Source organism: Streptomyces sp. NPDC031274 (genome assembly GCF_055570235.1).
Genome location: NZ_JBVIHP010000002.1, coordinates 1 through 56,948, shown reverse-complemented (window position 1 = coordinate 56,948; position 56,948 = coordinate 1). Strand labels below are relative to the sequence as shown.

The following is a 56,948-nucleotide window of genomic DNA, read 5'->3' as shown; positions in this document are numbered from 1 at the left end:
CAGCTTGACGCCCTTGCCACATGGCGCGGTGGCGTCACCTCGGACATAAGTGATCTCCGACATGACGCCACCGTAGGCGCTGCCACTGACAGTGGCCATTGACCTGCCGCTTCAGGCCGCTGCTTCAGGCCGCTGTTCCAGGCCCTTACTTCGTGAGGGCCGTCGTCTCGCGGTCCACCCTGCGGCGGATGCCGTACCAGCCGGCGACGAGCGCCGCTCCGATGAGCGGGATGAGGTAGAGCGTCTTGCGCCCGATCTCGGGGTCCTTCCACATCAGGACGAGCACGGAGAGCAGGAAGAGGATCGTGACGATCTCCGTGACCGGGCTGCCGGGGAGCCGGAAGCCGGGCCGGGTGATCACACCCTCCTTGGCGCGGCGGACGAACGCCAGGTGACAGACCATGATGATCACCCAGGTACTGATGATGCCCAGGGACGCCACGTTCAGGACGATCTCGAAGGCCTGGCTCGGCATGAGGAAATTCAGGCCGACACCGAGCACGCACACCGCGGAGGTGAGCAGGATGCCGCCGTAGGGGACCTGGCTCCTGTTCATCTTCGCGGTGAACTTCGGCGCCGAACCCGCCATCGCCATCGAGCGCAGGATGCGGCCCGTGGAGTACAGACCCGAGTTCAGCGACGACATCGCCGCCGTGAGGACGACGAGGTTCATCACGTCACCGGCCGCGGGAACGCCGATCTTGGAGAGGACCGTCACGAACGGGCTCTGGTCGGCCGAGTACACCGATCCGGGCAAGAGCAGCGCGAGCAGGACGACGGAGCCGACGTAGAAGAGACCCACGCGCCACATGATCGAGTTCACCGCGCGCGGGACGACCTTCTGCGGCTCGGCGGTCTCGCCCGCCGCGACGCCGACCAGTTCGAGCGAGGCGTACGCGAAGACGACGCCCTGCATGACGATCACGACCGGCATCAGACCGTGCGGCAGGAAGCCGCCGTTGTCGGTGATCACGCTGATGCCGGGCGTCTCGCCGCCGACCTTGTGCTGGGTGACGAGGAGGAATATGCCGATCAGCATGAAGGCGATCAGGGCCGCGACCTTGACGATCGCGAACCAGAACTCCATCTCGCCGAAGTACTTCACCGAGATCAGGTTGATCGCGAGGACGACGGCGAGGGCGATCAGCGCGAGCGCCCACTGGGGGATGTCGGTGAAGAGGCTCCAGTAGTGCGTGTAGAGCGCGATCGCGGTGATGTCGGCGATGCCGGTGGTCGACCAGTTGAGGAAGTACATCCAACCGGCGACGTAGGCGCCCTTCTCGCCGAGGAACTCACGCGCGTAACTGACGAACGAACCCGACGACGGCCGGTAGATGACCATCTCGCCGAGGGCGCGTACGACGAAGAAGGCGAAGATGCCGCACACGAGGTACGCGACGGCGAGCGCGGGGCCCGCGGAGTGCAGGCGTCCGCCCGCACCGAGAAAGAGTCCAGTTCCGATCGCGCCACCGATCGCGATCATGTTGACGTGACGGGCCTTGAGGTCCTTGCTGTAACCGGCGTCGCCCGCGTCCGCGGGGGCCTGGGACGCATCTGTGCGGGATGCGTCCGCAGCGGCCGTGTCTACGGCTTCCTTGCTCACGTGGGGGGTCTACTCTCTGGTGCCCGGAAAACTCCGGTGTCCGGATGTACTCCGGTCCACGACACCCCTGACGTGCGTGGACCGACGCGACACCTTCCCCCAGAGATCGCCGGGCATGCGGTGGCGCACGTCACATAGCGGCACTTCTCACATGGTGGGCGGGGGGTGTACACACGATGATCACAAGGTGTAGAGCCGATGGATCACGGGGTGCGTCACCGAGTGCGTCACGGGGTGTACAGCCCGTTGATGGCGTCCCCGTACTTCTCCCGGATGACCCTGCGGCGCAGCTTCAGGGACGGTGTCAGCTCCCCGGTCTCGGGGCCCCACTCCTCCCCCAGGAGCCGGTAGCGCTTGATCTGCTCGGTGCGGTTGAGGCGTGCGTTGGCCGCGTCGACGGACCGCGCGATCTCCTCCCGCACGGCCTCGCTCGCCATCAGGTCACCGGTGATCCCCCGGGCGGCGGCCCACACAGGGGCCATCTCCGTGTCCAGGACGAGCAGCGCCACCAGGTAGGAGCGGCCGTCGCCGTGGACGAGGGCCTGCCCTATGAGGGGGTGCTCCTTGAGGGTGTTCTCGACGAGTACGGGCGAGACGTTCTTGCCCGTCGACGTCACGATCAGTTCCTTCTTGCGGTCGGTGAGCCAGAGGTAGCCGTCCTCGTCGATCCGCCCGACGTCGCCGGTGGCGAACCAGCCGTCCGCGTCGCAGGCCGACTCGACGGAGCCGTCGGGCAGGAGATAGCCGTCGAAGACCGTCGCGCCGCGCACCAGGATCTCGCCGTCGTCGGTGGTGCGGACCTCAAGGCCGTCCAGGGGCCTGCCCACCGAGCCGAGCCGGAAGGCGCCCGGGGTGTTGATGGTGACGACCCCGGTCGTCTCCGTCAGACCCCACGCGTCCATGATCACGATGCCGAAGCCCGACCAGAAGCGCACGACGTCCAGCGGCATCGACGCCGCCGCGCTCGCGGTCCACACCAGTCGGTCGAATCCGGCCAGGGAGAGCAGCGGGTCGAGGGTCTTCTCCTTGGCCTCGCGATACGCCCGCTCCAGGTCGGCCGGCGGGTCCTCGCCGCGCTCGACGTACTCCACGCGCGCGCGTGTCGTCTCGTTCGCGGCTTCGATGGCCTCCCGCTGCTGCTCCGGAAGTCCGGCGAGCACGGCCCGTACGGACGCGGCGAGCTTCTCCCACACGCGCGGGACCCCGAAGAACTGCGCGGGCCGCAGCTCGCGCGCGGTCGCGGCGACGGCGCTCGGATCCGCGCACAGGTGCACGTGCGAGGCGCGGAACACCGGCAGGTAGATGCCGAGCATGCGCTCCGCGACGTGGGCGAAGGGGAGGTAGCTGATGTGGTCCACGAAGTCGGGGAGCTCGACGACGGCGTCCAGGGCGACGCCGTTGAGGACGACGTTGCGGTGGGTGATGCGCACGCCCTTGGGGTCGCCGGTGGTGCCCGACGTGTAGACGACGGTGAGCGGATCGTCGGACCGGGACTCGCGCCAGGCCTTCTCGAAGGCGTCCGGGGCGAAGAGGCGGCTGCCTGTGGCGTGCAGGGAGCCGTACGTGCGGTGTGGGCCCGCATCGGCCGCGTCGACGACCACCAGGCGCTCCAACGGGGCTTCCTCGTCCGTCAGGAGGGGTTCCCAGCGGGCGAGTTCGCGGGCGCCCTCGACGATCGCGAAGCGGGCGCGGCTGTGTCTGGCGATGTGCGCGATCTGCTCGGGGGCCGATGTGCCGTACACGGTGACGGGGACGGCACCGAGGTGCACGAGGGCGAGATCGCTCAGCCAGTGTTCGGGGCGGTTGCCCATCATCATGAGGACGTGTTCGCCGCGCCGCACACCGAGCGCCGTGAACCCGGCTGCCAGAACGGAAACCTTGCGGCGTGCTTCGTGCCAGGTCAGTGTCGTCCACTCCCCTTCGGGGGTGGTGCGCCAGGAGAGTGCGGGGCGGTCGCCGTGGTCCTCGGCGTTGCGCAGCAGCAGGGCGGGGAGCGTGATGTCGGCGGGTTCCCCGGGGAGTCGCAGGATCGTGGTCATGACCGCCTCCTGGCGTCATCGACGAAGCAAGTGACTGGCCGGGACGCTTTCACAACAGTGGTGAGACAGCAATACTGTTGCACCTGATCGGTGCACACCATCGGTGCACGACCGTTGGTCCACATCCATCGGTGTACGACCGTTGGTGCGCGACCACCGGTACACGACTGGGGAGGCGATGCGCTGCCATGACGATGACGAGGACGTCGGACACCGACGAGCCGACGCTCACGGTCGACGAACTGGCCGCGCGCGCGGGCGTCACCGTCCGCACCATCCGCTTCTACAGCACCAAGGGCCTGCTTCCGCCGCCCGTGATCGGCCCGCGCCGGGTCGGTCACTACGGAGAGGAGCATCTGTCCCGGCTCGGTCTCATCGAGGAGTTGCAGCACCAGGGCATGACGCTGGCCGCGATCGAGCGGTATCTGGAACAGCTGCCGGACGATCTGAGCGCCCACGATCTCGCCATCCACCGCGCGGTGGTGGCCTCCTGGGCCCCCGACTCGGCCGAGGACACCGACCGCGCGGAGCTGGAGCGCAGGGCGGGCCGCCCGCTCACCGACGCGGACCTGGATCGGCTCTCGGCGATGGGCGTCGTCACACCGACGGAGTTCCCGGGGGCGTATCGCGTCGATCCGGGGCTGCTGCGCCTGGGCGTGGAACTGCTCGACGTACCCATCGCGCACGAGACGATCCTGGCGGCGCGCACGGTCCTGATGGAGCACACCCGCTCGGCGGCCGTCGAGCTGTCCCGCCTCTTCCGTGACGAGGTGTGGGGCCCTTACCGCGAGCGGGAGTCGGACCCGGAGCACGTGGCGGCGATGCGGTCCCTGTCGGCCCATATGCAGCCGATGGTGGTGCAGGCCCTGGTGACGGCGTTCCAGCGCTCCCTCAAGGAGGAGCTGCGGGAGTGGCTCAAGGACAGCTGAGCCACTCCCGTGCCGGTCGTGCTGGTCGTGCCGGTCAGTTGTCGCTGAACTTCTCGCCGTTCTGCGCCTTCTCGACAAGCAGCGCGGGCGGCGTGAACCGCTCGCCGTAGCGGTCGGCCAGCTCACGCGCGCGTGCTACGAAGCCGGGCAGGCCGCCTTCGTAGCCGTTGATGTACTGGAGCACCCCACCGGTCCAGCCGGGGAAGCCGATGCCGAAGATGGAGCCGATGTTGGCGTCCGCGACGGACGTCAGGACGCCCTCCTCCACCAGGCGCACGGTGTCGAGCGCCTCGGAGAAGAGCATGCGCTCCTGCATGTCCTCGAACGGGATCTGGGTTCCCGGCTTGGTGAAGTGCTCGCGCAGGCCCGGCCAGAGACCGGCGCGCTTGCCGTCCACGTACTCGTAGAAGCCCGCTCCCCCGCTCCTGCCGGGACGCTCGAACTCGTCGACCATGCGGTCGATGACGGAGTCCGACGGATGCCCGGCCCAGGTGCCGCCGGCCTCCTCGACAGCGCGCTTCGTCTCGTTGCGGATCTTGCGCGGCAGGGTGAGGGTCAGCTCGTCCATCAGGGAGAGGACCTTCGCCGGGTAGCCCGCCTGGGCCGCCGCCTGCTCGATGGACGCGGGCTCGATGCCCTCGCCGACCATCGCGACGCCTTCGTTGATGAAGTGCCCGATGACGCGCGAGGTGAAGAAGCCGCGCGAGTCGTTGACGACGATCGGCGTCTTGTTGATCTGGCGTACGAGGTCGAAGGCGCGGGCGAGAGCCTCGTCCCCGGTCCGCTCGCCCTTGATGATCTCGACGAGCGGCATCTTGTCGACGGGCGAGAAGAAGTGCAGGCCGATGAAGTCGACGGGCCGCGTGACGCCCTCGGCGAGCTGGGTGATCGGCAGCGTCGAGGTGTTGGAGCAGAGCAGCGCGTCCGGCTCGATGACGTCCTGGATCTCCTGGAACACCTTGTGCTTGAGAGTGGTGTCCTCGAAGACGGCCTCGATCACGGCGTCGCAGCCCGCGAGGTCCTGCGGGTCGGCGGTCGGCGTGATGCGGGCGAGCAGCGCGTCGGCCTTCTCCTGGGTCGTACGCCCTCGCTGCACCGCCTTGGCGCACAGCTTCTCGGAGTAGGCCTTGCCCTTGGCCGCGGCTTCGGCGGAGACGTCCTTGAGGACGACCTCGATGCCCGCGCGGGCGCACGAGTAGGCGATGCCCGCGCCCATCATTCCGGCGCCCAGGACGGCGGCCTTGCGGACCTTGCGTGTCTCGATGCCCTTGGGCCGGTTGGCACCGGAGTTGACGGCCTGGAGGTCGAAGAAGAACGCCTGGATCATGTTCTTCGCGGTCTGGCCCGTGACCAGCTCGGTGAAGTACCGGGCCTCGATGGTCAGCGCGGTCTCGAAGTCGACCTGGGAGCCCTCGACGGCGGCCGCGAGGATGTTGCGCGGGGCCGGGTAGGGGGCGCCGTTCGTCTGCTTCTTGAGGTTGGCGGGGAAGGCGGGCAGGTTCGCCGCGAACTTCGGGTTGGCGGGGGTGCCGCCGGGGATGCGGTAGCCCGGCTTGTCCCAGGGCTGCTGCGACTCGGGGTTGGCGTCGATGAAGGCGTGGGCCTTCTCGATCATCTCTTCGCGGGTGGCCGCCACTTCGTGGACGAGGCCGTTCTCCAGGGCGCGCTTCGGGGAGTACTGGGTGCCCTGGAGAAGCACCTTGAGGAGCGCGTCGGCGATACCCATGAGGCGCACGGTGCGGGTCACGCCGCCGCCCGCCGGGAGCAGGCCCAGGGTGACCTCGGGCAGGCCGATCTTGGACCCCGGTGCGTCGAGCGCGACGCGGTGGTGGCTGGCCAGGGCGATCTCGTAACCGCCGCCCAGGGCCGCGCCGTTGATGGCGGCGACGACCGGCTTGCCCAGGGTCTCGATGCGGCGCAGGGAGGACTTGATGGCGACGCCCGCCTGGAACGCGTCCTGCGCGTTCTCGGGCCCTGCCCGCATCATGTCCTTCAGGTCACCGCCCGCGAAGAAGGTCTTCTTGGCGGAGGTGTAGATGATGCCGCGGATGGAGTCCTTCTCGGCCTCCGCGCGTTCGGCGATCGCCGCGATGGAGTCCTTGAACCCCTGGTTCATGGTGTTCGCGGACTGGTTGGGGTCGTCCAGGACGAGGGTGAGGATGCCGGTGGCGTCCATTTCCCAGCGGATGGTCGTGCTTTCGGTCATGTCCGTGTCTCCGTGAAGTCTGTTGCGGGCCCTTGGCGGGGGCGGGGGCAGGGGCGGGATCTGGGGAGGATGGCTGCGCTTCGTCGCCGACCGCGGGTCCTAGTGGGTTGCTCGCGCAGTTCTCCGCGCCCCTGAAGGCATGCGCTGCGCGCAGCCTTCCCCGATGAGATGCCGCACGAAGTGCGCATCTCAGGGGCGCGGGGGACTGCGCGACCAGCCCCCACCGGCGGTCAGTCGGCGACAAGGCGCAGCCCCACGGCGCTTAGCCGGAAACCCGTTCCACGATCGTGGCGATCCCCATGCCACCGCCGACGCAGAGGGTGGCGAGGCCGTACCGCTTGTCCTGACGCTCCAGCTCGTCCACGAGCGTCCCCAGGATCATCGCCCCGGTCGCGCCCAGGGGATGGCCCAACGCGATCGCGCCGCCGTTGACGTTGACCTTGTCCAGGGACAGGCCCATGTCCTTGACGAAGCGCAGGACGACCGCCGCGAACGCTTCGTTGATCTCGACGAGGTCGATGTCATCGATGGTCAGACCCGCCTTGGCGAGTGCCTTGCGGGCAGCCGGGGCGGGCCCGGTGAGCATGATGGTCGGCTCGGAGCCCGAGACGGCCGCGGAGACGATGCGGGCGCGCGGGGTGAGGCCGTAGCGCTCGCCGACCTCCTTGGTGCCGATGGCCACAAGGGCGGCACCGTCCACGATGCCGGAGGAGTTGCCCGCGTGGTGGACGTGGTCGATCTTCTCGATCCAGTGGTACTTCTGCAGCGCGACGGCGTCGAACCCGCCGAGGTCGCCGATGTCCTTGAAGGAGGGCTTCAGCTTGCCGAGCGAGTCGGCGGTGGTGCCGGGGCGCATGTACTCGTCGTGGTCCAGGACGACCAGGCCGCTTCGGTCCTTCACCGGCACGACGGACTTCTCGAAGCGGTTGTCCTTCCAGGCCGCCGCCGCGCGCTCCTGGGACAGGGCCGCGTACTCGTCGACGTCACGCCGGGAGTAGCCCTCCACCGTGGCGATCAGGTCGGCGCCGATGCCCTGCGGCACGAAGCCCGTCTCGTAGTTGGTCATCGGGTCGGCGAACCAGGCGCCGCCGTCCGAGGCCATCGGAACACGGGACATCGACTCGACGCCGCCCGCGAGGACGAGGTCCTCCCAGCCCGAACGCACCTTCATCGCGGCCATGTTGACGGCTTCAAGACCGGAGGCGCAGAAGCGGTTCTCCTGGACGCCGGCGACCGTGTCCGGCAGTCCGGCGGCGATGGCCGCGATCCGCGCGATGTCCGAGCCCTGGTCGCCGACGGGACCGACGACGCCGAGGACGATGTCGTCGACGGCCGCCGGGTCCAGGTCGGGGAATCGCGCCCGGATCTCGTGGATCAGGCCGACGACGAGGTCGATCGGCTTGGTGCCGTGCAGGGCGCCATTGGCCTTGCCGCGTCCGCGCGGGGTGCGGATCGCGTCGTATACGTACGCTTCGGTGGTCAAGACAGCAGCCTTTCGCAAAGAACTTTGCAGGTGAGGGTCTGGCAGGCTCAGGCGAGCAGGGAGCGGCCGATGATCTCCTTCATGATCTCGGTCGTACCTCCGTAGATCGTCTGGATGCGGCCGTCGGTGAAGGCCTTGGCGACGCGGTACTCGGTCATGTAGCCGTATCCGCCGTGCAGTTGCAGGCAGCGGTCGGCGACGCGTTTTTGCAGCTCGGTGGCCCACCACTTGGCCATCGAGGCGTGCACGGCGTCGAGCTCGCCGTTCGAGTGATCGACGATGCAGCGGTCGAGGAAGGTCCGGGTGACCGCGCACTCGGTCGCCATCTCGGCGATCTCGAAGCGGATGTGCTGGAGCTTGGAGAGCGGCCGCCCGAAGGCCTCGCGCTCCTTGACGTACGTCGTGGTGATCTCCAGGAGGTGCTCGGCGGCGGCGATCCCGGCGACGGCGATGCCCATACGCTCCTGCGCGAGGTTCGTCATCAGGTGGATGAAGGCGCCGTCGAGCTCGCCCAGGAGGTTCTCCTTGGGCACGCGTACGTCGTTGAAGAACAGCTCGGCGGTGTCCTGGGACTTCTGGCCGATCTTGTCGAGGTTGCGGCCCCGCTCGAAGCCGTCCGTGCCGCGCTCGACGACCAGGAGGGACAGGCCCTTCGCGCCGCCTTCCTGCGAGGTCTTGGCGACGACGATGACGAGGTCGGCGAGGATGCCGTTCGAGATGAATGTCTTGGAGCCGTTGAGCAGCCAGTGATCGCCCTGGTCGACGGCGGTGGTGCGGATGCCCTGGAGGTCGGAGCCCGCGCCCGGCTCGGTCATCGCGATGGCCGTGATGATCTCGCCGGAGCAGAAGCCGGGCAGCCAGCGCCGCTTCTGGTCCTCGGTGGCGAGGGACGTCAGATACGGGCCGATGATGTCGTTGTGCAGGCCGAGTGCGAGTCCGGCCGCGCCCGCGCGGGTGAACTCCTCGGCGAGTACGGCGCTGTAGCGGAAGTCGGCGTTCCCGCCGCCTCCGTACTCCTCGGGCACGGCGAGCCCGAGCAGTCCCTGCTTGCCCGCGGCGAGCCAGGCGTCACGGCTGACGATCCCGTCCTTCTCCCACTCCTCGTAGTGGGGCAGTACCTCCTTCGTCAGGAAGGTACGGACGGTCTCGCGGAACGCCTCGTGTTCGGCGGAGAAGATCTGTCGCTTCACGTACGGCCTCCTGGAGCCCTAGAGCCAGCCCTTGACGGTCTCGATCGACTTGGCCGGCTCGGAGCCGACGGGAATGACGTTGAGCATGGTGACGCCCGCCTCACGGAAGGCCTCGACGCGCTCACGGACGTAGCTCTCGGGCCCGCACAGCGACGTGAGCTCGCAGAACTCGTCCGGGACGGCGGCCTCCGCTTCCTTCTTCCTGCCCGAGAGATACAGCTCCTGGATGCGCCTGGCCTCCTCCTCGTAGCCGTACGCGACCGCGAGGTCGTTGTAGAAGTTCTTCCCCGGAGCGCCCATGCCGCCTACGTAGAGGGCGATGTGAGGCCGGGCCAAATCCCGTGCGGCGGCCGCGTCGTCACCGATGGCGAGCAGGCCTCCCGCGACCGTCTGCAACGGTCCGAGCGCCGGATCGCGCTTCTCCTTGCCCTCGGCGAGCGAAGCGCCCCACACCTGGTGGGCCTTCTCCGGGAGGAACAGGGTGGGCAGCCAGCCGTCGGCGATCTCGGCGGTCATGCGCACGTTGGCGGGGCCGAGCGACGCCACGTAGAGGGGCACTTCGGAGCGGACCGGCTTGGTGAGGATCTTCAGCGGCTTGCCCAGCTTGCCGCCCTTCTCCTCGGGCAGCGGCATGTCCGTGATGCCGTGGTGGTCGATGACCTCGCGGCGCAGGATGCGGCGGGTCAGCTCGATGGCCTCACGGGTTCGGGCGAGGGGCTTGTCGTACGGCTTCCCGTGCCAGCCCTCGACGACCTGCGGCCCCGACGCGCCGAGCCCGATGATCGCCCGCCCGCCGGAGATCGCGTCGAGTCCGGCGGCCGTCTGGGCGATGAGGGCGGGGGTGCGCGAGTAGACGTTGAGGATCCCGGCGCCGATCTTCATACGCTCGGTGCGCGCGGCCAGGTAGCCCATGATGGTGGGCGAGTCGAAGCCGTAGGCCTCCGCGACCCAGACGGCGTCCAGACCGGCGGCCTCCAGGGCGGCCAGATCGTCGGCGGCCTGCCGCGGGTCGCCCGCGTAGGCGAGAGGTGCGGAGATCTCCATCAGCTGTCTTCCTTCGTGGTGGTGCCCCTGAGGGCCGGTACGTCCCAGTCGCGGGCCACGTCCTCGGTGTCCGCGCCCGGCTGGGCGGGGCCGCTGCGGACGTCCGTCGGGGTCGCGGAGAAGCGCGGCGCGGGGGCGGGCTGGGTGATGCCGCCGTGGTCGACGAAGGTGCCGCGGGCGGCGAGATGGGGGTGGCCGGGGGCCTCGGACAGCGAGAGCACGGGTGCGACGCACGCGTCGGAGCCCTCGAAGACGGCCGTCCACTCCTCGCGCGTCCGCTCCTTGAAGCGGGTGGCGACCGCCTCGCGCAGCTCGCCCCAGCGCGCGAGGTCCCCCCGCGCGGGCGCCTGGCCCGCCAGACCGAGGAGTTCGATGAACTCGTCGTAGAACTGCTGCTCAAGGGCGCCGACGGCCATGTGACGGCCGTCGGCGGTCTCGTAGTTGCCGTAGAACGGGCAGCCGCCGTCGAGGAGGTTGGCGCCGCGCCTGTCCTGCCAGCCGCCGGCCGCGAGCATGCCGTGGATCATCGACGTGAGGTGTGCGGTGCCGTCGACGATCGCGGCGTCCACGACCTGCCCTGTGCCGTGCTCGCGCGCGTGGTGCAGGGCCGCCAGGATGCCGACGACGAGGTAGAGCGAGCCGCCCGCGTAGTCGCCGACGAGGTTAGCGGGGACGGTGGGCGGCTCGCCGGGGTTGCCGATCATGCCGAGGGTGCCGGTGATCGCGATGTACGCGATGTCGTGCCCGGCGCGCTGGGCGAGCGGCCCCTCCTGTCCCCAGCCGGTCATCCGTCCGTAGACGAGCTTCGGGTTGCGGGCGTGACAGGTGAGAGGCCCGATGCCCAGGCGCTCGGCGACGCCGGGGCGGTAGCCCTCGATGAGGACGTCGGCGCGGTCGACGAGGTCGAGGACGCGGTCCGCGCCGTCGGCCGCCTTGAGGTCGACGATCACGGAGCGCTTGTTGCGGTTGGTGACGTCGTACTCGGGATTGACGGCGAGAGTGCCGCCGCCCGGCCGCTCGACCCGTACGACATCGGCCCCCAGGTCGGCCAGGAGCATGGCCGCGAACGGGCCGGGGCCGATGCCCGCCAGCTCGACCACGCGCACCCCTGCGAGCGGTCCGTGAACGTTCTTGCCCGGCACTGCCATGGAGCCCCCAGCGCTATGACACAACTGATGTAACACCAGTGATGCTAAGAACGTGTTCCACTCCGCACAAGACCCTAGCAAGCAAGCGCTTAGACAAATCGGGGGACGGGCCGTGCGGCGGCACCCGCGTCGCACGCTAGCCTCGGCCCCCGACATCGGCGCGCGGCGCACGGCAGAGAGGTGCCATGACCAGTCAGAACGGCAACGGCAACGACAACGGCGGCAGCGACAAGGAGCGTGCGGCGGGCCGCCCCTACGACATCGTCCTCTTCGGAGCGACCGGTTTCGTCGGCGTGCTCACCGCGCAGTACCTCGCCGCGCACGCGCCCGAGGGGCTGCGCTGGGCGATCGCGGGACGTGACACCGCGAAGCTGGAGCGGCTGCGGGAGCGGCTCGCCGACGCCCATCCCGCGTGCGCGAAGCTCGACCTCGTCCGCGCCGACGTGGCGGACCCGGCGTCCCTGCGGGACATGGCAGGTCGCGCGCGCGTGGTGGCCACGACCGTCGGCCCCTATCTCACGTACGGCCAGGAGCTCGTCGCCGCGTGCGCGGAGGCGGGCACGGACTACGTGGACCTCACCGGGGAGCCGGAGTTCGTCGACCTGATGTACGTGCGGCACGACGCCCGTGCCCGGGAGACGGGCGCACGGCTCGTGCACTCCTGCGGCTTCGACTCGGTCCCGCACGACCTGGGCGCGTACTTCACGGTGCGGCAGCTTCCGGAGGGTGTGCCGCTGCGCGTCGACGGGTTCGTGCGCAGCAACGCGACGTTCTCCGGGGGCACGTTCGCCTCCACGCTCACCCAGCTCTCCCGGGGGCCGCAGATGCTGGCCGCCGCGCGGGACCGGCGACGGCACGAACCGCGCCTGGCGGGCCGCAAGGCGTACGCGCCGCCGAGCGCACCCCGGTACGCGGGCGAGGTCGGCGCCTGGGCCCTCCCCCTGCCCACGATCGACCCGCAGGTCGTGCGGCGCTCGGCGCGGGCGCTCGAACGCTACGGGCCCGATTTCCGCTACCGCCACTACGCGGCCGTGAAGTCCCTGCCGTTCGCCGTGGGGGGCGCGGCGGCCGTCAGCGGTCTGGTGGCAGCGGCGCAACTGCCGCCCGCGCGGCGGTGGTTGTCGTCGCGGATGAAGCCGGGAGACGGACCGAGCGAGCAGCGGCGGGCCAAGAGCTGGTTCTCCGTGCGCTTCGTCGGCGAGGGCGGCGGCAAGCGCGTGTTCACCGAGGTCTCGGGCGGGGATCCGGGGTACGACGAGACGGCGAAGATGCTGGGCGAGGCGGCGCTGTGTCTGGCGCTCGACGACGTGCCGCCGGTGGCCGGGCAGGTGACCACCGCCGTGGCGATGGGCGACGCGCTGACGGAGCGGCTGACGGCGGCGGGGCTCAGGTTCCGGGTGGCGGCGGCGCGGTAGGGCCCCTTCTGATGGATCTCCATGGATCTCCGTGGATCTCCATGGGAGCCGTGGAGATCCGTCAGAGGGCCGTGCCGGTCGCCTCGCGCAGGGCCGCGCGGCACAGGGCGTCCGCGCGGCGCGTCGACTCCGGGAGGCGGTAGCGCGGCGTCAGGCGGAGCGTGTGGGCACAGGCGTTGTCCAGGCTCACGCGGTGACCGACGGAGACGAAGACCGGCTTGACGTCCTCGCGGGTACGCAGGGCGCGGCCGATCTCCTCCGCTCCGTCGAGGAGCGGGGCCGTGCTCGCCCGCGGGGCGCCCGGAGCCTCGTACGTGAACGTGAAGGGGTTCTTCGCCACGCCGATCGTGGGCAGTCCGGTGAGGACGCCGAGGTGGCTCGCGAGGCCGAACCTGCGGGGATGCGCGATGCCGTAGCCGTCGCAGACGACGAGGCCCGGATCGGCTTCGAGCTTCTCCAGGGCGGCCAGGACGGTGGGGATCTCGCGGAAGGCGAGCAGGCCCGGCACGTACGGGAAGGCGACGCGGCCCACCGCGGTCGCCTGTTCGACGACGTCGAGTGTCGCGGCGTCCAGGACGACGAGCGCCGCGGCGACGATGTCACGCTCGTCGTCGTAGGCGACGTCCACCCCCGTGACATGCCCGGTGCCCGGCCGCGGGCCCTCTTCGTCGAGCACGACCCGGGCACGGAGTCCGTCCTGGACGGCGCGGGCGGCCGGCTCGTCGGTGGGCCAGTCTGCGGGCGCGTGGGAGGTGGTCACTTGGTCGCCCGATCGGTCGCCGCGAACTTCCAGATGAACGGCTCGCCGTTCTCCTGGGACCAGTGGACCTCCAGGTTCTTCGTGTCCTTGGGGACCAGGTAGGTCTCGCACAGGACGTGGGTCTCGCCCTGCTTCCAGCCCTTGATGGACGAGGGGGCCTCGCAGCCCGGGGTGTGATCGGCCGCTCCGACGATCAGGGTTCCGCGCTTGCCGTCCGCCCAGATCCTGGCGGGTTGGCTGGCGCGCGGGCTCTGGGTGAGGGTCGGTCCTGATTCGTGCGTGTACTTCACGTGGGCGACGGCCGGGATCAGGCCCTTGGCCAGCTTGGGCTCCGACACCATCTTCGCGGTCTCGGCCTCCGTGCCCAGTTCGACCTTCTGCGCGGTGACGTCGTAGACGACGGAGACGAGACCCTCGTTCGCCTCGCCGGTGGCGCTCTCGCCGGCGGCGCGCACCCCGCCCTTCGACGTGACCGCGGAGTCCTTGTCGCCGCCGCCCCCGCAGGCGGACAGCGCGAGGGCGAGCACGGCCACGGGCGCGGCGACGCGCAGAGCGGTCTTCCTGTACAGCAAAGCGAACTCCCGGCAGAAATGGGGCGGCCACGCACCAAGAAGTCGCCCCATGGAGCGACCGGTTGAACGATCAGGATAAAGCGCGCACCCCGGACCGCGGCCACACCCTGCGTGCCGCGGCGGTAGCCTCGCGATCATGTTCGTTCTCGAATTGACCTACACCGCTCCCGTGTCCGCCGTCGACAAGGAGCTTCAGGCCCACGTCGCCTGGCTCGACCAGCTCTACGCGCAGGGCGTCTTCATCGCGTCGGGGCGCAAGAATCCGCGCGACGGCGGCGTGATCCTGGCCGTGGCGCGGGACCGTGCGGCGATCGAGGAGATCGCGGCGAGCGACCCCTTCGTGCTCGCGGAGGTCTGCGAGTACCGCATCACCGAATTCATCGCCACGAAGACGGCCCCGGGACTCGCCCCCTACCGGCAAGAACTGCCCTAGACCCTCCCGATGGGCCCTGGGCGGGCCCTACCTAGTCCCGCTCCCAGCGCGCGACGCGGCCCTTCTCGCCCGATGCCCAGCAGGTCCGGCCCCGCGTGCAGTCCACGGTGTCGTACGACCCCGGGTCGACCGTCCGCCAGCTGCGCCCGCCGTCCGACGTGACGTCCGTGCCGGTCGGCCCGACCGCGAGCGCGCCACGGCGGCTGCCCGGCAGCCAGGCCACCCCCGACCGGTAGGCGGGCGGGGGCTGGGTGGCCGTGGTCCAGGTGCGGCCGCCGTCGCCGGTGGTGGCCGCGGCCTTCGCAGAGGGCTGGTCGGCGCGGTAGTCGCCGCCGACCGCGATGCCGTGCGTACGGTCGCGGAAGGCGAGTCCGAAGACGCCGCGTGCCGGATCGCCCGCCGGGATCGGCGCGTCGGTGGCCGTCCAGGTGCGGCCGCGGTCGGCGGAGTGCAGGACCCGCGCCCGCGCCGCTCCGCCGGTGGCCAGCCACACGTCGCGCGAGCCGGAGCTCACCAGGCACTGGCCGCTCGCGGCGAAGCCCGACTCGCCCTCCTGGGCCGCGGGCATGCCGTCGTCGGGCAGGACCTTCCAGGAGCGGCCGCCGTCGGCGGTGGACAGGATGCGGTACTTGCCGTCCACCGGGTCGCTCATGGCCAGGCCGTGGCGCCGGTCGAAGAACGTCATGCAGTCGTAGAAGGCCTTGGGGTCGGTGTTGCGGAAGGACTCCGTCCAGGTCGCTCCGCCGTCCGTCGTGCGAAAGACCCGTGAAGCCTCGCCCTCACCGATGGCGAGGACCACCGCGCGGCGGCCGTCGAACGCCTCGATGTCGCGGAACTCGAGTTCCGCTGCTCCCGGCGGTGAGACGTTCCGCCAGCTTCCGCCGCCGTCCGAGGTGCGCAGCACGGTGCCTTTCGTGCCGGCGACCCAGGCGGTGTCGTGACCGACGGCGGCGAGGCCGCGGAAGCGCGCGTCGGTGCCGCTGTCCTTGAGATCCCAGCCGCCGCCCTTCCGCGAACCGCTCTCCGGGGCCTTGGGGGCCGCCTGCGCGAGCCCTGGCGCGACCAGCGCCGTCACGGCGAGAGCCGCCCCGCACAGCCCCACCGACACCGTGCGCCCCACCGACCGCGACCATCTCGTCTTCCCCAGAGCCCTCATGGCGGGCGAAGTTACCACCGGAACGCATGATTCCGTCGGGGATTTCTGTGAAGACGGTGAAGAGCACGCGGTGACCGAGGTCACTCCGTGTTGGCGTGCACGGATTCCGTCATTCCGACGTCTATGCAAGTACCGACGCGAGTCATCCAGATCCGAGTCATCCAGCTGTCAGAGGGAGCAGGCGTTGTCCACCAACATCGAGCAAGCCGTAGAGGCCCGCCTCGTCGCCGCCGCACCGCGGATGTCGACCATTCCCGCGACGCTGCACTACGACCGGGGCGATCCGTTCGCCGTCCGGATGAGCTTCCCCGCCCCGGCGACCCTGGAGGGCGTCGAGGTCTACTGGACCTTCGCCCGCGAACTGCTCGCCCAGGGCATGGAGCGGGCGGTGGGCTTCGGCGACGTACGCGTGCGGCCGTACGGCTTCGACCGCACGGTCGTGGAGTTCCACGCCCCCGAGGGCACCGCGATCGTCCACATCCGCACCGGCGAGATGCGCCGCTTCCTGCAGCGCACCACGGACCTGGTGCCCACCGGCGACGAGCATCTGCACGTCGACCTCGACCAGGACCTCGCCGATCTGATGCGGGACGCCTGCTGAGGCGCCCGGCCCGCTGACGCCCGCGACGAGCGCCTTCACCGTCCCCGGGTCCACGGCCCGTATACGTTCGTACCGCGGGCCCCCTCAACCGCCCCCGCCGCCGGACCTCGCGTCTTCCGCCGCCGACACCGCCGACGCCAGCGCCTTGCGCAACGCCCGCATCAGCTCGGGCAGTTGTGGATCCGGGGACCCGCCGCGGTCGGTGAGCGCGTCGAGCCGGTCCCTGTACTGCCTGCGGTCCTTGCCCGAGATGACGCCGCGCAGCTTCCCCGTCGCCGCGCACACGACCAGGGCCGCGTCGCCCGCGGAAACCTCGGACACCGGCGCAGGACCGCGCAGGACCGCGAGCACCTCGGCGTGCAGGACCTCGACGTATCCGGCGCGCTCGAGCTCGTACCGCCGGGAGGGGAAGATCCCGAAGACCCGGGTGCGCTCCGTCCGCAGATAGCCGTCGGACGCCAGTTGGTCGCGCACCCCGTCCCGTGTGTCGCGGGCCTTGTGCGTGATCCAGCCGCGCCATTTGCGGGGCCGGGACTCCTCGATGAGTTCCAGGAGTCCGTCGAGCACCGCGTCGCCGGTGCGCGCGCCGAAGACCGGCGTGACGATGCCGTCCACGTCCGAGACCAGTCCGCGCTGGGCCAGCTCGGCGAGCGCGCAGGCACGCACCGCGAGGTGCAGGTCGGGGGCGCCGGTGATCTTGTTGCGGCCGGTGTCCCAGGCCAGCAGGAAGATCCGGGCCGGGAGTGAGAGCGAGCCATAAGGCATGGGGCCTCCTTGTTCGCGGTCACGATAAGTCGTTGACGGCGGTGGGGTCGCACCGTACGGTGTATATCGGTTCTGTTGTCGCCGATAGGAGTAGGACGTTGCTCGTCTGAGGTCTGGATTCACCGCGTCACACGGCTCGGCCGTGTGCGTAGCGTGCGACCTCGGCGTTCGAGCCGTCCCTCGGCACAGGGCCCTTCTCTCCGCCCTCGCCTCCTGACGGCTCTGCTTCCGTCCTGCTGTCGCACCTCGCGGTGTTCCGAAACGCGTTGCCCCTGACCGCGCTTCATCTCACGCAACCGCGAGGACCACATGTCTACTGTCCCCACTTCCATCACGTGTACGTCGCTCGACTTCAGCTGGCCGGACGGCACCGGCGTCTTCGACGGACTCCAGGCGGCCTTCGGCCCTGGCAGGACCGGCCTCATCGGCGTCAACGGCTCCGGAAAATCAACCCTGTTGAAGCTGATCGCCGGTGAGCTCAGGCCGAGCGAGGGCACCGTCCGCGTCGCGGGTGACATCGGGTATCTGCCGCAGAACGTCACCCTCGACACCGGTCTGCGCGTCGACGAGGTGCTCGGTATCGCCGCTGCTCGTGCCGCGCTGCACGCCATCGAGGCGGGCGATGTGACCGATGAGCACTTCACGGCGGTCGGTGACGACTGGGACGTGGAGGAGCGCGCCGTCGCGACCCTCGATCAGCTCGGCCTCGGCCACATCGGCCTCGACCGCACCATCGGGGAGGTGTCGGGCGGCGAGTCCGTGCTGCTGCGCCTGGCCGCGCTGCTGCTGCGCCGACCCGACGTGCTCCTCCTTGACGAACCCACCAACAACCTTGATCTGTACGCCCGTCGGCGCCTCTATTCGGCCGTCGACGCCTGGTCCGGCGTGCTGATCGTGGTCAGCCACGACCGTGAACTCCTCGACCTGGTCGACCAGATCGCCGATCTGCGGGACGGAGAGGTCAAGTGGTACGGAGGCAACTTCACCGCGTACGAGGAGGCACTGGCCGCCGAACAGGAGGCTGCGGAGCGCATGGTGCGCGTCGCCGAGTCCGACCTGAAGAAGCAGAAGCGCGAACTTGCCGACGCGCAGGTCAAGTTGGCCCGGCGCAAGAGGTACGGCCAGAAGATGTGGGACACCAAGCGCGAGCCCAAGGTCATCATGAGCGAGCGCAAGCGCCAGGCCCAGGTGTCCGCGGGCAAGCACCGCATCATGCACGAGGAGAAGCTCAGCGAGGCGAAGGAGCGCCTTGACGACGCCGTCGAGGCGGTGCGGGACGACGACGAGATCCGCGTCGACCTGCCGTTCACCGCGGTCCCGCCCGGCCGCACCGTGCTCACCCTGTCCACGCTTTCCCTGCGTTACGGGGCGCGCGTGCAGGGCGAGTTCGAGCTGCGCGGCCCTGAACGGATCGCGCTGGTCGGCCGCAACGGCGCGGGCAAGACCACGCTCCTGCGCACCATCGCCGGAGAGCTGGACGCCGTGGAAGGAGAGGCCCTCGCGCATGTCCCGCTGCGTTTTCTGCCGCAGCGCCTCGACGTGCTCGACGAGGATCTCTCCGTCGCCGAGAACGTGGCGCGCTTCGCGCCCGACGCCACCAACAACCGGATCCGGGCCCGTCTCGCCCGCTTCCTGTTCAAGGGGGCGCGGGCCGATCAGCTCGCGGCGACCCTGTCGGGCGGCGAACGGTTCAGGGCGGCGCTCGCCGCGCTGCTGCTCGCGGAGCCCGCGCCGCAGCTCCTGATGCTCGACGAGCCGACGAACAACCTCGACATGGCGAGCGTGAAACAGCTGGCCACGGCCCTCGAGTCGTACGAGGGAGCTCTGATCGTGGCCAGTCACGACGTGCCGTTCCTGGAGTCGATCGGCATCACACGCTGGCTGCTCCTCGACGGCGAAATGAAGGAAATCACGCCAGAAGGTGTCGGGTATTTGGCCTAGCTTCGTGTGTATGCACCAATACATCACGATCACCGGAGCCCGTGAGAACAACCTCAAGGAGGTGGACCTGCGCATTCCGAAGGACCGGCTCACGGTCTTCACCGGCGTCTCGGGGTCGGGCAAGTCGTCGGTCGTGTTCGACACGATCGCGGTCGAGTCGCAGCGCCAGCTGAACGAGACCTTCACGTGGTTCGTCCGCAACCGGCTGCCGAAGTACGAGCGGCCGCACGCGGACGCCATCGAGGAGCTCTCGCCCGCGATCGTCGTCGACCAGCGGCCGATCGGCGGTCACTCCCGGTCCACGGTGGGCACGATGACGGACATCTACTCGGTGATGCGCGTGCTGTTCTCGCGGCACGGCACACCGAGTGCCGGTGCCGCGAGCGCGTACTCGTTCAACGACCCGTCGGGCATGTGCCCCGAGTGCCACGGCCTCGGCAGGACCGTACGGCCCGACTACGACCGCATCCTGGACCCCACCAAGTCCCTCGCGGACGGCGCGGTCCTCTTCCCGCCGTTCGCCGCGGGGACCTGGCAGGGCCAGACGTACACCAACACCCCCGATCTGGACACGCACAAGCCGGTGGGTCGGTTCAGCGCGGCGGAGCGGCGGTTCCTGATGCGCGGCGCCCGGGACAGCGGCAAGGTCAACGTCGACAACACCGGCGGCGCGCGGGACATCGACTACGAAGGGCTCGCCGACCGCTTCGAGCGGCTCTACCTCAACCGCGATCTGTCGACGCTCGCCCAGAAGACCCGCGACCTGGTGCAGCGCTTCCTCGTCGAGGGCAGGTGCGGCGGCTGCGACGGGGCGCGGCTCAACGCGGCGGCCCTCGCCACCCGTATCGACGGAAGGAACATCGCCGACTGCTCGCGCATGGAGGTCACCGACCTCATCGGCGCCCTGGAGCGGATCGACGACCCGGTGGCCGGACCGGTCGCGGCGGCGGCCGTGGCGGCCCTCGAGCGGATCGAGGCGATCGGCCTCGGCTACCTCAGCCTCGGCCGCGAGACGTCCACGCTCTCCGGCGGCGAGGGCCAGCGCCTGAAGACGGTGCGGCACCTCGGCTCCAGCCTGACCGGCATGACGTACATCTTCGACGAGCCCAGCGTCGGGCTGCACCCGCGCGACGTGGGCCGCCTCAACGACCTGTTGCTGCGCCTGCGCGACAAGGGGAACACCGTCCTGGTCGTCGAGCACGACCCGGACGTGATCGCCGTCGCCGACCACGTCGTCGACATGGGACCCGCGGCGGGTACGGACGGCGGCCTGGTCGTCTTCGAGGGGACGCCCGACGAGCTGCGCCGCGCGGACACGCTCACGAGCCGGCACCTGCGGCGCTCCACGGGCGTCAAGGAGAGCCCGCGGGAGGCCATCGGCGGCCGGTGGGTCAAGGGCGCCGATCTGCACAACCTCAAGGACGTCAGTGTGCGCGTGCCGACGGGGGTGCTCACGGCGGTGACGGGTGTCGCGGGCTCGGGCAAGAGCACGCTGGTGTCGCGGGCGTTCGTCGCCGAACACCCGGACGCCGTGGTCGTCGACCAGTCGGCCATCGGCATCTCGGGCCGGTCGACCCCGGCGACGTACCTCGGGATCATGGACTCGCTGCGCAAGCTCTTCGCGCGGGAGACCGGCGAGGAGGCGGGGCTCTTCAGCTTCAACTCCCGTGGCGCGTGCGAGAGCTGCGAGGGCCGCGGGGTCATCCACAGCGACCTCGCGTTCATGGATCCGGTCACGACGACCTGCGAGACGTGCGAGGGGCGCCGCTTCAAGGAGGAGGTGCTCCGGCTGACCGTCGGCGGCAGTTCCATCGCCGACGTGCTCGACATGACGGCTGAGCGCGCCCTGGACTTCCTGGCCGCCGTCGACGACACGGCGGTACGCCGACGCCTGCGGGCGCTGCGCGACGTCGGGCTCACCTACCTGACGCTCGGGCAGCCGCTGAGCACCCTGTCGGGCGGTGAGCGCCAGCGCATCAAGCTCGCCACCCAGCTGCACCGCACCGGCACGACGTACGTCCTCGACGAGCCGACGACCGGTCTGCACATGGCCGACGTGGACGGCCTGCTCGCCCTCCTCGACCGGCTCGTCGACGCGGGGAACACTGTGATCGTCGTCGAGCACAACCTGGAGGTCGTCAAGCACGCGGACTGGGTGATCGACCTCGGCCCCGACGGCGGCAAGCACGGCGGCCGGGTCGTCTTCGAGGGCACGCCGGGGCAGCTGGTCGACGCGGAGGGGTCGTTCACGGCCACGCATCTGCGGCGAGGCCTGGGCCTGGACCCCTTGCACCCTGCATGATGTGCGGCAGCACCCCGGCCCGGCGCGCAGCCGGGCGGGGCACCCCCCGCCGCTGAACCCCTACGGAGAACATCCCGTGCCCAGCAGGAAAGCGCTGATCCGTCGGCCAGGACCGCGCATCGCCGAGGGCCTGGTCACGCATGTCGAGCGGACCCCGGTCGACGCGGCCCTCGCGTTCGAACAGTGGGTGGCGTACGCCGAGGCGCTGCGGGCGCACGGCTGGGAGACGGTCGAGGTGGAGCCCGCCGACGACTGCCCGGACGCGGTCTTCATCGAGGACGCCGTCGTCGTCTTCCGCAACGTGGCGCTGATCGCCCGCCCCGGCGCCGAGTCGCGGCGCGCGGAGACAGCGGCGGTGGAGGAGGCGGTGGCCCGGCTCGGTGCCTCCGTGAACTGGGTGTGGGAGCCGGGCACGCTGGACGGCGGCGACATCCTCAAGGTCGACGACACGATCTACGTGGGGCGTGGCGGGCGCACGAACGCCGCCGGTGTCCGGCAGCTGCGGGCCGTCTTCGAGCCGCTGGGGGCGCGGGTCGTGGCCGTCCCCGTGACCAAGGTCCTGCATCTGAAGTCGGCGGTGACGGCGCTGCCCGACGGCACCGTCATCGGCCACCCGCCGCTCGTGGACACCCCCTCGCTCTTCCCGCGCTTCCTGCCGGTTCCCGAGGAGTCGGGGGCGCACGTAGTGCTGCTCGGTGGCTCAAAACTGCTGCTGGCGGCGAGTGCGCCGAAGAGTGCGGAGCTGCTCGGCGGCCTCGGTTTCGATCCGGTGATAGTGGACATCAGCGAATTCGAGAAGCTCGAGGGCTGTGTGACATGCCTCTCAGTGCGACTCCGCGAGCTGTACGCCTGATAAGTCCTGGGACGGCTGGGGCGAGAGGGGCCGCTGGGTCCCGACTTCTCAGCCACTTTACGGAGGGCTTAACCTACGGCAACGTAACCTACGACACCGTAGGTAGGTAGCACCCGCTCGTGCGCCGCGTAACCCCTACGCACGTAATCCGTAAAAAAACTCCCGTCCCCCTGGAGCCCCCGTGACGATCACCTCTCCGCATCTCGGCAGCACGGAAGACTGGACCGACGCCCGGTTGCTGTTCGCCCTGGAAGAAGTGGTCGAGAAGGAGCTCAACCGCCACATGAAGGTGGCCAAGGACTGGATGCCGCACGAGTACGTCCCGTTCTCCGACGCGCGCAACTTCCCCGGCTACTTCGAGGACGGCCAGGCCTGGGAGCCCGAGCAGTCCAAGGTGACCGACATCGGCAAGATCGCCCTCGTCGTCAACCTCCTGACCGAGGACAACCTCCCCAGCTACCACCACGAGATCGCGTCGCTCTTCGGCCGCGACGGCGCCTGGGGCACCTGGGTGCACCGCTGGACCGCCGAGGAGGGCCGCCACGGCATCGTGATGCGCGACTACCTCCTCGCCTCGCGTGCCGTGGACCCGGACAAGCTCGAGCAGTTCCGCATGGCGCACATGGCCGAGGGCTTCGAGTCCGACAACCGGCACTCGATGCTGCACTCGGTGGCGTACGTGGCCTTCCAGGAGCTCGCGACCCGCGTCTCGCACCGCAACACGGGGCACCAGTCGGGCGACCCGGTCTGCGACCGGATGCTGGCGCGGATCGCCACCGACGAGAACCTGCACATGGTCTTCTACCGCAACCTCCTGGGCGCGGCCTTCGAGCTCGCCCCCGACCTCACCATGCAGTCCGTGCGCGACGTCGTCGTCAACTTCCGGATGCCCGGACACGGCATGCCCGGCTTCGAGCGGGCCGCCGCGCAGATGGCGATCGGCGAGATCTACAACATGCGCATCCACCACGACGACGTGATCCAGCCCGTCCTGCGCTACCTGAAGGTCATGGAGATCGGCGGGCTCGGCCCCGAGGGTCTCAAGGCGCAGGAGGAGCTCGGCCTCTACATGAACGGGCTCGACACCGAGGCCTCCAAGTTCGACGAGAAGCTCGCCATGCGGAAGGCGCGGATGGCCGCGCGGGGGAAGTAGGCACCCTGCGGGTGGGTGGGGCCTGACCTGAACGCCGCTTCGCGGCGCTTCTTTCCGGCGCCACCCGCCCGATCCGCCCCGCACTCTCCCGTACGACGCGGAGAGAGCCGGCGCGAAGTCCGCCCGCGCCGCAGGATCGCAACCGCGACAGAGCCGCCGTGCCGAACCGATTTACGACCGCCCGCCCCGGTGCAACGGTGAGTAGCGGGGGTGGAACCCATGGCACAGACCCATGAGTGGATGTTCTACGAGGTCATGTGGCGCGGTTGGGCCCGGCGGGCGCAGGTGCCCTATCCCGTTCCGTGGTGGGCGCAAGCGGCCTTCCGGGACTGGAGCGACGACTTCGACTCGGGGACGTACGACTCCAAGGAGGCCGCCTTCGCCTCCAACGCCCTGTACCGCTACTGGCACATGGTGGGCGTCAAGGATCACCGCCAGGAGTCCCTGATCGGGCAGGCGGGCGAGATCGAGCCGGTCTACGACAAGTACTGCCTCTCCTTCTTCCTCTACTCACCGTCGACCGGCGCCGTGCGTCTGCCGCAGCTGACGGACGCCGGGGTGGTCGGCCAGCGCATGGAGGCGCCCCATCTGCCGGTGGTCCTGACGACGTTCCGCACCGCCGACGGCACCGAGTTCGTGCAGCGGACCTTCGGGACGGCCATCGGCGCCCGGCAGCGGGATCTCGTCGTGACCCGTCTGACCGTGGGCAGCGCGACCGGGCAGCCGCGCGAGGGCTGGCTGTGCGCGGCCCTCATGCCCGCGGGGCCGAGCGGCTTCCAGCGGCACGACCGCAACGGCCGTCAGATCACGGACCGGCGGCTGACGTTCCTGCGCCACCTGCCCGGTGAGGGGAGGGTGGAGACCAACAGCGGCTGGGGTCCGGTGTTCGACACGCCTCCCGAGCAGTACGGGATGTACGGCAACCCGGACTTCACGTACGACCCGGACTCCTATCTGAGCCGCAGCCCGTTCCACGACCTCGTCATGGGCGGCAAGCTGAACGGCGCGCTTCAGGCGCAGGACCAGATCGCGGGGCTGTGCAGCGCGGCGTTCGCCTGGCCCTACCGGGTCGTGGACGACGAACTGTTCGAGCTCGACGTACGGCTTCCCGTCGATCTCTACAGCGGGGCCGCCGACCTGGCGGAGATCAGGGCCACTCCTGCCGTCGCCCTTGAGGAGGCCAACCGGGTCTTCTGGACGGGGAAGCTGATCGCGCAGGGCGTGCAGCCCGAACTCCCTCGCCCCGTCGCGCACTTGGCGGACCAGTTCCGCCAGTGCCGCTCGCAGCTCCTGATCCTCTCCGACCACGGCGAGATCCACCCGGGCCCCACCGTGTACGACTCCTTCTGGATCCGTGACTCCTCCGTCGAGGCCACCGCGTGCTCACTGGTCGGCGACGCGGCCCTGGCCGAGCGCCAGTTGGGCACGCACTATCCGCTCAAGTTCAACCGCGGTTCGGGACGGATCGGGCCGTGCGCCGAGTACGGCTTCTACGGCGGCCCGCACGAGAAGGACGACCGCGAGTGGGACAGCAACGGCCAGGCGCTGTGGGCCATCGGCCGCTTCGACCGGACGCACGGCCGCTCCACCGCCTTCGGAGCGAAGCTCTACACGCCGTACGTCGTCGACGGCGCCCGGTGGCTGCGCGACAACCGCGACCAGTACGGACTGCTGCACAGCGGCTGGAGCGCCGAGCACCTCGGTGAGCGCGACAAGCCGCACTACTGGGACGACCTGTGGGGCCTCGCGGGTCTCTACGAGGCCGCGCGGCTCGCGGAGCGCATCGGCTCCCCCGACGTGGCCGAGCTCTGGGGTGCTTTCGACGACCTGAAGCGGGCGACGGCGGCCTCGATCCGCTGGGTCCTGGAGGAACAGCGCAGGCTCGGTGCCTGGGAGACGTACATTCCGACCGGTCCTGGTGACGTCGGTCGGCTCGACTCGACGATGATCGGCACGGCGGCGTTCTTCCACCCGCTGCGGCTGCACATGGGCAGCAAGCTGGGCGAGGACATCGACCGGGCGGCCCGCTCGACACTCGACACGATGTACGCGCACTTCGTGACCGGCGGCTACCGGCACGAGGCGGCCTGGAACGCCTACGGCCCCTACCTCACGACGCAGTTGGCGCACGCCTACCTGCTGTCCGGCGACACCGCCCGGATGGACGCGCTGCTCGGCTGGATCGTGGGCGCCTCGCTGCCGCGGACCGAGGAGCGAGCGGTGGCGCTCGGCGCGTGGAACGAGCAGCACGCCTTCCCCATCGCCTCCGACTACCGCGACGTCCCCTCGCGTCACTGGTACATGGGGGACATCCCGCACGGCTGGGCGGCGGCCGAGTATCTGCTCCTGATCCGCGACATCCTCTTCTTCGAGGCCGACGAGGACAGCGACCCTCATCTGTACATCGCTCCGGGCGTACGTCCCCACTGGGTGCCCGACGGTACTTCGGTGGCCGTCGACGACGCCCCGAACCTGTTCGGCGCGCCCTTCGGCTACCGGCTCACCCATGACGCGGGCGACCGGAAGGTCACCGTCGACATCACGCGGGCGCCGGAACGCGTGCGGTACGTCTATCCGTGCCGGTTCGGCCCGGTGCGGGCGGTGGCGGCGGACGGCCGCGACCTGCCGGTGACGGGGGACGACGTGCGCATTCCGGCGGGGACGAGGAGGTTCACGGTCACGTACACCTGATCACGTACGCCTGTCGCGGACACCTGTCACGGACACCTGATCGCGTACGCCTGGTCAGCCGCGTCTGAGGCTGAGCCGCTCCTTCTCCGAGAGGCCGCCCCAGACGCCGAACCGCTCGTCGTTGGCCAGGGCGTACTCGAGGCACGCGGTGCGCATCTCGCAGAGCTGGCAGATGTACTTCGCCTCGCGCACGGAGCTGCCCGGTTCGGGGAAGAAGAACTCGGATCCCGTCTGGGCGCACAGGGCCTGCTTCTGCCAGTCGAGTTCCGGCTCGGCTGTCGTGTGGATCTGCATGCCGTCGATGCTGGCAGCGGGCGCGAAACAACGGATCAACGAACGATCAACGCGGCGACGTGCGCTGTTTCAGGCACCTCCTTGTTGCCCACGGGGAACCAGGCGAAACGTGCGGGGCCGTTCGTGCGCTGGACGGGGTGACTCCGTCCATCTCCTCCTCTCCCGCCTCCCTGTGGGTCGGGGGGGGGGGGGGGGGGGGGGGGGGGGGGGGGGGGGGGGAGGAGGAGGGGGGGGGGGGGGGGGGGGGGGGGGGGGGGGGGGGGGTGGTGGAGGGGGGGGGGGGGGGGGGGGGGGGGGGGGGGGGGGGGGGGGGGGGGGGGGGGACGACGCCCCCCCCCCCCCCCCCCCCCCCCCCCCCCCCGTCCCCCCCTCCCCCCCCCCCCCCCCCCCCCCCCCCCCCCCCGACCCGGACAGCCGCGGCCTTCAGCCGCCGTCGGCCCTCCGGCTTCTCCTCTCAGCCCGTGCTCGGCGCCTCCGGCTGCATCAGCGCGAACCGCGCCCCGGACGGGTCCGCGAGCTTGGCGAAGCTGCCGACGCCCGCGAGGTCCATGCGGGCCACCCGCACCGTGCCTCCGGACGGCTCGACCTTGGCGAGCACCGCGTCCATGTCGGTCACCTGGAAGTACGGAGTCCAGTACGCCCCTGCCTCGGCTTCGTCCGGGGCGTCGGACAGCGGCCACAGGCCACCGAACATGTCGTTCTCGGTGCCGCCCGCGGGATGCACCATCGTGTACGAACCGCCCTCGAAGGCCTGGGTGGAGGTGCCCCAGCCGAACACGGCGCCGTAGAACTCCTGGGCCGCGTCGATGTCCGGCGTGTAGAGCTCGGTCCAGCACATGCTGTTCGGGGCGTCCACCCGGTCGAGGCCCTTGTTCGTGCCTGGCTGCCACACGGCGAAGCCGACCCCTTGGGCGTCGGTGAAGACCGCCATACGGCCGAGGCCGCCGACGTCCATGGCCTCGTGCACCGTACTGCCGCCGGCCTGCTCGACCGCCTTGGCCGTCGCGTCGGCGTCCGTCGTCTTGAAGTAGATCGTCCAGGCCGGAGGGGCCTGATCGGCGGTGACGGTCATGGCGCCGGCCACGGTCCTCCCGTCCGCCTGATACATGCCGTATCCGCCGAATTCGGCGCCGCCCGAGCGGAACTCCCAGCCGAAGAGCGCGCGGTAGAAGGAACGGGCGCCTTCCAGATCCGGGGTGCCGAGGTCCACCCACGTGGGGGCGCCCGCGACATAACGGGTATTGAGCATGATCGACTCCTTTGTCGCATCTCTCTTCCGTACTTCCGAGTCTGGCACCCGGCACTGACAGTGCGCGCATGCTGCCACCTTGTGAAAGAAACAAGATTCTGAGAGCGCTCTCAGCCACAACTCTTGACGCCCGGATTCACCGACGCAACAGTGGTCGCACCCACGCGGCCAACCACCCCCCACGGCCGCACGACATCCCCCCACACATCCCGGGAGACCTTCCGTGATATCGCGCCGAGTGTTCCTGTCCACTGCCGCCGGTGCCGCCGGAGCCCTCACCTACCCCGTCTGGGGAAGTGCCCTCAGCCCCCGCGCCAAGGCAGCCCCCGCGACCTGTGAACTCGCCCTCCAGAACAAGTCGTTGCCGGGCAAGGTGAATGCCTACGTCACCGGACACGAGGAGGGCACCGACCGCTGGGTCCTGCTCAAGCCGGACGGCGGCGTCTACCGGCCCGACTCGCCGTCGGCCCCGGAGACCCCGCTGCCCGTCGACTGCGCGATTCCGCTGGGCGCGGCCGGATCCGCGCCGAAAATCCTGACGCTTCCTCACATGTACGGCGCCCGGGTCTACTTCGTGCGGGACGACAAGCTGGACTTCTTCCTCAACCCGGGTCCCTCGCTCGTCGAGCCCGCCTTCGCGACCAAGGAGGACGCCAACTACGGGCGCACCTGGTCGTTCTGCGAATTCACCTTCAACAACGACCAGTTGTACTCCAACATCAGCTACGTCGACCTCGTCACGGCCCTGCCCATCGGCCTGACCTTGGAGGGGGACGAGAAGCACACGGTGGCCCCGATGCCGGACGGGGCCGTCGACAAGATCGCCTCCGACCTCGCCGCCCAGCAGGAGAAGGACGGGCAGCCCTGGGGCGACCTGGTGATCCGTGGCGAGGGCGGTGACGTACTGCGGGTCATCTCTCCGCAGAACCTCATGGCCCCGTACTTCGACCGCCCCGACGAGATGCCGTTCCGGGACGTGTGGAGCAGTTACATCGACGAGGCGTGGGAGAAGTACCGCAGCACCGACCTGAAGATCGACCTCCAGGGCGGCCGCGGCGTGTTCACCGGGCGGGTGAGTGGCGACACGCTGACGTTCAACGGTGGGCACACGTTCTCGAAGCCGACGTCGAAGGACATCTTCACCTGCAACCACGGGCCCTTCACCAACGACCCCGGGGACAACGACGACAAGAAGGGCCTGCTCTCGCGGCTCGCGGCGGGGTTCAACCGCAGCATCATGCTGACGCACGCGGAGCAGCCGAACGGGGCCGGTTCCGGGGACTACTACAAGGGCGACGTGACCAACCACTGGTCCCGGGTGGTGCACGCGAACTCGCCCATCGGATACGCGTTCCCGTACGACGATGTCCGTCCTGACGGGGAGCCCGATGTGTCCGGCGCGGCGCACGACGGCAACCCGCGGCGGTTCACGGTGAGCGTAGGGGCGTAGCGGCGCAGGGGCGCAGGGGCGCAGCCCGGAACTCCCACCCCCACAGCACACTCACGCCGCCCCGTCGCGCGCTGGTCGCGACGGGGCGGCGGTGTGCCGTGCGGCAGGACCTACTTGCAGCTGTTGCCCGTGGCCGGGTTGAGCAGGCCGATGACGTTCACGGAGTCGCCGCACACGTTGACGGGGATGTCGACGGGAACCTGCAGGACGTTGCCGCTGAGGACGCCGGGTGAGTTCTGCGCCGTGCCCTCGGCGTAGGCGCCGGGGCCGGGGTCGGCGGCGGCTACGGCAGAACCGGCCCCGCCGATGACGGTGACCGCGGCGAAGGCCGCTGCTGCCAGGATCGCGCGCTTGCGCATGGTGTTACCTCCGGATGAGGGAAAGTACTGATCCGAGCCTCACCCGGTCATCGCCCGACAAAAACGCAGGTGGACCGTGCGGGGGAACGAGGGCACCCGTTCGTATGACTGCGGGCGGTTCCGGGCCTCGGCTCGGGGCGCCGGGGAAGAGGGCGGACCGGGGCGGGCCCCGGACGCCTGTGGCACGGCGAGAGTCCCTGCCCCGCGTCCGGACAGTCACGGGACGGCGCAAGGCCCCGCCCCGACCCGTCGACCAAAGTCATAGGGGCCCGGAGTCGTCCGGGCGCGGCGGGTCGGTCCGGGTACGACGTGCCGGTCCGGGTAGGACGAGCCGGTCCGGGTAGGACGAGCCGGTCCGGGTACGGCGTGCCGGTCCGGGTACGGCGGGCGTGGAGGAAGCCGGGCCCCTACGCCGACCCCCTCCGCACCAGCTTCGTCGGCAGGACCACGCTCTCCGTCGGCAGCTCGCCCCGTGCGAGCAGCATGCGTGCCATCAGCCGACCCATCTCCTCGATGTCCTGGCGCACCGTCGTCAGCGGCGGTTCCACCTGTTCGGCCACCACCAGCATGTCGTCGAAGCCCACCATCGCGACGTCCTGAGGCACCCGCATCCCCCGCTCGCGGAGCACCCGGAGCGCCCCGGACGCCGTCAGGTCATTGGCGGCGAAGACCGCGTCGAGGTCAGGGACGCGGTCGAGGAGGTCGCGCATCGCGCGCTCGCCGCCCGCCGGGGTGAAGTCGCCCTGCGCGACGAACCTCTCCCCCGCGTCCGGCAGGACGTCACGGAAGCCGTCCAGGCGGTCCACCGCCGACGTCTGGTCGAGCGCACCGGTGATGTGCGCGATGCGGGTGCGGCCGAGGGAGACCAGGTGGCGCACCGCGTCCCGGGCCCCGCCCCGGTTGTCGCAGTCGACGTACGGAGACGTCACCGTCCCGTCCTGCCATCCCGGACGGCCGCCGAACACCGTCGGCACCCCCGCGCCCTGGATGATGCCGGGCAGCGGATCGTCCAGGTGCAGGGAGAAGACGAGGGCCCCGTCCACATGGCCACCCGCGAGATAGCGGCCGACCCGCTCGTGATCGTCCCGCCCCTCCGTCAGGAGCAGCACCAGCTGCACGTCACGCGAGGTCAGCTCCTTGCTGATGCCGCGCAGTTGCAGCGCGAAGAAGGGGTCGGCGAACACCCGCGTCTCCGGCTCGGCGATCACCACGGCGACCGCGTCGTGGCGGCGGGTCACCAGACTGCGGGCGGCGCGGTTCGGCACGTAACCGAGTTCGTCGACCGCGGTCCTGACCTTCTCGGCGAGCACCTCGCGTACGCCGGCGTCGCCGTTGACGACGCGGGACACCGTGGCCCGGGAGACTCCGGCCCGTGCGGCCACGGCCTCCAGGGTGGGGCGCGGGGCGGCGCTCGGCGGCTCGGTCACGTGGGGCTCCTCGGGGGCGGCTCGCTGGTGTGCGCCGGTCAGGATACGACCGCGGGCGAGGCGGGGAGATACCCCCCACCCGCGTCACCTCCGCGCGTCCTCCCTGATCAGCTCGGCCGCCTTCTCCGCGAGCGCCACCGTGGGAGCGTGGGTGTGGCCGCGCGTGATCCGCGGCATGACCGAGGCGTCCACGACCCGCAGCGCCGTCACTCCCCGCACCCGCAGCGCCGGATCGGTGACCGACTCCTCGTCGCTGCCCATCCGGCAGGTGCCGACCGGGTGGTAGAGCGTCTCGGACGCCCTGCGGATCGCCCGGGCCAGGGTCACGTCGTCGACCGTGCCCGGATGCGGCGCCATCGGTCCCGATGTGTACGGGGCGAGGGCGTGGCCCGCGAGGAGCTCCTCCGCGCGGCGCACCCCGGCGACGAGCGTGCGGATGTCGGCCTCCGCCGTCAGATAGCCGGGGTCTATGAAGGGCGCGGAGCCGACGCCCGGACCCTTCGGGGTGATCCGTCCCTCGCTCTCCGGCTGGAGAAGCACCACGCCGATGGTGATGCCGTGTTCGGTCGGCGGGGTCAGGCCGTGGTTGATGAAGGGAACGGGGGCGTAGATCAACTCGATGTCGGGAGCCGTCAGTTCGGGCCGCGTCTTGATGAAGGCGACGGCTTCGCCGATGTTCGACGTGAGCGGGCCACGGCCGCCGAGCAGGAAGCGGCCGACGTTGGCGAGGGAGTCCGCGCCGGTCAGTGTGATGGGCTGCGGGCAGCCCATGGTGACCACGTAGGAGAGGTGGTCCTGGAGGTGGCGGCCCACGCCCGGGGACGCGACGCGCGTCTCGATGCCCACCCTCGACAGGTCGTCCGGGTCGCCGACGCCGGAGGCCTGGAGGAGCTGCGGGGATCCGATGGCGCCCGCGCTGAGGATGACCTCGCGGCGGGCGATCAGCTTCCCCGGAACGCCGTCGGCGATGACACCCGCCACGCGCGTCCCGTCGAACTCCAGCCTGCGGACCCGCGCTTCGGTGAGGACGTGCAGGTTGCGGCGGCGCCTCGCCGGTTTCAGATAGCCGTCGGCGGCGCTCCAGCGGCGACCGCGGCGCTGGTTGAGCGGGGTGAGCGCGAAGCCACTGTGGTCGGGCTCGTTCAGTTCGGCCAGCTCGCGCAGTCCCGCCTCGCGGCAGGCGTCAAGGAAGGCGGTCGTGGTCGGGTTGAGGGCGCGGGGCGGGGAGATCCAGAGCGGCCCGTCGGTTCCGTAGCCGCGGTCGGCGCCTGCCCCGACCGCCTCGCCCGCCGCGCCCGCCTTGCCTGCCCCGCCCCCTTTGCCCGCCGCACCCGACGCCCCGCCCGACCACCGCTCCGCACGCCGGAAGTAGGGTTCGAACGCCTCGTAGGACCACTCGGGCCCCGCGGCCTCGCCCCACGCGTCGTAGTCCTCGCGGTGGCCGCGCACCCACATCATGGCGTTCATCGAGGACGAGCCGCCCAGGACGTGGCCGCGCGGCCAGTACAGTTCGCGGCCGTCGAGCGCGGGCTGCTTCGCGGTCGAGTAGTTCCAGTCGTAGGGCGTCTTGAACAGCTTCGGGAAGGCCGCCGGGATGCGGATCTCGGGCTTCCGGTCACGTGGCCCCGACTCGACGAGCACCACCCGCACCGCCGGGTCCTCGGAGAGCCGGGCGGCGAGGACACATCCCGCGGAACCGGCACCGACGATGACGTAGTCGTACACGCTGTCCTTGCTCAACTCGACTCCCTTGATGGGTAGTTCGCGGAGACTGCTCACAGGGGACGTACGGGCGGGCGCGTGCGTGAGGCGTACAAGGAGTACACCCAACGTGGTCCTCTGGGTAAAGGGATGGAGCGCGTATCGGCGGCTCCTACACGATCTCCACATAACGACCAGAAACGCCGACCGCCCAGCGCGGCCCGCCTGCACCGAGCGCGGGACCGCCTATACCGAGCGCGGCGCTGTCAACGCCATCGGACGGGCCTGCGCGCCGGTGGCCAGACCCACATCGAGCCCTCGGTACAGGGCACTTAGGCTGTCCGGATGTTCACGAAGCGAAGAGCGCGCAAGCAGGCTGAGCTGCACGAGGAGCTGGCGGCCGCGCTGCGGGATCCGGACGCGGAGGTCCGCCGGAAGGCGGCGGTCGCCGCCGCCGAGACCGGCGAGCTTCAGTGGGCGCTGCGCGAACTGACGCGGGCGGTGGAGCGCGAGCCCTGGGCGGAGGACTTCGACGAGACCGTGGTGGACGGCTTCGTCACCGTGCTGCGCCGCGAACAGGGGGTCCGCGAGCGTACGGAACGGATCTTCGCGCAGCATCTGGACGACCCCGAGGGCTTCGTGCGGGCCTGGACCGAGCTGACGGAGGAACTGGGCGGCGGCCCGGCCGTGCGGGACGTCGACGGCGAACTGCGCGACGACATGCGAGCCCGCCTCACCTACCTGCGCGGCCGGGGCCTGACGGCCGACGGGCTCTCCTGCTTCGGGCAACCGGGCACCCTCGCGCACGAGCTGGCCTTCGATGTCGCGGTCCTTCTGGTCTCCTTCGTACTGCGCCGGAACGCACCGGTACCGCGGGAGGAGGCGGACCAGGTCCGCGCCGAGACGCGCGCGGCCCTCAAGGAGGCCCTGCCCCACGCACCCGGGAGCGACGAACGGGCCGCGCGCCTGGGCCTGTTGACCCGGACACCGGCGGTACGGTCCTGGACCGACCGCGCACGTGCGGGCCTGTGTGCCGACGAGGCGCTGGCCCTGTGCGCGAGCGGGGAACAGGACTCGGTGACGCTGGGCACGGAGGCCCTCGCGGGGCTCCTCCACCGCGAGGTGGTCCGGCGTGACCAGGTGCGCGAGACGCTCGACAGCCTCGTGGCACAGACAGCACGGGCAGGACGGGCAGCGCAGGCAAGACAGGCAGCACAGGCAGCGCAGGCCGCACGGACAGCTGGACAGGAGGCGCCCGAGGCGCGAGACGCCCCGAGTCCCTTCCTGCTCAGCCAGATCCTGGCCTGCTACAGCCACCTGCACGTCCCGATGCCCCTGGACAATCCGCCCCTCGGCCTCTTCCTGGACGGGCTGCGCCACCCCGACCCCGTCGTACGCGCCTCCGCGGCCGACAGCCTCGACCCGATCGCGACGGGCTCCCCGGTGGAGGGCCGTGCCGTCGAGGGGCTCGTCGGGCTCCTGGAGCACGATCCGGAGATCGACGTGCGCCGCCATGCCGCCACCGCACTGATGTGGCTCGAGTACGGCGAGCGAGAGCACGCCGACATCGCCGCCGACGCCCTCGCTCGCCAGGCGGAATCACCCGACCCGGAGATCCGCGCGCACAGCGTCGCCGATGCCCTGCGGCGGGGCGCCCCCGACGCGTACGAGCGGCTGCTGGCCGGACTCGAATCCCCGGACGCGCACTGGCAGTTGCTGTCCGGTCTGATGAGCGCGCCCGGCGGCTCCGGATTCGTCCTGCCGTCGCGCTCCGTGCGCAAGGCGCTCATCAAGCGTCTCGAAGCCCTGCGCGCCACGGGCTGGGCCGAGCGGGGCGCGACCATGGGCTCCCCGGACGCGAACGACCGGTCGGAGCTGCTCACCGACCTCCTGGAGACCTTGAACGACCTCTAGGGCCCTTCTGACAGATCGCCGCGGCGTCGCGACGCCCGGCACGCACCCTAGCCGTGAGGGTGATCGTGGCCGGAAGCCCCGGCCGCTCCGGCGTCTGCGGACTTCTTCGCGGCCCCGGAGGACTCCTCCGCCGCAGAGGACCCCTTATCCGCGGAGGCCCCCTTCTCCGCCCCGGAAGACTTCTTCGCCGCCCCGGAAGCATGGTGCGGCTCATAGTCCGGAATCGTCCCGTCCGCCTTCTTCACCAGGAAGAGCCCCACCATCCCCATGTCGGAGTGGCTCTGCACATGGCAGTGGTACATCCAGGCGCCCGCACCCACCCCCTCCCCCGCGATGACCTGGAAGCCGAAGGAGTCCCCCGGCCCGGTGATCTTGTCGTCGAGGATCTGGCTCGGGTCGTCGGGGCCGGTGAGCAGGCCCGTGCGGTTGTCCGCCCAGCGGTGACCGTGGATGTGGAACGTGTGGTAGTACTCGCCGTGCGTGATCGAGACGAACTCGACCCGATCGCCCACCGTGGCCTCGAAGTTGGGGCTGTCGTGACCGGCCTTGTTGTTGATCGTCATGTCGTTGAAGACGATGGTGAAGGTCTTGTCCGGCAGCAGGTCGCCCTTGCGGCGCACGATCAGCGGACCGTAGAGCCCCTTGCGCACGCCGCCCGTCCCGTGGTCCGTGCCGACGACGTGGTCATGGTAGTGCCAGTAACCCGCCGTGCCCGGCCGCCAGGTGCCGTCCTTGCGACGGCCCGGCGCGTGCGTGCGCCAGGTGTACGTACGCTTGCCGCCCGGCTCGACATCGCTCTTGGTGTGCTTGGTGCCGTCGTTGGAGATGTCGTAGTCCATGCCGTGGACGTGCAGGCTGGCGTTCACATCCATCGTGTTCTCGAACTCGATGTGCAGGGTGTCGCCCTCGTTCAGCTCGATGAGCGGGCCGGGGATGGACGCCTTGCCCTTCTCCAGGCCGTAGCCCATCTGTCCGTCCGGCAGCTTCTCCGCGTACATCTTGATGCGGCGCACCTCGCCGCCCGCGGGTGCGGTCCTCGGTGCGCTCTCGGCCGTGCTCGCCTCGGGCGCCGAGGCGAGCGACAACGATGTCACCCCGGCCGTCGCGGCCACCCCGCCCACGAGCATCCGTCGGTTGAAGCTCCGTCGGTCCATGCCGAACTCCCCACTGCGGTACGGAGGCTGACGGGGTACAGGAGGCCCCCGGGACGGCCACACGGTATCGGTGGGACCCTCGTTTATCCACACGCAGGACAAAGTTCGCGGAACTCCGGTGTTACCTATTGGCGCCTGGCCAAAAGAGGTCTAGCTTCATCCGCGCCTGTTGCTGTGACCGACGAGGGGTGGGTGTACTCATGCGGCTCACACCGCATCAAGAGCCCTTGGCTGTACGAGGGTTGAGCAGAGCCAGACGCAGATCGAACCGCCAGAACCAGGGCAGGAACCCGATTCAGAGCCCGATTCAGGGCCAGAATCAGGGCCAGGGTCAGAGCCTGAGCAAGCACCGGAACCGGGTCGGCTCCCGCCGCGCCTGGGCCGCCGCCCTGCTCTCCGGAGCCATGGTCACCGGCGTGCTCTCCACGCAGGCCGCCACCGCGCGGCCCTATCCCGAACCGCCGTTGACAACGATGTCCCTGCCGTCGCCGCCCGGCCAGGCGAACGTGCGCGTACTCGTCTTCCACGGATCGGCGGCGGGCGGCGACGAGTCACCGGTCGTGAACGCCGGCATCGAGGCCATCGAGAAGATCGGCCAGTCGGGAGCCGCCGCCGAGCGGTTCAAGATCGTGGCGACCGACGACCCGGCGGTCTTCACGGACGAGGCCAAACTCGGCAAGTTCAACGCCGTCGCCTTCCTGACCGGTGGCGGTGACGTCCTTGACCCCGAGCAGGAGGCGGGCCTTGAGGCCTACATGGAGGCGGGCGGCGGCTTCCTCGGCATCCATGACGCGGCCCGCGCCGAGCCGTACTCGACCTGGTTCACCGGCCTGATCGGCGCTCGCCCCGCCGACTCGAGCCCGACGAACGTACAGCGTGCCACCGTCGAGGTGGGCGACCGGGAGCACCCGGCCACCAAGGATCTGCCCCTCCAGTGGAAGCGCCCCGACCAGTGGCTGAACTGGACCAAGAACCCGACCGGCGAGGTCCACACGGTGGCCCGCGTGCGCGAGTCGACCTACCAGCCGGGCGCGAGCAAGAACGGCGCCGACCACCCGGTCTCCTGGTGCCGTGACTACGACGGCGGACGCTCCTTCTACACCGGCATGGGCGGCACGGCGGCCTCGTACGACGAGAGCGACTTCCGCCAGCACCTGCGCGGCGCCCTGAACTGGACGACCCGCATCTCGCGCGCCGACTGCAAGTCGACCATCACCGCCAACTACAAGGCCCAGCGCCTGACCCAGGCCAACCAGCCGGGCCAGAACGACCAGATCGGCGAGCCGCACGGCCTGGTCACGGCGCCCGACGGCAAGGTCGTCTACATCGGCCGGGGCGGCGCCGACTCCTCGCAGCCGGTCATCACCGACTGGAACAACCCGGACATCGGCAAGGGCAAGGGCGAGATCCACGTCTACGACCCCAAGACCAAGAAGTCGACGCTCGCCGGGGCACTCACCGTCTTCGGCAACAAGGGCGGCGGCGATGAGCTGATCAAGGTCGAGGAGGGTCTGCTCGGTATCGAGCTCGACCCGAAGTTCGAGCAGAACGGCTGGGTGTACCTGCACTACACACCCCACTCGAAGATCAACCGCGAGACGCACATGGCCGAGCGCTACGTCTCCCGCTTCACGCTGGACCGGACGACCGACAAGCTGGACATGGCCAGCGAGAAGGTCCTGCTCAAGTGGCCGGTGCAGATCCACAGTTGCTGCCACGCGGGCGGCGGGATGGCCTGGGACTCCAAGGGCAATCTCTACATCGCGACCGGTGACAACAACTCCTCGCAGTTCAGCGACGGTTACTCGGGCAACAACCCGCAGCCCAACTTCAAGGGCGTCTCCTTCGCCGACGCGCGCCGCACCGCGGGCAACACGAACAACCTCAACGGCAAGATCCTGCGCATCCACCCGGAGGCCGACGGGACGTACACGCTCCCCTCGGGCAACCTCTTCACCGGCAAGGAGCCGGACGAGGGCGGCGGCAAGACGCGCGGCGAGATCTACGTGATGGGCGTCAGGAACCCGGCGCGCATCTCCGTCGACAAGAAGACCGACACCCTCTACGCGGGCTGGGTCGGCCCCGACGCCGGTGCGCCGTCGACGACGTGGGGCCCGGCGAAGTACGACACGTTCGCCGCGATCACCCACGCCTCCAACCGCGGCTGGCCGTACTGCATGGGCAACAACCAGCCCTACCGCGACCGCAATCTGCCGGACCCGACGAAGCCGCTCGGCTGGTACGACTGCAAGAACCTCAAGAACGAGTCGCCCAACAACGACGGCCTGGTGAACATCCCGCCGGCCGAGCCGAACAACATCTGGTACTCGCCGCAGGGCGGCGGCGTCGACTACCCGCGCGACGCGAAGGGCGTCCCGAGCTACAAGACGGAGGAGCAGAAGATTCTCCTGCCGTGGCTCAAGGGTGGCGGCCAGGCCACGATGAACGGCCCGGTCTACCGCTACGACGCGGCGAGCACGAGCGCCGACAAGTGGCCTTCGTACTGGGACGGCAAGTGGTTCGTCGGTGACTTCTACGACGCCGACCAGCCCCGGCACGCGGTGCTCACCGACCCGAAGACGGTCGGCAGCGGCGGCCTGCCCACGCACGCCGAATCCCTGAAGAAGATCATCCCGATCGGCAACGACGGCATCAAGAACCTCATGGACTGGAAGTTCGCCCCCGACGGATCGTTGTACGTCCTCGACTACGGCCGCGGGTTCTTCACCTCGGACTCCAAGTCGGCGCTGTGGCGCGTCACTTATTCGGGCGGCGAGGCCACACCGGCCGCCAAGGACCTGGCAAGGAAGGCCGGATGATGCCCGCGCTGAGACAGCGAAGACTCTGGACGGCGCTAGTCGCGTCGCTCCTGATGGTGCTCGGCCTGACGTCGACGGCGGCGAGCCAGCCCGACAACCCCGGCGCCGCGGCCGCCCAGACCCTGACCTGGACCGCGAACAACGCAATCGACAAGTACGCGTCGGCGCCCGCCACGGCGGTCGCGGGCGCGACGACGATCGTCTTCGAGAACAGCGAGGCGACCGGCAACGACACCGGCATGCCGCACACGCTGACGTTCGACGTCTCGGATCCCGAGTACAACAACGACGTGCCGCTGAACGTCCTGGCCAACCCGAACGACGACCAGGGCGGCAAGCACACGGCGGAGGTCACCCTCACGCCCGGCCGTTACCGCTACCACTGCACGATCCCGGGCCACGGCTCGATGCAGGGCATCCTCGTGGTGACCGAGGGCGGCGGCGAGGACACCACCGCTCCCGAGACGGCGGCCAAGGTCGAGGGCCAGACCGACGCCGACGGCGCGTACGTAGGTTCCGCCACCGTCTCGGTGACGGCGACGGACGCGGGTTCGGGCGTCGACAAGACCGAGTTCGCGGTCGGCGCGGACGGAGCCTGGCAGCCGTACACGGCGCCCGTGGTCGTCGACCAGGTCGGCACCCACAAGATCCGCTATCGCGCGAGCGACAAGGCGGGCAACGTGGCGGCGGAGAAGGCCGTCGACTTCACGGTGGTCGCGCCGGACACCGACGACAAGACGCCCCCGGAGACCTCGGCCACGGTGACCGGCGAGAAGAACGACAAGGGCGAGTACGCCGGGATGGCGACCGTCACCGTGACGGCGTCCGACACCGGCTCCGGTGTCAACAAGATCGAGTACGCGATCGGTGACGGCGGTGCGTGGACGGCGTACACCGCGCCGGTCATGGTCCACGCGGCGGGCCCGTACAAGATCCGCTACCGCGCGTCCGACAAGGCGGGGAACCAGGCGGCGGAGAAGGCCGTCGAGTTCACCGTGGTCACGCCGCCGGTCCAGGACAAGACGCCGCCGGAGACCGCCGCGAAGGTCGACGGCACCAAGAACTCGGACGGCGCGTACGTCGGCAAGGCGAAGGTGAGCGTCACCGCGACCGACGCCGACTCCGGTGTCGACAAGGTCGAGTACTCGCTCGACGGCGGTCCGTATCTCGCGTACACCGCTCCGGTCGTCGTCGACCGCGTGGGCCGCCACACGGTGGCCTACCGGGCGAGCGACAAGGCGGGCAACACGTCGACGGCCAAGGACGTCTCGTTCACGGTCAAGGAGGGCGGCGGTGTCCCTGCTCCCAACTGCGCTGAGTTCGACGAGCGGTTGACGGTCATCGTCGGCACGGTCGACACGGGCATCCCGAACCGGGTCACCAACACCCGCTGCCGCATCAACGAGCTGATCGAGGACGAGAAGGAGTGGACCTCGCACGCGCTCTTCCTCAAGCACGTCAAGAGCGTCACGGACAAGCTCCTGAAGGCCGGTGAGATCGACCAGCGCGAGTACAACAAGATCAATAAGGCCGCCAAGCAGTCCGGCATCGGCAAGCCCGGCCAGACGGACGGTTACCGCAAGATCTTCGACGGCACCCAGGGCTCCCTCGACAAGTGGGAGCAGGTCGGCGGCGGCAAGTTCGGCCTCAACGCCGACGGTTCGATCACCAGCAGCACCACCGTCGAGGGCATGGGCATGCTGTGGTTCCCGGAGCGCAAGTACGGCGACTTCTCGCTGAAGCTCCAGTGGCGGGACGACGCGCCGGGCAACGGCAACGCCAACGGCGGTGTCTTCGTGCGCTTCCCGCAGGTCCACGACCACCCGGAGGAGTCACGTCCGGAGTGGGTCGCCATCAAGTACGGGCACGAGATCCAGGCGCTCGACAAGCCTGACGGCGACATGTACAAGACGGGGTCGATCTACGGCTTCGACCGGGTGGGTCTCGCCGGTGCCGGCGTCACCCCGAAGGGCACGTGGAACGACTACGAGATCAAGGTGGTGGACCAGCACTACTCGATCTACCGCAACGGCGTCCTGATCAACGAGTTCGACAACACCGGCGGCCAGGACTTCACACCGCCGCGCGGCGACGACCCGGGCACGGACGGACGGCGCTACTCGTCCGGCTATGTCGGGGTGCAGGTGCACGGGGTCACGGATGTGATCTCGTACCGGGACATCAGGATCAAGGAGCTGTAGCCCACCACTTCTCCTCGACTGATCGATTCCGCTTCGGCGCCCGTACCCCGCAGGGGGTGCGGGCGCCGTTGTCAGTGGCGTACGGCATCTTGCTGACCAGCGGGCAGCGGGGCCCGCGGCCAGGTCTACGTGAGCCGAAGCGCCGCGGCTCCTGCACAGAAAGGTGTATCGGCATCTCATCCGCCGCTACGACCCCGGTGGTCGCATGGGCGTCGAGGATGGTGAATACCCCATGTGCGAAGGGGTGTTCAGACCAGGTGTTCAGCAAGGAGAGCGCAATGACCGACCCTCGCCGCGACTCGTCCGTTCACTCCCGCACGCCCCCCTCCCTCTCCGGGGCACTGGGTCGGGCCCTGGGCGGCGGTCTCATCATGGCCGTGGCGCTGGGGGCGGGGACCGCGGTGGGTCCGGTGGTCGCCGACGCCGCCGGGATGAGCGGGTTCGCCGCCCGCCTGGTGCCTGCCGCGCTCGTCAGCGCGGTGGCCATGCCGCTCGTCGTGTTCGCGCTGCGTCGGCGGCGCGGCTCGCTCGCGGACATCGGGTTCGGCGGTGCGGGCCCGAGTCTGCGGGCCCTGCTCGTCGGGGTGGGCGTGACGGCGGGGGCCGCGGCGCTGGTGCTCGGTGCGGGGACAGCCGCCGGGATGCTGCACTGGTCACGCCCTGATCTGCCCATGCTCGCCGGATACGTCGTGACGAACGCCGTGACCGCTCTGCTCCTTGAGGCGCTGCCCGAGGAGACGACGCTGCGCGGCCATACGTGGACGTCGCTGCGGAGCCGATTCGGCGGAGTGGCATCGGCGCTCGGGACGACAGCCGTGTTCCTGGTCGTGCCCGGTGTCTCGACGGTGGTGCAGGCAGGCGCGGCGCGCCTTGTCGGTGGCGAGGGCGGGCCCGTCGGCCTCGCGCCCGGAGGGCAGAATCCGGCCGACTACCTGATTCTGCTCACCGTCTTCGGCCTGATGCTCGTCGCGGCCCGCACGGCGGTGCGGCACGCTCCGCTGTGGGTTGGCATAGGCGCGCATCTGACCTTCCTCACCGTCAACCGGGTCGTGTTCGAGGGCGACCGGCGAAGTGCGGGCTGGTCCGTGGAGACGACGCCGGGGGCGGAGCTCCTCGTACCCGTGTATCTGCTGGTCGCCATGGCCGCGTTCGCACTGTGGCGGCGGTGTGCGGCGAACCCGGTCGGCACCGGCCGGAAGGCCACGACCGCGTCGGGCCGCCTCGGCCAGGAGGCCCGACCCCCGGCGCGCTGAGCCTGGCAGCAACCCATCACGGGCCACAGAAGAACTCTCACAGTCATGTCTTTCGCGGCCCTGCCCAACCCGCGCGCCAAGATGGGCCAGGACACCCAAACCCACCGCATCGACCACGGCAGTCCGATCGGTGTCAACGGAGCGGCAGCGGCAGCGGCAAAATGATGAGCGCGGTCGAGGTGGTCATCGGCGACGGGAGCATCCACGCGGCGTACCCGATGTACCCGATCTGAGCTCGCCGTCCGGCGGCGGCCGGGCCTTCACTCCTCGTGCCTGGCCCGGCTCGGCTGTACCCGCTTCGGCTCGCCCGGCATCTTGGGGTACTCGGGCGGATAGGGCATGTCGCCCAGGTCGCGGTCGCGCTCGTCGCGGTCGGCGAGTTCGAGGAGTGCGTCCAGTGAGAAGGCGTGCTTCTCCATGTCCGCGTGCACGTCGCCGACTTGGGCGAACCGCTCCGGCATCGTGCCGATGTCGAAGTCCTCCGGCACCGCGTCGTCGATCTCGTCCCAGCGCAGCGGCGCCGACACGGGGGCGTTCGGCCCGGGGCGTACCGAGTAGGCGGAGGCGATGGTCCGGTCGCGGGCGGTCTGGTTGTAGTCGACGAAGATCCGCTCGCCACGTTCCTCCTTCCACCACGCGGTCGTGACGGCGTCCGGCATGCGGCGCTCCAGTTCGCGGCCGCAGGCGATCACCGCCCGTCGTACGCCGGTGAAGTCCCACCTCGGTTCGATCGGCACGAAGACATGCAGGCCGCGTCCGCCGGACGTCTTGGGCCAGCCCTGGAGCCCGAACTCGACCAGGACGGCGCGGAGTTCGTGTGCGGCGCGCACCGCGTCCGCGTAGTCCGTGCCGGGCTGCGGGTCCAGGTCGATGCGGAGTTCGTCGGGGTGGTCGGGGTCGTCGCGCCGTACCGGCCAGGGGTGGAAGGTCAGCGTGTTGAACTGGGCGGCCCAGACGACGGCGGCCACTTCGGTGGGGCAGATCTCCTCGGCGGTGCGGCCGCTGGGGAAGGCGATGGTGCCGGTGGGAATCCAGTCGGGGAGGTTCTTGGGGGCGCGCTTCTGGTAGAAGAACTCGCCGGTGACCCCGTCGGGGAAGCGCTGGAGCGTCGTGGGGCGGTCCCGCAGGGCGCGTACGATCCCGTCGCCGACCGCGAGGAAGTAGCGGGCGACGTCCAGCTTGGTGAAGCCCCGCTCCGGAAAGACGACCTTGTCCGGGCTGGAGAGCCGCACCGTCCGCCCGCCCGCGTCGAGCTCGACCGCTTTACCACCCATGCCGCCACGCTAGACGCAAGGGACGAGAGACGCATACCGGAAAGAGGGTGACGCATAGGGAGGAGAGTGATGCATGTGGACAGAATCGGGGCGTGGATCTGCTCTGCCGGACCCAGACGATACCCAGGGCGGATGGCCAGGGCGGATGGCCAGGGCGGATGCCCAGGTCAGATGCGCGGTCTGTACGAGGTCCTGGGGTATGAGCGGTCGGGCGAGGTGCTGTCGTTCGCCGACCCGCCGCCGTATGACGCGATGTCGCTGAGTCCGAAGCCCTGAACACGGACGGCGGCCCCCGCCCGGATCGGGCAGTGGCCACCGTCGCGCGGCGTTGCTAGAAGCCGCGCGGCACTTCGCGGCGGAGATATTCGGCGGCGGCGTCCCACCCGCCCTGCGGCGTCAGGCGGAGTTCGGCGAGCTCGGCGCCGAACGCGTCTATGACCGCCTCGTGCGTGATCCGACCGGCACCTCCTGGCATCGGATTTCCGCGGAGGACCGCGCAGACCGTGCCGATGAGGTTGGCGACCTCGTTCCGATGCCCGTTCTCCCACAGACACGCGACCGCGTTGCACACCGCGGTGCTGGGGCGGAGCCCTTCCTTCCTGGCTTCGATCTCGACGGCCTCGTACCGGCCGAGCCCGTACAGGGCGGTGGCCAGGATCTCGGCGGGCAAGGCGACCGAGCCGTAGGGGACGGAGGACTTACGGGGCATGTGGCGCTCCTTCATGTCGGCGCTGCGTCGAACGCTGTCCACCCAGGGAACCGCCGGAACGCGCTCAGCGGGTGCCATTGCCGTAAGTGCGCCACCACGAGTTGTGCGGGCGCCCGCCGACGCGGAGTCCCAGCCTCTGGCCGTGGTGGCGAGAACACGCCCTCTTCGGTGGCGCCCCACACCTGGCCGGGCTCGGCGCGGCGCAGCTGACCTGCCCTTCATGGACGCACGCCGAACAGGCGGACCCCACGGACGCCCCATAGGTTTGAGTCATGGATCTGCCGGTGATGCCCCCCGTCAAGCCCATGCTCGCCAAACCCGTGGCGAGGATCCCGCCGGGCATGCAGTACGAGGCCAAGTGGGACGGCTTCCGTGCGATCGTCTTCCGTGACGGCGCGGACCTGGAGATCGGCAGCCGTACGGGAAAGCCCCTGACCCGGTACTTCCCGGAGCTGGCGGAAGCCCTGCTCGACCGCCTTCCCGCCCGCTGCGTCCTGGACGGCGAGATCGTGATCGCCCGCGGCGGCCATCTCGACTTCGACGCCCTCACGGAGCGCATCCACCCCGCCGCGTCGCGGGTGCGGACGCTCGCCGAGCGGACCCCGGCGTCCTTCGTGGCCTTCGACCTGCTCGCCCTGGACGACGAGGCCCTGCTCGACACTCCCCTCGCCGAGCGCCGCACACGCCTTGCCGAGGCCCTGGAGGGCGTGAGCGCCCCCGTCCACCTCGCGCCCGCCACCATGGACCCGGAGCTGGCCCGGAAGTGGTTCGAGCAGTACGAGGGCGCGGGGCTCGACGGCGTCATCGCCAAGCCGCTCGACCTGCGCTACCGGCAGAACGAACGGCTCATGTTCAAGATCAAGCACGAGCGCACGGCGGACTGCGTGGTCGCGGGCTACCGCTTCCACAAGAGCGGCCCCGTCGTCGGCTCGCTCCTCCTGGGCCTGTACGACGACGGGGGCACCCTGCAGCACGTCGGGGTCTGCGCCGCGTTCTCCATGCGGCGCCGGGCGGAGCTGGTCGACGAGCTGGAGCCGCTGCGGATGGACGACGCCGCCGCGGCCGAAGGTCACCCCTGGGCGGCCTGGGCGGACGAGGCCGCGCACGAGACGTCCCGGATGCCGGGCGCGCCGAGCCGCTGGTCGGGCAAGAAGGACCTGTCCTGGGTGCCGCTGCGTCCCGAGCGCGTCTGCGAGGTGGCGTACGACCACATGGAGGGCGGGCAGCGCTTCCGGCACACGGCACGGTTCCGCACGTGGCGACCGGACCGTACCCCTGACAGCTGTACGTTCGCCCAGCTGGAGGAGCCGGTCCGGTACGACCTGGCGGATGTGCTGCGCTAGGCGGCGCGCCTGCTCCCGGGGCGTGCGAGCGCCGGGTCGCCGCCTGCCGGGTCGACCCCCAGCTGCCGCAGCAGCCTCCCGCGCAGCTCCGCGTACTCCGCGCTCCCCTGCCCCCGCGGCGCGGGAAGCTCCACCCGTACGTCGGCCGCGATGCGCCCCGCGTCCAGGACGACCACCCGATCGGCGAGAGCGATCGCCTCGTCCACGTCATGGGTGACCAGGAGCACGGCGGGCCGGTGTGCCTCGCAGAGGCGTCGCAGCAGGGCGTGCATCCGGATGCGGGTGAGCGCGTCCAGTGCGCCGAACGGCTCGTCGGCCAACAGGAGTTGCGGTTCGCGTACCAGGGAGCGGGCGAGCGAGACCCGCTGTTGTTCGCCGCCGGAGAGGTCCGCGGGCCAGGCGTCCTCCCGGCCACCGAGGCCCACTTCGTCGAGCGCCGCGCGGCCCAGGTCCCGCGCTCCGGGGCCCGTCAGGCCCAGTACGACGTTGTCAAGGACCCGCTTCCAGGGCAGCAGGCGTGCGTCCTGGAAGACCACCGAGACGTCGTCCGGCGCCGTGAGCTCTCCGCTGCCCTCGACCTCGTGGTCGAGTTCCGCCAGGGCCCGCAGCAGCGTGGACTTGCCCGAGCCGCTGCGTCCGAGGAGCGCCACGAACTCACCTGGTGCGATGCTCAGTTCGAGCCCGTCGAGGATCGTGCGGTCTCCGAAGGAGCGGACAAGCCCTTCGATGCTGACGGCCGGTCCCTCGTCGCTGACGGCCCGTCCCTCGTCCGTCAGCCCGCCAGTGTGCGTCGCCATGACAGCGCCTTCCTCTCCACGAGCCGGACCAGTGCGTCCGAGACGAGACCGAGAAGCCCGTACACGACGAGGCCGACGATGATGATGTCGGTCTGCCCGTAGGTGCGGGCGAGCTCCATCATGTAGCCGATGCCACTCGTGGCATTGACCTGCTCGACCACGACGAGCGAGAGCCACGCCGCGGTGACCGCGAACCGCATGCCCAGCAGGAAGCCCGGCAGCGCCCCCGGCAGGACGACGTGCCGCACGAATCCGGCCCGTGAAAGCCCTACGGTCTCAGCGAGTTCGGCGTAGCGGCCGTCGATCGTCCGCAGCCCGTTGTGGGTGTGGATGTAGACCGGCACGAAGACACCGAGCGCGATGGTGATGACCTTCATCGACTCGCCGATGCCGAACCAGAGGATGAGCAGCGGGATCAGCGCGAGCGACGGGATGGCCCGCTTGATCTGCACGGGTCCGTCGATGATTCCCTCGCCGATCCTGCTGAGCCCGGCGGCGATCGCGAGGGCGAGCCCCGCCGCGGTGCCGAAGAGCAGCCCCAGGAGGGCGCGTTCGGCGGAGGTGGCGAGGTTCGACTGGAGGCGCCCCTCGGAGATCAGGTCACCGGCGGTGCTCACCACGGTCCAGGGCGCGGAGAGGTTGCGGGCGTCGATGAATCCGGCGGCCGACCCTGCCGACCAGATCGCGAGCAGGAGCAGAGGGCCGATGGCCCATCCGTACGGTATGGGGCGGCCCGGTCCGAGCCTGCGGCGCCGCGGCGGCCGACGGCGCGCCCGGGCCACGGGTCCGGTACGGGTCGCGGCCTTGGCCAGGGAGGGCGCTTCGACGCTCATGTGCCCTCCCCCGCACCGGACTTGACCGCGTCGGCGGCGACCGACTCGTACCGCCGGTCGAAGAGGACCTCGGCGTCGAAGGGCTTCTTGCCGGTCTCTTTCGCCAGCAGATCGACGGTCTTCTGCTGCCGCGCGATGGCGGAGGTCCAGTCGGCCGGGAAGTCGGGGTGGCCGTTCCCCTTGACCAGGTACTCGCCGTCCGCGCGGGACAGGCCCTGATCCTTGACGTAGTAACCGGCGATCCACTCGTCGGGATGCTTGTCGGCCCATTCGGCGGCGCGCGCCCAGTACTTCACGAACTCCCTGATGGCCGCGGCCTTCCGCGGGTCCTCCACCGACTCGGTCGGCACCCACAGATGCCCCGGATCGTCCCGCAGCCCGTGCTGGATGGTCTTCGCGCCGTCCTTGCCGTACTTCGCGGGATAGCGCTTGATGTTGACCCCGCCGAGCGGCGCCGCGTCGACTTGGCCGCTGCCGAGCGCGGACGGGTAGACGTCGCCGGTGCTGGGCAGTTCGACGAGCTCCACGTCGTCCTTGGTGAGCCCGGCCTTGGCGAGGATGCGCAGGACGAGGGCGCCCTGCGCCTGCCCCGGGCTGTAGGCGATCTTCTTGCCACGCAGGTCCTTCAGCGTGTCGATGTCCGCGCCGGGCGCGACGCCGATTTCGTACGTGGGGTGTTTCAGCGGGTCCTCGCGGAATTTGGACGCCACCAATTTTGTGTCGAGTCCCGTCCAATGGGCGTGAATGGACGGTATTTCCGCCGCGGAGCACACGTCGAGGGAATGTGCCCTGAATGCCTCGGAGCACTGGGGGCCGCCGCTGATGTTGGCCCATTTCACCTTGAAGGGGAGCTTGCCGAGCTGTCCGGAGAGTTTCAGGGCGACCTGGGCGTCCGGGGCTCCGACGGTGATAGTGGTGTTCGGATCCACCTTCTTCGGGATCTTGGCGGAGACCTGCTTGGCGTCGACGGTCTCGGTCGACGTGGCGTTGTCCGCGCATCCGGCCAGGAGCAGCGGCGCGAGGAGGGCAGTGCCGAGCGCCGCCCGTACAGGTGTGGGCGTGCGCATATGTGTGGGCATGAGTTCTTTCCCGGAGTGCGGACCTTCACGGAGGGGGAAGACCGGCAGGGAAATTCCCTGCGGCCTTGCGGGTTCTCACGAAAAGACGTGTGCGTCTTGAAGGTCAGCTACACAGAGCGGTGGCGACGCGCATCAGATCAACAGCGCGCCGCTGCTTGAACCGCCGGGATATTCGCATGGCGATGAAACTAGCCACGGCACCAAGAGGGGTCAAGCCGTCTCACCCGCCCCGGCTTTCCGGAAACGCAGCCTTCGCACTCCGGCCATACGCACGTCACACCACCCCACGGCTCCCCGCCGGGAACGCATGCGCGCCAATGTTCCGGCCCGCGCTCGCACGCCGCTTCCACCATGCCGGTGGAGCACGCGCGCAGGACGTGGAGTGCGGAACTGAAGGGCGCCGACCCACAGTTGGCGCGCTGCGACAAGTTGGAGACCGGCTGGATGAACGGGCATCCAGTTCTATGAGCGCCATGACCGCACCCGCTACCGGCTCGGCCTGCGCAACGCCCTTGATCTGGGTCGGCCTTGACTGACCTTGACTGATCTTGGCTCAGCTGGGTGGGAGGGCCGGGGCGGACGGGGTAGGAAGCCCGTATGCGAACGCGGAGATGGACACGACGCACGACGGTGGCGGCGGTGGCGGCCGTCGCCGCTCTGGGCCTCGCGCCCGGCTGCACCCTCAGCGACACCAACGGAGGCAACGGGAAGGCGCCCTCCGACGGCGACGGGCACGTTCTCGCCGTGAAGATCGACAACGTGGGCCCCGCGCGCCCGCAGACGGGTCTGGACGCGGCGGACGTCGTGTACGCGGAGCAGGTCGAAGCGGGCCTGAGCCGCCTGATGGCGGTGTACGCGAGCAAGCCGCCGCCCGTCGTCGGTCCGGTGCGCAGTGCGCGGGAGACGGATCTTGAGCTGCTGAGGCAGTTCGACGATCCGGCCCTCGCGTTCTCCGGGGCCCAGTCGAAGCTTCTCCCGCTGATCTCGGCCGCTCCCCTGCGCCCGCTGTCACCCGGCAAGGCGCCGGGCGACGCCTATTTCCGGGGCGGCGGAAAGGTGGCCCCGCACAACCTCTTCGTACGCCCGAAGGCGCTGGACCCCGACGCGGGCACGGGGGGTCTTCAGAGCACGGGCTTCACCTTCGGCGGGCGCCCGAAGGGCGGCACTGCGGAACGTGCAGCCACGGTCCGCTTCCCCGCCGCGCGGTTCACCTTCGACTGGTCGGCCGAGCGGAAGCGCTGGCTCGTCTCCATGGACGGGGCGCAGGCCCGCACCGCCGACGGCAAGACGCTGGGCGCGTCGACGGTCGTCGTGCAGTACGTGAAGGTGCGCGAGTCCCGCTTCCACGACCGCTCGGGCAACAACACGCCGTTCACCGAGACCGTCGGCTCAGGGAAGGCGCGGGTCCTGCGGGACGGCCGGGCCTACGAGGCGCGCTGGGAGCGGACGTCCCCGCAGGACGGCACGGAGTTCACCACGGCGGACGACGGCGAGCAGCTGCCGTTCGCGAAGGGGCAGGTGTGGGTGGTGTTCGCGAAGGCGTGACGCGGGCCCTGCCGGGGAGTCAGCCGTTGGTCGCGGCGAAGGGTTCCGCGGGATTGCGCAGGCCCTCCGCCGCCTCCGAGACCCGCTGGATCAGGTCGAAGAAGAGGGTCTGCTCGTCCGCGGAGAGCGGCCCGAGGAAGACCTGGTTCATCCGGGCCGTCCGCACGGTCAGCTTGCGGTGCGTGCGCTTGCCCTCGTCCGTCAGGTGCAGCAGATACCGGCGGCCGTCCTGCGGATCGCGCACCTTGTCGAGCAGCTCGCGGCGGATGAGGCGGCTGATGACCTCGGCGATGGTGGACCGGTCGAGGCCGACCCGCTCGCCGACGGTGCGCTGATCGAGACCCGGCTCGGCGACGAGCGCGTTCAGGACGGCGAACTGCGGTGAGGTGATCTCCTCGGAGACCATCGTGTTCCACAGCAGATAGTGCGCCTGCTGCAGACGCCGGGCCAGGTGCCCGGGGTGGGTGGTCAGGTCCACCGCGGCCATGAGTTCCTCCACTGCCTCGTACCGGCTGCTGCCTTGTACCGGCTGAGTACCGGCTGACTCGTACCGGCTGTCTTGTACCGGGTTTTTTCGTAGGTGCACTGAACAATACTCGCCCTTGACGGCCTACGGAACGAGTGACAGCGTAAGTCCGACCTCGCAGAGATAGTCAGTGCCCTGATTAATTCGTAGGGCATCGAAGGCCTGGAAGAGATGAGGCTCGACGGATGGACAAGGTGGTGGCCTCGGCTGCCGACGCGGTGGCCGATGTGGGCGACGGTGCGTCCCTCGCGGTCGGCGGGTTCGGGCTGAGCGGTGTGCCCGGCGTGCTGATCGAGGGGCTGTACGAGGCCGGCGTTTCGGGCCTGCGGGTGGTGTCCAACAACTGCGGGGCGATGGAGTCGGGGCTCGCGGTGCTGCTCTCGGCGGGCCGGATCGCCCGGGTGACCGGGTCGTACATCGGCGCCAACAAGGAGTTCGCCCGCCAGTACCTGGGCGGTGAGCTGGAGGTGGAGATGATCCCGCAGGGCACGCTCGCCGAGCGGCTGCGGGCCGGAGGGTGCGGGATTCCCGCGTTCTACACACCGGCCGGGGTGGGCACGCAGGTCGCCGACGGCGGGCTGCCGTGGCGCTACGACGGCTCGGGCGGGGTGGCGCTCGCCTCACCGGCGAAGGAGGTGCGTGAGTTCGATGGCGAGGAGTACGTCCTGGAGCGCGGCATCCGTACCGACTTCGCGCTCGTGCGGGCCGCCAAGGGCGACCGGCACGGGAACCTCGTCTTCAACAAGTCGACCCGGAATTTCAACCCCCTGGCCGCGATGGCAGGGCGGGTCACGATCGCCGAGGTGGAGGAGCTGGTGGAGCCGGGCGAGATCGACCCCGACGCGGTGCACCTGCCGGGGATCTACGTCCAGCGGGTCCTGGAGCTGACCCCGGAGCAGGCGGCGGACAAGGGCATCGAGCGGCGTACGGTCTCCGTGCCCGCTTCCCCGCCTGCCGCGTCCTCGGCACGAGGGACGGTGAGCGGCTGATGGCCTGGACCCGTGAGCAGATGGCCGCCCGCGCCGCACGCGAGCTGCGCGACGGCCAGTACGTGAACCTGGGCATCGGACTTCCCACACTGATCCCCAACTACCTCCCCGAGGGCGTCGAGGTGGTCCTGGAGTCCGAGAACGGCATCCTCGGCGTGGGGCCGTACCCCACGGAAGCCGAAGTGGACCCGGATCTGATCAACGCGGGCAAGGAGACGGTCACCGTCCGCCCCGGCGCCTCCTACTTCGACTCCGCGCTGTCCTTCGGGATGATCCGCGGCGGCCACATCGATGTGGCGGTGCTCGGTGCGATGCAGGTCTCCGCGCGCGGCGACCTGGCCAACTGGGCGATCCCGGGCAAGATGATCACGGGGATCGGCGGGGCGATGGACCTGGTGCACGGGGCGCGGACGGTGATCGTGGCGATGACGCACACCGCCAAGGACGGCTCCCCCAAGATCCTTGCGGAGTGCGCCCTTCCGCTGACCGGCCGGGGTTGCGTGAACCGGATCATCACCGACCTCGGCGTCCTGGACGTCACCGAACACGGCCTGGAACTGGTCGAGTTGGCGCCGGGCATCACACCGGACGAGATCGTCGCCAAGACGGCGGCCGAGGTCCGCTTTCCCGAAGCCATCGCTGGCGCCGCCTCTGACGACCTCTCTGACGCCTCCTCTGGTGCCACCTCCGAAGCCTTCTCTGGAGGAACTGGTCATGAGTCCGCGTGACGTCTACATCGTCGACGCCGTACGCACCCCCGTCGGCAAGTACAACGGCGCGCTCGCGGGCGTCCGACCCGACGACCTCGGCGCCCACGCCATCCGTGAACTCCTCGCCCGCACACCCGACGTGGACCCCTCCCGGATCGGCGACGTCTACTTCGGCAACGCCAACGGCGCGGGCGAGGAGAACCGCAACGTCGGCCGCATGGCCGCCCTGCTCGCCGGTCTCCCCGTGACGGTGCCGGGCGTGACCGTCAACCGGCTCTGCGCCTCCGGGCTCGAAGCCGTCATCCAGGCAGCGCGGGCCATCGCGCTCGGCGAACGCTGACCTGTTCCGCCCTTCGCCAAAGCCTTCCCCAAAGCCCGGCACCACGCCGTACTCACAGCCCAGCACCACGCCGTACTCGCCGCACTCACCGCACTTCGCCGTACTCACGGAGCCGAGAGACACATGCCCCTCACCGAACCCCTGCCCGACGGGCTGAGCCAGCGGGAGGTAGACATAGAGGTCGCCAAGGCGCAGGCATCGGCCGCGCCCACCGACCACCCGCCGCGCGACTATCCCCCGTACCGCAGCAGCCACTTCCGACACCCCAAGCAACAGCTGATCCCTCTTCGCGACCCGGAGGCGGTGGAGCTGAGCGGCCCCGCGTTCGGCGTCACCGACATCACGGCGCTCGACCGCGACCTGACACGGCAGCACCTGGGCGAGCCGCTCGGTGAGCGGATCACCGTGTCCGGCCGTGTCCTGGACCGTGAAGGGCGCCCGGTGCGCGGCCAGTTGGTCGAGCTGTGGCAGGCCAACGCGTCCGGCCGGTACGCCCATCAGCTCGATCAGCACCCGGCGCCGCTCGACCCGAACTTCACGGGGTTCGGCCGCTGTCTGACCGACGACGAGGGAACGTACTCCTTCACGACGATCAAGCCGGGCGCGTACCCATGGCGCAACCACGTCAACGCCTGGCGCCCGGCGCACATCCACTTCTCGCTCTTCGGCACGGCGTTCACGCAGCGCCTGGTGACGCAGATGTACTTCCCCGGCGACCCGCTGTTCGCCTACGACCCGGTCCTGCGCTCGGTCACCGACGAGTCGGCGCGGGCGCGTCTGGTCTGCGCCTACGACCACGATCTCTCCGCCCCCGAGTGGTCGCTCGGCTACCGCTGGGACATCGTCCTGGACGGCCCGTCCGCGACGCTCTTCGAGGAAGGCGACAAGCACTGATGTCGTACGCCCCCACTCCCTCCCAGACCGTCGGCCCGTTCTACGGCTACGCGCTGCCCTTCCCGCGCGGCGGCGAGGTCGCCCCGGCGGGCCACCCGGACACGATCACCCTGCACGGGTACGTGTACGACGGCGCGGGAAACCCCGTACCCGACGCCCTCATCGAGACCTGGCAGCCCGCACCCGACGGCTCCCGCACGGGGGCACCGGGCTCGCTGCGGCACGACCCGGTCACGGGCGAGGTCATCGGGCGTGACGGAGTCGCGTTCACCGGGTTCGGCCGCGTCCCGACCGACGCGGACGGCCACTGGACGGTCCGTACGCTCCCGCCGGGCGGCGTCTCGTACATCGCGGTAGCCGTGTTCGCGCGAGGTCTGCTCCACCACCTGTACACGCGCGCCTACCTGGTCGACGAGCCGGGCGACACGCTCCTTGGCTCCCTCGACCCGGCGCGGCGCGCGACGCTGGTCACCCGCCCCGAGCCGCACCGCACGTACCGTTTCGACATCCGCCTTCAGGGCGAGGGCGAAACGGTGTTCCTGGAGTTCCAGTGAGTCTTGAAGGTACGGACGTCGGCCTGCTCTCCCCCGGGCGTGCGGGCTCCCCCGCCGAAGCCGCGACGGGCGACACCGCCTTCCTGCAGGCGATGCTCGACGCGCAGGCGGCGCTGACGCGGGCTCAGGCGACGGTGGGTCTGGCCCCGGCGGAGGCGGCGACGGCCGTCTCCGCCGCGGCCGACGCCGATCGCTTCGACGTACGCGATCTCGCGCTCCGCGCGCGGGCGGGCGGCAATCCGGTGATCCCGCTGGTCGCGGACCTGACGGCGGCGGTGCCCGCGGACGCGGCGCCGTACGTCCATCGGGGCGCCACGAGCCAGGACATCATGGACACGGCGATGATGCTGGTCGCGCGGCGCACGCTGGACCTGATCCTTGCGGACCTGACCCGCACGGAGACGGCACTCGCCCGCCTCGCGACGCGGCACCGGGACACGGTGATGCCGGGCCGCACCCTGACGCAGCACGCGGTCCCGACGACGTTCGGCCTGAAGGCGGCGGGCTGGCGCTCGCTGGTGCTCGACGCACGGGACAGAGTGAGGCCGGTACGAGACGCGCTTCCGGCTCAACTGGGGGGCGCGGCGGGTACGTTGGCCGCGTTCGGGGCGTACGCGCGCGGGGCACGCCCGCCGGGGCCGTTCGCGGCGGACGCCGGGCTCGGAGCGGGCCTCGTCTTGGCCTACGCCGACCACCTGGGTCTTGCCGAACCCGCCCTTCCCTGGCACACGCTCCGCACCCCGGTCGCCGACATCGCCTCGGTGCTCGCCTTCACCGCCGGGGCCCTCGGCAAGGCGGCCACGGACATCCTCACCCTCTCCCGCACGGAGCTCACCGAACTCTCCGAGGGAGCGGGGGGCGGCTCCTCCGCCATGCCCCACAAGGCGAACCCCGTCCGCTCCACCCTCGTCGCCGCCGCGGCCCGCCGCGCCCCCGCCCTCGCGGCGGCGCTCCACGCGTCGATGGCCGCCGAGGACGAACGCCCCGCGGGCGCCTGGCACGCGGAGTGGGAGGCCCTGCGCGACCTCCTGCGCACGGTCGGCGGCGCGAGCCTGCACGCGGCGGAGCTCACCGAGAACCTCCGGGTCCACCCGGAGGCGATGCGTGAACACCTGGGCCTCACCCGCGGGTTGATCGTCTCCGAACGCCTCACGGCGGAGCTGACACCCCTCCTGGGCCGGGCCCGCGCGAAGGAGCTGCTCACGTCGGCGGCCCGGCGCACCCGGGACGAGGGCAGGTCCCTCGCGGAGGTGCTCGCCGAAGAGCCCGGTCTCGCCGAGATGCCGGCCGTCGATCTCACCGAACTCACCGACCCCGCCCGTTACACCGGCTCAGCCGGCACCCTCACGGACCGAGCCCTGGAGCGACGATGACCGGCAAGCTGCCGCACCACACCACCGAGGGCGCCCCGACCGCGCCCCCTCTCCTCCTCGGCTCCTCGGTCGGCACCTCCACCGCCCTGTGGGACGCCGTGGCGCCCGAACTCTCCACCACCCACCGGGTCGTACGCTGGGATCTGCCCGGCCACGGCACGTCCCCCGCCGACCTGATCGGCCCGGGAGCGAGCGTCGCCGACCTGGCCGCGCTCGTCCTCGCGCTCGCCGACTCTCTCGGCATCGACCGTTTCGCGTACGCGGGCGTCTCCCTCGGTGGCGCCGTCGGCCTGCACCTGGCCGCGCACCACCCGGAGCGGGTGGAGAGCCTCGCCGTGATCTGCTCCTCCGCGCACTTCGGCGGCAGCGCACGCTGGGAGGAGCGCGCCGCGCTCGTGCGCCGCGAGGGCCTCGACGCGCTTGCGGAGAGCGCCCCGGAACGCTGGTTCACGCCCGGGTTCACGGTCCCCCGCCTGGTGGACGACCACCGCAACACCGATCCCGACGCGTACGCCGCGTGCTGCGACGCGCTGGCGGCGTACGACATCAGGGAGTCGCTCGCGACGATCACCGCGCCCACGCTCGTCATCGCGGGACGCGAGGATCCGGCGACACCACCCGCCCACGCGCGCGAGATCGCCGACGCGGTGCCGGGCGCCTGCCTCACGGAGCTGGCGGGCGCCTCGCATCTGGCGCCGGCGGAGCGTCCGGAGGCCGTGGTCGCCGCGCTGCGCACGCACTTGACGGGTGCGGACGCGAGCGGGATGGCCGTGCGGCGAGCGGTCCTGGGGGACGCGCACGTGGACCGCGCTCAGGGGAACACCACGCCCTTCACGGCCCGCTTCCAGGATTTCATCTCCCGTTACGCCTGGGGCGAGATCTGGACCGACCCGACCCTCGCGCACCGCGAGCGCAGCATGATCACCATGACCGCTCTGGTCGCGCACGGGCACTACGACGAGCTCGCCATGCACATCCGGGCGGCCCGCCGCAATGGCCTGACACCGGAGGAGATCGGCGCGGTGCTCCTCCAGACGGCCGTCTACTGCGGTGTCCCCGCGGCCAATTCGGCCTTCGCTGTGGCACAGCGGGTCCTCGCGGAGGAGTGACGAAGGAGCGGCAGTTCACCAGGCACCCTTTAGGCTGCTGCTGATCAGGGGGCAGGGGATCAGGGGAGCAGGGGGACGAGGGCCGATGAACGACGCGACTGAGGTGTTCCAGCCGTTGCAGGCGGACGACCCTCCCACGGTGGCCGGTTACCGCATCGCCGCCCGGATCGGCGCGGGGGGCATGGGCCGGGTCTATCTGTCGCACACGCAGGGCGGCCGACCGGTCGCGATCAAGGTGGTACGGCCTGAGCTGGCCGACGATCCGGCCTTCCGGCGGCGGTTCAGCAGGGAGATAAGGGCGGCCCAGCGGGTCAGGGGCGCCTACACGGCCGAACTGATCGACGCCGACGCGGACGGCGTACCGCCTTGGCTGGCCACGCTGTACGTGGCCGGGCCCTCCCTGTCGGAGGCCGTCGCCCGGAGCGGGCCGCTGCCGGTACCGGCGGTGCTGTGGCTGATGGCGGGGGTCGCCGAGGCACTGCAGGCCATCCACAGTGCGGGAATCGTGCACCGGGACCTGAAGCCGTCGAACGTGCTCCTTGCCGCCGACGGGCCGCGCGTCATCGACTTCGGCATATCACTGAGCTCCAGCGCCACGTCTCCGCACACCGTCACGGGTTCCGTGGCGGGCACGCCCCAGTTCATGGCTCCCGAGCAGGCGTCCACGGGCGACGTCACGGCGGCCACCGACGTCTTCGCGCTCGGCCAGACAGCGGCGTTCGCGGCACTGGGCGAGCCGCTGTACGGGGACGGGCCCTCGGTCAGCGT

Annotated in this window: 48 protein-coding genes and 1 pseudogene (1 of these 49 running past the window's edge); 25 read left to right on the top strand and 24 right to left on the bottom strand. The window is 70.4% G+C overall.

Translation table 11 applies throughout. The features are described from left to right. The 3 genes from ACZ5CR_RS03235 to ACZ5CR_RS03225 form a co-directional block, all read right to left on the bottom strand. Positions 1-63, bottom strand: partial view of a macro domain-containing protein gene (locus ACZ5CR_RS03235; RefSeq protein ID WP_468853088.1) — the beginning only. It extends 417 nt beyond the left edge of the window; only the first 63 of its 480 coding nucleotides appear in the window; the start codon lies at positions 61-63; its stop codon lies off the left edge, out of view. Between the two features lie 82 nt (positions 64-145). Continuing rightward, positions 146-1,603, bottom strand: a complete 1,458-nt coding sequence (locus tag ACZ5CR_RS03230; protein WP_468853086.1) for an amino acid permease — start codon at positions 1,601-1,603, stop codon at positions 146-148. A gap of 227 nt (positions 1,604-1,830) precedes the next feature. Then, positions 1,831-3,642 (bottom strand): AMP-dependent synthetase/ligase, encoded by a 1,812-nt coding sequence (locus tag ACZ5CR_RS03225; RefSeq protein ID WP_468853084.1) that lies wholly within the window; start codon positions 3,640-3,642, stop codon positions 1,831-1,833. Between the two features lie 194 nt (positions 3,643-3,836). Here ACZ5CR_RS03225 and ACZ5CR_RS03220 point away from each other — a divergent pair, with 194 nt between their 5' ends. Continuing rightward, positions 3,837-4,571, top strand: coding sequence for a MerR family transcriptional regulator (locus ACZ5CR_RS03220; RefSeq protein WP_468853856.1), 735 nt, complete (start codon positions 3,837-3,839; stop codon positions 4,569-4,571). Positions 4,572-4,605: 34 nt separating this feature from the next. Here the strand turns inward: ACZ5CR_RS03220 and ACZ5CR_RS03215 are convergent, their stop codons facing one another. The 5 genes from ACZ5CR_RS03215 to ACZ5CR_RS03195 all read right to left on the bottom strand — a co-directional run bounded on the left by ACZ5CR_RS03215 (position 4,606) and on the right by ACZ5CR_RS03195 (position 11,642). Beyond that, positions 4,606-6,777, bottom strand: coding sequence for a 3-hydroxyacyl-CoA dehydrogenase NAD-binding domain-containing protein (locus ACZ5CR_RS03215; RefSeq protein WP_468853081.1), 2,172 nt, complete (start codon positions 6,775-6,777; stop codon positions 4,606-4,608). Between the two features lie 262 nt (positions 6,778-7,039). After that, positions 7,040-8,260, bottom strand: coding sequence for an acetyl-CoA C-acetyltransferase (locus ACZ5CR_RS03210; RefSeq protein ID WP_468853080.1), 1,221 nt, complete (start codon positions 8,258-8,260; stop codon positions 7,040-7,042). Positions 8,261-8,307: 47 nt separating this feature from the next. After that, positions 8,308-9,450, bottom strand: a complete 1,143-nt coding sequence (locus tag ACZ5CR_RS03205; protein WP_389900499.1) for an acyl-CoA dehydrogenase family protein — start codon at positions 9,448-9,450, stop codon at positions 8,308-8,310. A gap of 18 nt (positions 9,451-9,468) precedes the next feature. Then, the gene (locus tag ACZ5CR_RS03200) at positions 9,469-10,494 is read right to left on the bottom strand and encodes an LLM class F420-dependent oxidoreductase (protein ID WP_468853078.1); all 1,026 of its coding nucleotides are present in this window, start codon (positions 10,492-10,494) and stop codon (positions 9,469-9,471) included. Continuing rightward, positions 10,494-11,642 carry a CaiB/BaiF CoA transferase family protein gene (locus ACZ5CR_RS03195; RefSeq protein ID WP_468853077.1) on the bottom strand — a complete coding sequence of 383 codons (1,149 nt, stop codon included), beginning with the start codon at positions 11,640-11,642 and terminating at the stop codon, positions 10,494-10,496. Before ACZ5CR_RS03195 ends, ACZ5CR_RS03200 begins: the two co-directional genes overlap by 1 nt. Positions 11,643-11,827: 185 nt before the next feature. On the opposite strand from ACZ5CR_RS03195, the gene ACZ5CR_RS03190 reads away from it, so the two are divergent. Then, the gene (locus ACZ5CR_RS03190) at positions 11,828-13,057 is read left to right on the top strand and encodes a saccharopine dehydrogenase family protein (protein WP_468853075.1); all 1,230 of its coding nucleotides are present in this window, start codon (positions 11,828-11,830) and stop codon (positions 13,055-13,057) included. A gap of 61 nt (positions 13,058-13,118) precedes the next feature. On the opposite strand, the gene nfi is transcribed toward ACZ5CR_RS03190, so the two are convergent. Further along, on the bottom strand, positions 13,119-13,817 hold the full coding sequence (gene nfi / locus ACZ5CR_RS03185; protein WP_468853074.1) for a deoxyribonuclease V: 699 nt from the start codon (positions 13,815-13,817) through the stop codon (positions 13,119-13,121). Continuing rightward, entirely contained in the window at positions 13,814-14,389 is a 576-nt protein-coding gene (locus ACZ5CR_RS03180) for a hypothetical protein (protein ID WP_468853072.1), read from the bottom strand. The genes nfi and ACZ5CR_RS03180 overlap by 4 nt, the downstream gene beginning before the upstream one ends. Positions 14,390-14,525: 136 nt before the next feature. Between ACZ5CR_RS03180 and ACZ5CR_RS03175 the strand changes: the two genes are divergently transcribed. Next, positions 14,526-14,822: a YciI family protein gene (locus ACZ5CR_RS03175; RefSeq protein WP_468853069.1), complete on the top strand. Its 297-nt coding sequence runs from the start codon at positions 14,526-14,528 to the stop codon at positions 14,820-14,822. A gap of 31 nt (positions 14,823-14,853) precedes the next feature. Here the strand turns inward: ACZ5CR_RS03175 and ACZ5CR_RS03170 are convergent, their stop codons facing one another. After that, entirely contained in the window at positions 14,854-15,978 is a 1,125-nt protein-coding gene (locus tag ACZ5CR_RS03170; protein WP_468853067.1) for a WD40/YVTN/BNR-like repeat-containing protein, read from the bottom strand. A 184-nt stretch (positions 15,979-16,162) separates the two neighbouring features. On the opposite strand from ACZ5CR_RS03170, the gene ssgD reads away from it, so the two are divergent. Further along, positions 16,163-16,579 carry a spore wall synthesis regulator SsgD gene (gene ssgD / locus ACZ5CR_RS03165; RefSeq protein ID WP_468853066.1) on the top strand — a complete coding sequence of 139 codons (417 nt, stop codon included), beginning with the start codon at positions 16,163-16,165 and terminating at the stop codon, positions 16,577-16,579. Positions 16,580-16,663: 84 nt separating this feature from the next. Here the strand turns inward: ssgD and ACZ5CR_RS03160 are convergent, their stop codons facing one another. Continuing rightward, entirely contained in the window at positions 16,664-17,344 is a 681-nt protein-coding gene (locus ACZ5CR_RS03160; protein WP_468853065.1) for a GOLPH3/VPS74 family protein, read from the bottom strand. Between the two features lie 309 nt (positions 17,345-17,653). Between ACZ5CR_RS03160 and ACZ5CR_RS03155 the strand changes: the two genes are divergently transcribed. The 5 genes from ACZ5CR_RS03155 to ACZ5CR_RS03135 all read left to right on the top strand — a co-directional run bounded on the left by ACZ5CR_RS03155 (position 17,654) and on the right by ACZ5CR_RS03135 (position 26,284). Further along, positions 17,654-19,285 (top strand): ABC-F family ATP-binding cassette domain-containing protein, encoded by a 1,632-nt coding sequence (locus ACZ5CR_RS03155; RefSeq protein WP_468853063.1) that lies wholly within the window; start codon positions 17,654-17,656, stop codon positions 19,283-19,285. Positions 19,286-19,295: 10 nt separating this feature from the next. After that, positions 19,296-21,587, top strand: coding sequence for an ATP-binding cassette domain-containing protein (locus ACZ5CR_RS03150; protein ID WP_468853061.1), 2,292 nt, complete (start codon positions 19,296-19,298; stop codon positions 21,585-21,587). Between the two features lie 76 nt (positions 21,588-21,663). Further along, complete coding sequence (ddaH, locus tag ACZ5CR_RS03145; protein WP_468853059.1) at positions 21,664-22,440, top strand: dimethylargininase; 777 nt, start codon at positions 21,664-21,666, stop codon at positions 22,438-22,440. A 181-nt stretch (positions 22,441-22,621) separates the two neighbouring features. Next, positions 22,622-23,593 (top strand): acyl-ACP desaturase, encoded by a 972-nt coding sequence (locus ACZ5CR_RS03140; protein ID WP_468853057.1) that lies wholly within the window; start codon positions 22,622-22,624, stop codon positions 23,591-23,593. A 219-nt stretch (positions 23,594-23,812) separates the two neighbouring features. Further along, on the top strand, positions 23,813-26,284 hold the full coding sequence (locus ACZ5CR_RS03135) for a hypothetical protein (protein WP_468853056.1): 2,472 nt from the start codon (positions 23,813-23,815) through the stop codon (positions 26,282-26,284). A gap of 54 nt (positions 26,285-26,338) precedes the next feature. Here the strand turns inward: ACZ5CR_RS03135 and ACZ5CR_RS03130 are convergent, their stop codons facing one another. Both ACZ5CR_RS03130 and ACZ5CR_RS03125 read right to left on the bottom strand, forming a co-directional pair. Next, positions 26,339-26,578 carry a WhiB family transcriptional regulator gene (locus ACZ5CR_RS03130; RefSeq protein WP_468853053.1) on the bottom strand — a complete coding sequence of 80 codons (240 nt, stop codon included), beginning with the start codon at positions 26,576-26,578 and terminating at the stop codon, positions 26,339-26,341. A gap of 454 nt (positions 26,579-27,032) precedes the next feature. After that, positions 27,033-27,827 carry a VOC family protein gene (locus ACZ5CR_RS03125; RefSeq protein ID WP_468853051.1) on the bottom strand — a complete coding sequence of 265 codons (795 nt, stop codon included), beginning with the start codon at positions 27,825-27,827 and terminating at the stop codon, positions 27,033-27,035. A 223-nt stretch (positions 27,828-28,050) separates the two neighbouring features. Here ACZ5CR_RS03125 and ACZ5CR_RS03120 point away from each other — a divergent pair, with 223 nt between their 5' ends. After that, positions 28,051-29,277 (top strand): glycoside hydrolase family 64 protein, encoded by a 1,227-nt coding sequence (locus tag ACZ5CR_RS03120; protein ID WP_468853050.1) that lies wholly within the window; start codon positions 28,051-28,053, stop codon positions 29,275-29,277. Between the two features lie 110 nt (positions 29,278-29,387). On the opposite strand, the gene ACZ5CR_RS03115 is transcribed toward ACZ5CR_RS03120, so the two are convergent. The 3 genes from ACZ5CR_RS03115 to ACZ5CR_RS03105 form a co-directional block, all read right to left on the bottom strand. Then, entirely contained in the window at positions 29,388-29,636 is a 249-nt protein-coding gene (locus ACZ5CR_RS03115; protein ID WP_468853047.1) for a chaplin, read from the bottom strand. Positions 29,637-30,043: 407 nt separating this feature from the next. Further along, positions 30,044-31,063 carry a LacI family DNA-binding transcriptional regulator gene (locus tag ACZ5CR_RS03110; protein WP_468853045.1) on the bottom strand — a complete coding sequence of 340 codons (1,020 nt, stop codon included), beginning with the start codon at positions 31,061-31,063 and terminating at the stop codon, positions 30,044-30,046. An 84-nt stretch (positions 31,064-31,147) separates the two neighbouring features. Continuing rightward, positions 31,148-32,803 (bottom strand): GMC family oxidoreductase, encoded by a 1,656-nt coding sequence (locus ACZ5CR_RS03105; protein ID WP_468853043.1) that lies wholly within the window; start codon positions 32,801-32,803, stop codon positions 31,148-31,150. Between the two features lie 306 nt (positions 32,804-33,109). On the opposite strand from ACZ5CR_RS03105, the gene ACZ5CR_RS03100 reads away from it, so the two are divergent. Beyond that, positions 33,110-34,678, top strand: a complete 1,569-nt coding sequence (locus ACZ5CR_RS03100; protein ID WP_468853042.1) for a HEAT repeat domain-containing protein — start codon at positions 33,110-33,112, stop codon at positions 34,676-34,678. 47 nt (positions 34,679-34,725) lie between these two features. Here the strand turns inward: ACZ5CR_RS03100 and ACZ5CR_RS03095 are convergent, their stop codons facing one another. Continuing rightward, a complete protein-coding gene (locus tag ACZ5CR_RS03095) occupies positions 34,726-35,832 on the bottom strand; it encodes a multicopper oxidase domain-containing protein (RefSeq protein ID WP_468853041.1) in 1,107 nt (368 codons plus the stop codon). A gap of 404 nt (positions 35,833-36,236) precedes the next feature. On the opposite strand from ACZ5CR_RS03095, the gene ACZ5CR_RS03090 reads away from it, so the two are divergent. From ACZ5CR_RS03090 to ACZ5CR_RS03080, 3 genes are all read left to right on the top strand, one after another. Continuing rightward, positions 36,237-38,651, top strand: coding sequence for a ThuA domain-containing protein (locus tag ACZ5CR_RS03090; protein ID WP_468853854.1), 2,415 nt, complete (start codon positions 36,237-36,239; stop codon positions 38,649-38,651). Further along, entirely contained in the window at positions 38,648-40,852 is a 2,205-nt protein-coding gene (locus ACZ5CR_RS03085) for an OmpL47-type beta-barrel domain-containing protein (protein ID WP_468853039.1), read from the top strand. The genes ACZ5CR_RS03090 and ACZ5CR_RS03085 overlap by 4 nt, the downstream gene beginning before the upstream one ends. 278 nt (positions 40,853-41,130) lie before the next feature. Next, on the top strand, positions 41,131-42,105 hold the full coding sequence (locus ACZ5CR_RS03080; protein ID WP_468853036.1) for a CPBP family glutamic-type intramembrane protease: 975 nt from the start codon (positions 41,131-41,133) through the stop codon (positions 42,103-42,105). Between the two features lie 260 nt (positions 42,106-42,365). Here the strand turns inward: ACZ5CR_RS03080 and ligD are convergent, their stop codons facing one another. After that, positions 42,366-43,379 carry a non-homologous end-joining DNA ligase gene (gene ligD / locus ACZ5CR_RS03075; protein ID WP_468853035.1) on the bottom strand — a complete coding sequence of 338 codons (1,014 nt, stop codon included), beginning with the start codon at positions 43,377-43,379 and terminating at the stop codon, positions 42,366-42,368. 132 nt (positions 43,380-43,511) lie between these two features. Between ligD and ACZ5CR_RS03070 the strand changes: the two genes are divergently transcribed. Further along, positions 43,512-43,655, top strand: a complete 144-nt coding sequence (locus tag ACZ5CR_RS03070) for a hypothetical protein (protein WP_468853033.1) — start codon at positions 43,512-43,514, stop codon at positions 43,653-43,655. A gap of 55 nt (positions 43,656-43,710) precedes the next feature. Here the strand turns inward: ACZ5CR_RS03070 and ACZ5CR_RS03065 are convergent, their stop codons facing one another. After that, complete coding sequence (locus ACZ5CR_RS03065) at positions 43,711-44,088, bottom strand: hypothetical protein (protein WP_468853032.1); 378 nt, start codon at positions 44,086-44,088, stop codon at positions 43,711-43,713. 272 nt (positions 44,089-44,360) lie between these two features. Here ACZ5CR_RS03065 and ACZ5CR_RS03060 point away from each other — a divergent pair, with 272 nt between their 5' ends. Continuing rightward, positions 44,361-45,431: an ATP-dependent DNA ligase gene (locus ACZ5CR_RS03060; protein ID WP_468853030.1), complete on the top strand. Its 1,071-nt coding sequence runs from the start codon at positions 44,361-44,363 to the stop codon at positions 45,429-45,431. Here ACZ5CR_RS03060 and ACZ5CR_RS03055 read toward each other — a convergent pair. The 3 genes from ACZ5CR_RS03055 to ACZ5CR_RS03045 are packed head-to-tail and all read right to left on the bottom strand — an operon-like array spanning position 45,428 to position 48,140. Beyond that, a complete protein-coding gene (locus ACZ5CR_RS03055; protein ID WP_468853028.1) occupies positions 45,428-46,228 on the bottom strand; it encodes an ABC transporter ATP-binding protein in 801 nt (266 codons plus the stop codon). The genes ACZ5CR_RS03060 and ACZ5CR_RS03055 overlap by 4 nt on opposite strands. Further along, positions 46,204-47,061, bottom strand: coding sequence for an ABC transporter permease (locus ACZ5CR_RS03050; RefSeq protein ID WP_468853026.1), 858 nt, complete (start codon positions 47,059-47,061; stop codon positions 46,204-46,206). The genes ACZ5CR_RS03055 and ACZ5CR_RS03050 overlap by 25 nt, the downstream gene beginning before the upstream one ends. Then, positions 47,058-48,140 (bottom strand): ABC transporter substrate-binding protein, encoded by a 1,083-nt coding sequence (locus ACZ5CR_RS03045; RefSeq protein ID WP_468853024.1) that lies wholly within the window; start codon positions 48,138-48,140, stop codon positions 47,058-47,060. The genes ACZ5CR_RS03050 and ACZ5CR_RS03045 overlap by 4 nt, the downstream gene beginning before the upstream one ends. Positions 48,141-48,737: 597 nt before the next feature. Here ACZ5CR_RS03045 and ACZ5CR_RS03040 point away from each other — a divergent pair. Then, positions 48,738-49,685 carry a DUF3048 domain-containing protein gene (locus tag ACZ5CR_RS03040; protein WP_468853023.1) on the top strand — a complete coding sequence of 316 codons (948 nt, stop codon included), beginning with the start codon at positions 48,738-48,740 and terminating at the stop codon, positions 49,683-49,685. 19 nt (positions 49,686-49,704) lie between these two features. On the opposite strand, the gene ACZ5CR_RS03035 is transcribed toward ACZ5CR_RS03040, so the two are convergent. Next, positions 49,705-50,172, bottom strand: coding sequence for a MarR family winged helix-turn-helix transcriptional regulator (locus ACZ5CR_RS03035; protein ID WP_468853021.1), 468 nt, complete (start codon positions 50,170-50,172; stop codon positions 49,705-49,707). 224 nt (positions 50,173-50,396) lie between these two features. On the opposite strand from ACZ5CR_RS03035, the gene ACZ5CR_RS03030 reads away from it, so the two are divergent. The 8 genes and pseudogenes from ACZ5CR_RS03030 to ACZ5CR_RS02995 all read left to right on the top strand — a co-directional run. Further along, positions 50,397-51,200 carry a CoA transferase subunit A gene (locus ACZ5CR_RS03030; RefSeq protein ID WP_468853019.1) on the top strand — a complete coding sequence of 268 codons (804 nt, stop codon included), beginning with the start codon at positions 50,397-50,399 and terminating at the stop codon, positions 51,198-51,200. After that, positions 51,200-51,928 carry a CoA transferase subunit B gene (locus ACZ5CR_RS03025; RefSeq protein ID WP_468853017.1) on the top strand — a complete coding sequence of 243 codons (729 nt, stop codon included), beginning with the start codon at positions 51,200-51,202 and terminating at the stop codon, positions 51,926-51,928. The genes ACZ5CR_RS03030 and ACZ5CR_RS03025 overlap by 1 nt, the downstream gene beginning before the upstream one ends. After that, positions 51,915-52,244, top strand: a pseudogene (locus tag ACZ5CR_RS03020) (thiolase family protein); the annotation flags it as partial. The gene ACZ5CR_RS03025 and the pseudogene ACZ5CR_RS03020, both read left to right, overlap by 14 nt. A gap of 129 nt (positions 52,245-52,373) precedes the next feature. Beyond that, positions 52,374-53,144: a protocatechuate 3,4-dioxygenase subunit beta gene (gene pcaH / locus ACZ5CR_RS03015; protein ID WP_468853016.1), complete on the top strand. Its 771-nt coding sequence runs from the start codon at positions 52,374-52,376 to the stop codon at positions 53,142-53,144. Continuing rightward, positions 53,144-53,698, top strand: coding sequence for a protocatechuate 3,4-dioxygenase subunit alpha (gene pcaG, locus ACZ5CR_RS03010; protein WP_468853014.1), 555 nt, complete (start codon positions 53,144-53,146; stop codon positions 53,696-53,698). Before pcaH ends, pcaG begins: the two co-directional genes overlap by 1 nt. Next, entirely contained in the window at positions 53,695-55,071 is a 1,377-nt protein-coding gene (gene pcaB / locus ACZ5CR_RS03005) for a 3-carboxy-cis,cis-muconate cycloisomerase (protein WP_468853012.1), read from the top strand. The genes pcaG and pcaB overlap by 4 nt, the downstream gene beginning before the upstream one ends. Next, positions 55,068-56,180, top strand: coding sequence for a bifunctional 3-oxoadipate enol-lactonase/4-carboxymuconolactone decarboxylase PcaDC (gene pcaDC / locus ACZ5CR_RS03000; RefSeq protein WP_468853009.1), 1,113 nt, complete (start codon positions 55,068-55,070; stop codon positions 56,178-56,180). Before pcaB ends, pcaDC begins: the two co-directional genes overlap by 4 nt. A gap of 85 nt (positions 56,181-56,265) precedes the next feature. Next, a partial coding sequence (locus ACZ5CR_RS02995) for a serine/threonine-protein kinase (RefSeq protein ID WP_468853007.1) occupies positions 56,266-56,948 on the top strand: 683 nt, incomplete at its 3' end.

Bases quoted from the DNA above. Each gene is read 5' to 3' on its own strand.
- ACZ5CR_RS03155 (WP_468853063.1), top strand. From the start codon at position 17,654: ATGTCTACTGTCCCCACTTCCATCACGTGTACGTCGCTCGACTTCAGC.
- ACZ5CR_RS03100 (WP_468853042.1), top strand. From the start codon at position 33,110: ATGTTCACGAAGCGAAGAGCGCGCAAGCAGGCTGAGCTGCACGAGGAG.
- ACZ5CR_RS03040 (WP_468853023.1), top strand. From the start codon at position 48,738: ATGCGAACGCGGAGATGGACACGACGCACGACGGTGGCGGCGGTGGCG.
- ACZ5CR_RS03070 (WP_468853033.1), top strand. From the start codon at position 43,512: ATGGCCAGGGCGGATGGCCAGGGCGGATGCCCAGGTCAGATGCGCGGT.
- ACZ5CR_RS03135 (WP_468853056.1), top strand. From the start codon at position 23,813: ATGGCACAGACCCATGAGTGGATGTTCTACGAGGTCATGTGGCGCGGT.
- ACZ5CR_RS03195 (WP_468853077.1), bottom strand. From the start codon at position 11,642: ATGGCAGTGCCGGGCAAGAACGTTCACGGACCGCTCGCAGGGGTGCGC.
- ACZ5CR_RS03030 (WP_468853019.1), top strand. From the start codon at position 50,397: ATGGACAAGGTGGTGGCCTCGGCTGCCGACGCGGTGGCCGATGTGGGC.
- ACZ5CR_RS03190 (WP_468853075.1), top strand. From the start codon at position 11,828: ATGACCAGTCAGAACGGCAACGGCAACGACAACGGCGGCAGCGACAAG.
- ACZ5CR_RS03035 (WP_468853021.1), bottom strand. From the start codon at position 50,172: ATGGCCGCGGTGGACCTGACCACCCACCCCGGGCACCTGGCCCGGCGT.
- ACZ5CR_RS03080 (WP_468853036.1), top strand. From the start codon at position 41,131: ATGACCGACCCTCGCCGCGACTCGTCCGTTCACTCCCGCACGCCCCCC.
- ACZ5CR_RS03150 (WP_468853061.1), top strand. From the start codon at position 19,296: ATGCACCAATACATCACGATCACCGGAGCCCGTGAGAACAACCTCAAG.
- ACZ5CR_RS03085 (WP_468853039.1), top strand. From the start codon at position 38,648: ATGATGCCCGCGCTGAGACAGCGAAGACTCTGGACGGCGCTAGTCGCG.
- ACZ5CR_RS03160 (WP_468853065.1), bottom strand. From the start codon at position 17,344: ATGCCTTATGGCTCGCTCTCACTCCCGGCCCGGATCTTCCTGCTGGCC.
- ACZ5CR_RS03045 (WP_468853024.1), bottom strand. From the start codon at position 48,140: ATGCCCACACATATGCGCACGCCCACACCTGTACGGGCGGCGCTCGGC.
- ACZ5CR_RS03025 (WP_468853017.1), top strand. From the start codon at position 51,200: ATGGCCTGGACCCGTGAGCAGATGGCCGCCCGCGCCGCACGCGAGCTG.
- ACZ5CR_RS03050 (WP_468853026.1), bottom strand. From the start codon at position 47,061: ATGAGCGTCGAAGCGCCCTCCCTGGCCAAGGCCGCGACCCGTACCGGA.
- pcaDC (WP_468853009.1), top strand. From the start codon at position 55,068: ATGACCGGCAAGCTGCCGCACCACACCACCGAGGGCGCCCCGACCGCG.
- ACZ5CR_RS03065 (WP_468853032.1), bottom strand. From the start codon at position 44,088: ATGCCCCGTAAGTCCTCCGTCCCCTACGGCTCGGTCGCCTTGCCCGCC.
- ACZ5CR_RS03090 (WP_468853854.1), top strand. From the start codon at position 36,237: ATGGTCACCGGCGTGCTCTCCACGCAGGCCGCCACCGCGCGGCCCTAT.
- ligD (WP_468853035.1), bottom strand. From the start codon at position 43,379: ATGGGTGGTAAAGCGGTCGAGCTCGACGCGGGCGGGCGGACGGTGCGG.
- ACZ5CR_RS03200 (WP_468853078.1), bottom strand. From the start codon at position 10,494: ATGGAGATCTCCGCACCTCTCGCCTACGCGGGCGACCCGCGGCAGGCC.
- ACZ5CR_RS03220 (WP_468853856.1), top strand. From the start codon at position 3,837: ATGACGAGGACGTCGGACACCGACGAGCCGACGCTCACGGTCGACGAA.
- ACZ5CR_RS03055 (WP_468853028.1), bottom strand. From the start codon at position 46,228: ATGGCGACGCACACTGGCGGGCTGACGGACGAGGGACGGGCCGTCAGC.
- pcaG (WP_468853014.1), top strand. From the start codon at position 53,144: ATGTCGTACGCCCCCACTCCCTCCCAGACCGTCGGCCCGTTCTACGGC.
- ACZ5CR_RS03175 (WP_468853069.1), top strand. From the start codon at position 14,526: ATGTTCGTTCTCGAATTGACCTACACCGCTCCCGTGTCCGCCGTCGAC.
- ACZ5CR_RS03095 (WP_468853041.1), bottom strand. From the start codon at position 35,832: ATGGACCGACGGAGCTTCAACCGACGGATGCTCGTGGGCGGGGTGGCC.
- ACZ5CR_RS03215 (WP_468853081.1), bottom strand. From the start codon at position 6,777: ATGACCGAAAGCACGACCATCCGCTGGGAAATGGACGCCACCGGCATC.
- ACZ5CR_RS03130 (WP_468853053.1), bottom strand. From the start codon at position 26,578: ATGCAGATCCACACGACAGCCGAGCCGGAACTCGACTGGCAGAAGCAG.
- ACZ5CR_RS03125 (WP_468853051.1), bottom strand. From the start codon at position 27,827: ATGCTCAATACCCGTTATGTCGCGGGCGCCCCCACGTGGGTGGACCTC.
- ACZ5CR_RS03115 (WP_468853047.1), bottom strand. From the start codon at position 29,636: ATGCGCAAGCGCGCGATCCTGGCAGCAGCGGCCTTCGCCGCGGTCACC.
- ACZ5CR_RS03060 (WP_468853030.1), top strand. From the start codon at position 44,361: ATGGATCTGCCGGTGATGCCCCCCGTCAAGCCCATGCTCGCCAAACCC.
- pcaH (WP_468853016.1), top strand. From the start codon at position 52,374: ATGCCCCTCACCGAACCCCTGCCCGACGGGCTGAGCCAGCGGGAGGTA.
- ACZ5CR_RS03170 (WP_468853067.1), bottom strand. From the start codon at position 15,978: ATGAGGGCTCTGGGGAAGACGAGATGGTCGCGGTCGGTGGGGCGCACG.
- ACZ5CR_RS03225 (WP_468853084.1), bottom strand. From the start codon at position 3,642: ATGACCACGATCCTGCGACTCCCCGGGGAACCCGCCGACATCACGCTC.